The 40,630-nt window shown below is 63.1% G+C and carries 40 protein-coding genes; 20 read left to right on the top strand and 20 right to left on the bottom strand.

Features of this window, described 5'->3' with window-relative positions; translation table 11 throughout:
* From ABSB13_RS07165 to ABSB13_RS07155, 3 genes are all read right to left on the bottom strand, one after another.
* Window positions 1-578: aconitase family protein (locus ABSB13_RS07165; protein WP_428106901.1), on the bottom strand; the 578-nt coding region annotated here is incomplete at its 3' end.
* A 151-nt stretch (window positions 579-729) separates the two neighbouring features.
* Window positions 730-5,250, bottom strand: a complete 4,521-nt coding sequence (locus ABSB13_RS07160) for a DEAD/DEAH box helicase (protein WP_428106900.1) — start codon at window positions 5,248-5,250, stop codon at window positions 730-732.
* 110 nt (window positions 5,251-5,360) lie between these two features.
* A complete protein-coding gene (locus ABSB13_RS07155) occupies window positions 5,361-6,038 on the bottom strand; it encodes a phosphatase PAP2 family protein (RefSeq protein ID WP_428106898.1) in 678 nt (225 codons plus the stop codon).
* Between the two features lie 140 nt (window positions 6,039-6,178).
* Here ABSB13_RS07155 and ABSB13_RS07150 point away from each other — a divergent pair, with 140 nt between their 5' ends.
* The 3 genes from ABSB13_RS07150 to ABSB13_RS07140 are packed head-to-tail and all read left to right on the top strand — an operon-like array spanning window position 6,179 to window position 8,164.
* Window positions 6,179-6,550: an ArsR/SmtB family transcription factor gene (locus tag ABSB13_RS07150; protein WP_428106895.1), complete on the top strand. Its 372-nt coding sequence runs from the start codon at window positions 6,179-6,181 to the stop codon at window positions 6,548-6,550.
* Window positions 6,543-7,364, top strand: coding sequence for an arsenite methyltransferase (locus ABSB13_RS07145; protein WP_428106893.1), 822 nt, complete (start codon window positions 6,543-6,545; stop codon window positions 7,362-7,364). Before ABSB13_RS07150 ends, ABSB13_RS07145 begins: the two co-directional genes overlap by 8 nt.
* Entirely contained in the window at window positions 7,361-8,164 is an 804-nt protein-coding gene (locus ABSB13_RS07140) for a methyltransferase domain-containing protein (RefSeq protein ID WP_428106890.1), read from the top strand. Before ABSB13_RS07145 ends, ABSB13_RS07140 begins: the two co-directional genes overlap by 4 nt.
* A gap of 253 nt (window positions 8,165-8,417) precedes the next feature.
* On the opposite strand, the gene ABSB13_RS07135 is transcribed toward ABSB13_RS07140, so the two are convergent.
* Window positions 8,418-8,810, bottom strand: a complete 393-nt coding sequence (locus ABSB13_RS07135) for a response regulator (RefSeq protein WP_428106888.1) — start codon at window positions 8,808-8,810, stop codon at window positions 8,418-8,420.
* Window positions 8,811-8,987: 177 nt separating this feature from the next.
* Here ABSB13_RS07135 and nadA point away from each other — a divergent pair, with 177 nt between their 5' ends.
* Genes nadA through ABSB13_RS07105 form a run of 6 tightly spaced genes read left to right on the top strand, consistent with a single transcriptional unit; the run spans window position 8,988 to window position 14,699 of the window.
* Window positions 8,988-10,001, top strand: coding sequence for a quinolinate synthase NadA (nadA, locus tag ABSB13_RS07130; protein WP_428106887.1), 1,014 nt, complete (start codon window positions 8,988-8,990; stop codon window positions 9,999-10,001).
* Window positions 10,002-10,030: 29 nt separating this feature from the next.
* Window positions 10,031-10,699, top strand: a complete 669-nt coding sequence (locus ABSB13_RS07125) for an NUDIX hydrolase (RefSeq protein WP_428106885.1) — start codon at window positions 10,031-10,033, stop codon at window positions 10,697-10,699.
* A 21-nt stretch (window positions 10,700-10,720) separates the two neighbouring features.
* Entirely contained in the window at window positions 10,721-11,143 is a 423-nt protein-coding gene (locus ABSB13_RS07120; RefSeq protein WP_428106883.1) for a CYCXC family (seleno)protein, read from the top strand.
* A 2-nt stretch (window positions 11,144-11,145) separates the two neighbouring features.
* Window positions 11,146-11,763: a DedA family protein gene (locus ABSB13_RS07115; RefSeq protein WP_428106881.1), complete on the top strand. Its 618-nt coding sequence runs from the start codon at window positions 11,146-11,148 to the stop codon at window positions 11,761-11,763.
* Between the two features lie 46 nt (window positions 11,764-11,809).
* Window positions 11,810-13,309, top strand: a complete 1,500-nt coding sequence (locus ABSB13_RS07110; RefSeq protein WP_428106879.1) for a sensor histidine kinase — start codon at window positions 11,810-11,812, stop codon at window positions 13,307-13,309.
* On the top strand, window positions 13,281-14,699 hold the full coding sequence (locus tag ABSB13_RS07105) for a sigma-54-dependent transcriptional regulator (RefSeq protein WP_428106877.1): 1,419 nt from the start codon (window positions 13,281-13,283) through the stop codon (window positions 14,697-14,699). The genes ABSB13_RS07110 and ABSB13_RS07105 overlap by 29 nt, the downstream gene beginning before the upstream one ends.
* Window positions 14,700-14,727: 28 nt before the next feature.
* Here the strand turns inward: ABSB13_RS07105 and ABSB13_RS07100 are convergent, their stop codons facing one another.
* On the bottom strand, window positions 14,728-15,060 hold the full coding sequence (locus tag ABSB13_RS07100; RefSeq protein ID WP_428106876.1) for a gamma-glutamylcyclotransferase family protein: 333 nt from the start codon (window positions 15,058-15,060) through the stop codon (window positions 14,728-14,730).
* A gap of 97 nt (window positions 15,061-15,157) precedes the next feature.
* Here ABSB13_RS07100 and ABSB13_RS07095 point away from each other — a divergent pair, with 97 nt between their 5' ends.
* Window positions 15,158-15,631: a hypothetical protein gene (locus ABSB13_RS07095; RefSeq protein WP_428106873.1), complete on the top strand. Its 474-nt coding sequence runs from the start codon at window positions 15,158-15,160 to the stop codon at window positions 15,629-15,631.
* Between the two features lie 77 nt (window positions 15,632-15,708).
* Here the strand turns inward: ABSB13_RS07095 and ABSB13_RS07090 are convergent, their stop codons facing one another.
* Window positions 15,709-16,428: a hypothetical protein gene (locus tag ABSB13_RS07090; RefSeq protein WP_428106872.1), complete on the bottom strand. Its 720-nt coding sequence runs from the start codon at window positions 16,426-16,428 to the stop codon at window positions 15,709-15,711.
* A 438-nt stretch (window positions 16,429-16,866) separates the two neighbouring features.
* On the opposite strand from ABSB13_RS07090, the gene ABSB13_RS07085 reads away from it, so the two are divergent.
* From ABSB13_RS07085 to ABSB13_RS07075, 3 genes are all read left to right on the top strand, one after another.
* The gene (locus ABSB13_RS07085) at window positions 16,867-17,676 is read left to right on the top strand and encodes a hypothetical protein (RefSeq protein ID WP_428106870.1); all 810 of its coding nucleotides are present in this window, start codon (window positions 16,867-16,869) and stop codon (window positions 17,674-17,676) included.
* Window positions 17,673-18,107, top strand: coding sequence for a helix-turn-helix domain-containing protein (locus tag ABSB13_RS07080; RefSeq protein ID WP_428106868.1), 435 nt, complete (start codon window positions 17,673-17,675; stop codon window positions 18,105-18,107). Before ABSB13_RS07085 ends, ABSB13_RS07080 begins: the two co-directional genes overlap by 4 nt.
* A 214-nt stretch (window positions 18,108-18,321) precedes the next feature.
* A complete protein-coding gene (locus ABSB13_RS07075) occupies window positions 18,322-18,585 on the top strand; it encodes a hypothetical protein (RefSeq protein WP_424673620.1) in 264 nt (87 codons plus the stop codon).
* An 18-nt stretch (window positions 18,586-18,603) separates the two neighbouring features.
* Here the strand turns inward: ABSB13_RS07075 and tyrS are convergent, their stop codons facing one another.
* The 14 genes from tyrS to fliS all read right to left on the bottom strand — a co-directional run bounded on the left by tyrS (window position 18,604) and on the right by fliS (window position 33,999).
* A complete protein-coding gene (gene tyrS / locus ABSB13_RS07070; protein ID WP_428106867.1) occupies window positions 18,604-19,803 on the bottom strand; it encodes a tyrosine--tRNA ligase in 1,200 nt (399 codons plus the stop codon).
* Window positions 19,804-20,046: 243 nt separating this feature from the next.
* Window positions 20,047-20,436, bottom strand: coding sequence for a hypothetical protein (locus ABSB13_RS07065; RefSeq protein ID WP_428106864.1), 390 nt, complete (start codon window positions 20,434-20,436; stop codon window positions 20,047-20,049).
* Window positions 20,437-20,782: 346 nt separating this feature from the next.
* Window positions 20,783-21,472 (bottom strand): aminoacyl-tRNA hydrolase, encoded by a 690-nt coding sequence (gene pth, locus ABSB13_RS07060; protein ID WP_428106862.1) that lies wholly within the window; start codon window positions 21,470-21,472, stop codon window positions 20,783-20,785.
* 14 nt (window positions 21,473-21,486) lie between these two features.
* Complete coding sequence (gene hisC / locus ABSB13_RS07055) at window positions 21,487-22,572, bottom strand: histidinol-phosphate transaminase (RefSeq protein WP_428106859.1); 1,086 nt, start codon at window positions 22,570-22,572, stop codon at window positions 21,487-21,489.
* Window positions 22,573-22,579: 7 nt separating this feature from the next.
* Complete coding sequence (locus ABSB13_RS07050) at window positions 22,580-23,623, bottom strand: Gfo/Idh/MocA family protein (protein ID WP_428106858.1); 1,044 nt, start codon at window positions 23,621-23,623, stop codon at window positions 22,580-22,582.
* Window positions 23,620-24,018 (bottom strand): divalent-cation tolerance protein CutA, encoded by a 399-nt coding sequence (cutA, locus tag ABSB13_RS07045; RefSeq protein WP_428106856.1) that lies wholly within the window; start codon window positions 24,016-24,018, stop codon window positions 23,620-23,622. Before cutA ends, ABSB13_RS07050 begins: the two co-directional genes overlap by 4 nt.
* Before the next feature lies 1 nt (window position 24,019).
* On the bottom strand, window positions 24,020-24,268 hold the full coding sequence (locus tag ABSB13_RS07040) for a glutaredoxin family protein (RefSeq protein ID WP_428106855.1): 249 nt from the start codon (window positions 24,266-24,268) through the stop codon (window positions 24,020-24,022).
* A 35-nt stretch (window positions 24,269-24,303) separates the two neighbouring features.
* Window positions 24,304-25,014: a TIGR04282 family arsenosugar biosynthesis glycosyltransferase gene (locus ABSB13_RS07035; RefSeq protein WP_428106853.1), complete on the bottom strand. Its 711-nt coding sequence runs from the start codon at window positions 25,012-25,014 to the stop codon at window positions 24,304-24,306.
* Window positions 25,011-28,016 (bottom strand): AsmA-like C-terminal domain-containing protein, encoded by a 3,006-nt coding sequence (locus ABSB13_RS07030; RefSeq protein WP_428106851.1) that lies wholly within the window; start codon window positions 28,014-28,016, stop codon window positions 25,011-25,013. Before ABSB13_RS07030 ends, ABSB13_RS07035 begins: the two co-directional genes overlap by 4 nt.
* A 60-nt stretch (window positions 28,017-28,076) precedes the next feature.
* Complete coding sequence (typA, locus tag ABSB13_RS07025) at window positions 28,077-29,924, bottom strand: translational GTPase TypA (protein ID WP_428106848.1); 1,848 nt, start codon at window positions 29,922-29,924, stop codon at window positions 28,077-28,079.
* A gap of 131 nt (window positions 29,925-30,055) precedes the next feature.
* On the bottom strand, window positions 30,056-30,604 hold the full coding sequence (locus ABSB13_RS07020) for a DUF2939 domain-containing protein (protein WP_428106846.1): 549 nt from the start codon (window positions 30,602-30,604) through the stop codon (window positions 30,056-30,058).
* Window positions 30,605-30,647: 43 nt separating this feature from the next.
* Entirely contained in the window at window positions 30,648-31,391 is a 744-nt protein-coding gene (gene pgl / locus ABSB13_RS07015; protein WP_428106844.1) for a 6-phosphogluconolactonase, read from the bottom strand.
* Between the two features lie 82 nt (window positions 31,392-31,473).
* Window positions 31,474-33,537, bottom strand: coding sequence for a transketolase (gene tkt / locus ABSB13_RS07010; protein ID WP_428106843.1), 2,064 nt, complete (start codon window positions 33,535-33,537; stop codon window positions 31,474-31,476).
* Window positions 33,538-33,630: 93 nt separating this feature from the next.
* Window positions 33,631-33,999: a flagellar export chaperone FliS gene (fliS, locus tag ABSB13_RS07005; RefSeq protein ID WP_428106841.1), complete on the bottom strand. Its 369-nt coding sequence runs from the start codon at window positions 33,997-33,999 to the stop codon at window positions 33,631-33,633.
* A 152-nt stretch (window positions 34,000-34,151) separates the two neighbouring features.
* Between fliS and ABSB13_RS07000 the strand changes: the two genes are divergently transcribed.
* The 7 genes from ABSB13_RS07000 to ABSB13_RS06970 all read left to right on the top strand — a co-directional run bounded on the left by ABSB13_RS07000 (window position 34,152) and on the right by ABSB13_RS06970 (window position 40,445).
* On the top strand, window positions 34,152-34,346 hold the full coding sequence (locus tag ABSB13_RS07000) for a hypothetical protein (protein WP_424673192.1): 195 nt from the start codon (window positions 34,152-34,154) through the stop codon (window positions 34,344-34,346).
* Between the two features lie 154 nt (window positions 34,347-34,500).
* Window positions 34,501-34,599: a type II toxin-antitoxin system RelE family toxin gene (locus ABSB13_RS06995; protein WP_428106904.1), complete on the top strand. Its 99-nt coding sequence runs from the start codon at window positions 34,501-34,503 to the stop codon at window positions 34,597-34,599.
* Between the two features lie 128 nt (window positions 34,600-34,727).
* The gene (gene fabF, locus ABSB13_RS06990) at window positions 34,728-35,984 is read left to right on the top strand and encodes a beta-ketoacyl-ACP synthase II (protein WP_428106839.1); all 1,257 of its coding nucleotides are present in this window, start codon (window positions 34,728-34,730) and stop codon (window positions 35,982-35,984) included.
* Between the two features lie 10 nt (window positions 35,985-35,994).
* Window positions 35,995-36,972, top strand: coding sequence for a beta-ketoacyl-ACP synthase III (locus tag ABSB13_RS06985; protein WP_428106837.1), 978 nt, complete (start codon window positions 35,995-35,997; stop codon window positions 36,970-36,972).
* Window positions 36,973-36,998: 26 nt separating this feature from the next.
* Window positions 36,999-37,964, top strand: coding sequence for an ArsA family ATPase (locus ABSB13_RS06980; RefSeq protein ID WP_428106834.1), 966 nt, complete (start codon window positions 36,999-37,001; stop codon window positions 37,962-37,964).
* Between the two features lie 37 nt (window positions 37,965-38,001).
* Window positions 38,002-39,972: a methylmalonyl-CoA mutase family protein gene (locus ABSB13_RS06975; RefSeq protein ID WP_428106832.1), complete on the top strand. Its 1,971-nt coding sequence runs from the start codon at window positions 38,002-38,004 to the stop codon at window positions 39,970-39,972.
* Window positions 39,969-40,445: a hypothetical protein gene (locus tag ABSB13_RS06970; RefSeq protein WP_428106830.1), complete on the top strand. Its 477-nt coding sequence runs from the start codon at window positions 39,969-39,971 to the stop codon at window positions 40,443-40,445. The genes ABSB13_RS06975 and ABSB13_RS06970 overlap by 4 nt, the downstream gene beginning before the upstream one ends.
* Window positions 40,446-40,630: the final 185 nt, after the last annotated feature.

The following is a 40,630-nucleotide window of genomic DNA, read 5'->3' as shown; positions in this document are numbered from 1 at the left end:
GACGAAAAAACCACCGGCGCGAGATATTCCAGATTCACCTGGTGAACGATTCCAGTGTCGGGCGGAACGACGCGGAAGTTGTCGAATGCGCCCTGCCCCCAGCGCAGGAAAAGATAGCGCTCGCGGTTGCGCTCGAATTCCAGCCGCGCGTTGGCCGCGAACGAATCGGCGCTGCCAAAAGCATCGACCTGCACCGAGTGATCGATCACCAGGTCAACCGGCTGCAGCGGACTGATCTTGGCGGGATCGCCGCCGAGCTTCTTGATCGCCTCGCGCATCGCCGCCAGATCCGCAACCACCGGCACGCCCGTGAAATCCTGCAGCAGCACCCGCGCCGGCATGAACGAGATTTCCCGCTCTCCGCCCTTGCCGTTCCATTTGGCCAGCGCCTCGATCTGCCCGGTCGTCACCACCGCGCCGTCTTCGCGCCGCAGCACGTTTTCCAGCATCACCTTGATCGAATACGGCATCCGCGCCAGCGAGAAACCGCGCTTCTCGAGCGCTTCGAGCTTGAAGATCGTGTAGCTTTTGCCTTCCACCGAAAGCGTCGAACGAGCACCGAAACTGTTAGTAGCCATTGATCGAGCCTTGCCCTCCTGGAGCGATGGTAAAAGCCGGCGCGCGCTCCAAATCCGGCGCGCCGGACAATCCGATTCAATTTGTTATGCGTTCAGAATACGCCGCGACCGCCGCCAATCAACTGGTAAAATTGCGCAACCCGACCGCCCTCTAGCCGGGACCGGCGCTGCGGCGCGAGGCGCCCGCCGGAACCGGGCCATGCAATCCGTCGAAGACCAGCGATCGTCCGTCGGAATGGAATCGCATCGCGGCCAGAATGCCGACCCGCGGCGATTGCAGCGCCGCCACGCCGTCGATTGAATCGATCGTGATACGCGGCTTCAGCGCCAGAATCGCCGCCACCGCCGCGCTGAAACTCTCGTCGTCGGCGGCGCCCTCGCCCGCCGTGATCAGCGCGCGTCCCTGCAATCCCGCAATCACGCGGCCGGCCCGAATTACCACGACGTTGGCCGCCTCGCGCGCGATACCGCATCCTGCCACCACGGCGCCGTACGGATTGGCGGGATCGATTGCGCTCAACGCAACCGGTTTCTCTCGCGCCGGAATCAGAGTCCGCGCCGCGCGCAGCATTTCGACCGCCTCCGGCAGCGCATATTGTTCCCCCGAAATCGATCTCACGAACCATCCGCGCGCAATCGCGCCGCTGTATTCCAGCCGCCGCAGCGCCGGCGCGATCTCGCTCCACGAGATATGCGTCGATTCGAGGCCGAGCATCTCCCGGGCGAGAATTCCATGGCGCTCGAGCAATTTGAGCGCGAGCTCCCGCGCGTCTTCCGCGCTGGCGTGATGCTCGCCCGCGCGTACCAGCGACCAGCGGCCCGCCAGGCTCGACTTCAGCCGCGCGCGCACCGCCGCGTCGTGACGAGTCGTCGGGCGGCGCCCGACCGGCTCGAGCACGCGCTCGGTGCCGCGATCTTCGGCAAACATCCTTAAAGGCGCAAAGTTGTCGTTGCTCACCTGCCCCGCCGCCGCCATCCGCCATAGCGCGGACAATGCGTCGCGCTCCGAAATATTCGCGCGCTCCGCAACCTCGTCCAGGTACTGCGCGCCCGCGGCTCCCAGCGCCGCCAGCACCGCCTGCTCCTTCGCGTCCGCCGGCGCCGGCGCTTCTCGCGGTATAAACAGACTGGCCTTGCGCGCGATGAATGTGACCCGCGACGGTGTGCTCGCGCGACGCGCGCCTTCGACAGCTTCTTCGGCAACCGCGACCCACTTCATCTGGCCGCTCATGCAGACCAGGTCGAGCATCTCGGGCCGATAGCCTGCGAAGCGCGCCGGGAGAATCGCGTGCTCCCAAATCTCGGCCGTCGCCGCGATTCCTGACAACTGTTCGAGCACCGCCGCGACGCCGCTCTGATCGGCCGGCAGTTCAGCGCCGCCGACTCGCATCCATCGCAGCCGAAACGCGGCGTACTCGTGATCCGCGCACGGCTCGATTTCAGCGCGCACCCGCGCCAGCGTCATCCGATGAATCCGTTCCAGGTTGTAGCGGTCGCACCACTGAACCGCGTCAGCGCGCGTGAAATGACCGCGAAAAATTCCGCCCGCCCCTTCCAGCGCCGCGAGCATCCGCTCGATTTCCGATTCCTTGATATGCAGTCGCGCCGCGATTTCACCGGCGGTCGCCGGTCCGCAAGTCTTCATCGCGCGGCGCACGAGTTCGGCGCGCGCACCGTCGCCATCGAGGCCCTCGTCGCCCGACTGGGCGCCGCCGTCAATCGATGCGGTGGGATATGCGGCGGCGAAGATGCCCTTGTCTTCGCTCGCAATGATTCGCTCCGGCGATTCGCTACTTAAGTTGACCCGTGCGATTCGCCGCTCCGCATCCAGTTCCGCAATCATCGCGCGGCAGCCCGCGCCCGCGCGCTGTTCGATCTCGGCTTGCGTGAGCGAACCGTGCGCCCGAATCAATTCGTACAATTCGTCGCGCGAGCGCGGCCTGCGTCCGGCTGCGAGGCCCGTCACTTCGGCGACGACGCTTTCGACCGCTTCCGCCGCGAGCAGTTCGGAAAGGTCTTCCTTGCGAAACACGTCCTCGGCCAGGCCGCGATTCATCGTCACGGTCCGCGAACGGCGATTGGCGCGCTCGCCGTCGTCGAGAAATGAATAGTCCCACGCCAGCAGTATCCGATGCGCAAACACCGACGGCGCGATCGCATCGACGGCGACCGTGCGAATCGCGCCGCTCTCGATACCTTCGAGCATCCGTACTGTGCGCGGCAGGTCGGTGGACTCCTCCAGGCATTCGCGAATCGTTTCCTCGATCAGAAAATGGTCCGGAAGTTCGATCGTGGCCGGCCGGTTCTCGAAGCAGGCTTGCTGGCCGGGGAAAATCGCCGACAGAAGTTCCTGCGAGCGGAGGCGTTGAATCCAAGCGGGCACCCTCTTGCCGCGCGACGAGCGCATCACCGCCAGCGCGCGCGTGGCAACGTGGCGGAAGCGCACTTCGAACATCGGCGCAGCCAGGATCGCCTGGATCAGCACCTCGCGCGCGTTGCGCGCCTTCAGCATGCTGAACAGAGTGTCGAGCGGAAAACTGTGCCGCGCATTCAGCGCGAGCAGTACGCCGTCGTCGATCGCCGACGCCTGAATTTCGAAATCGAACGACTGGCACAGGCGCTTTCGAATCGCCAGGCCCAGTCCGCGATTGAGGCGGATTCCAAATGGCGTGTGAATGACGATTTGCGTGCCGCCTACGCCGTCGAAGAAGCGCTCGACGACTACCGTCTTTTCGTCCGGGATCGCGCCGAGCGCCTCGACGCCGCGGCGGACGTAGTCGACGGCTTGCGTGGCCGCGCGCTCCGACATCGCGCATTCCCGCGTCAGCCATTCGGCGGCAGATTCGTTGCGTTCGAGACGGCTCCAAATCTCGCGGCGAAGATCGCAATTCTCCGCCGACAGCGCCTGGGAGCGGCCGCCCGCCTCGGTCTGCCAGAACGGCAGCGACGGCGCCATCCCGGGCGCCGGCTCGACCATCAGGCGTCCGCGCGAGATGCGCTGAATCTGCCATGGCATCGAGCCGAGCGAGAACACGTCGCCGCGCGACGATTCCTGTGCGAAGTCCTCTTCGACATCGCCGACCTTTCGGCCCTCGGACTCGATCACGACGTCGTAGTTGCCGGCTTCGGGGATCGTTCCGCCCGAGGTGATGGCCGACAGGCGGGCGGATCGGCGCGGGCGGACGCGGCCGTTGACGCGATCGAAAAAAATCTTTGGCGACGCGCCCATGATTCGCTCGGGCAACTCGCCCGACATCTGCTCCAGCAGATGGCGCAGCTTGCCGGCGTCGAGATCGCCGAAGTTGTAGGCGCTGCGCAGCACGCGCAGCAGCTCGGCTTCGGAGATTTCCTCTTCCTCGGCGGCGATTGCGACGATTTGCTGCGCCGCGATATCGGCGCATCCCATCGGGATTTCCACTTCGTCGAGATGCCCGCGGCGAATCGCGCGCACCGCCGCGCCGCATTCGAGCAAATCGTCGGTGGTCAGCGCGAAGAAGCGTCCCTTGGGAGTCGCGCCGAGGCTGTGTCCCGAGCGGCCGACGCGTTGAATCGCCGCCGAAATCGATTTGGGCGAATCGAGCTGGCATACGAGCTCGACGGCGCCAACGTCGATGCCGAGTTCGAGCGACGCGGTCGCGACGATCGCCTTCAGCTCGCCGCGCTTGAGCCGTTGCTCGGCGAGCAGGCGCTCGGCGCGCGCGAGGCTGCCATGATGCGCCATCACGGCGTCGGCGCCGAGCCGCTTCTGCAGATTGAGCGCCACCCGCTCGGCAAAGCGGCGGCTCAGCGTGAAAACCAGCGTCGTGCGATGCTCGCCGATCAGGCGCGCGACTTCGTCGTACATCGCCTCCCAATGCGGATGCGTGGCCAGCGGTCCAAGCTCGGGGCCGGGCGCGATTACCTGGAGATCCATCGTGCGGACGCGATCGTCGGCGCGAACTATTTTTATCGGCCGCGGTGAGCGTGAGTTGTCGCGCGCCACCTCGTAGCCGGCCAGAAACCCCGCGAGCTTTTCGATCGGATTCAACGTCGCCGACAGGCCGATTCGATTCGGCCGCGCATTCCCGCGACTCGTCACGAAGCGTTCGAGCCGTTCGAGCGTCAGCGCGAGATGCGCCCCGCGCTTGTTGCCGGCCAGGGCGTGCAGTTCATCGACGATCACGTGGCGGACGGCGGCGAGTTTCTCGCGGAACCTGGGCGAAGTCAGCAGGATGAACAGCGACTCGGGCGTCGTGACCAGAATATGCGGCGGCCGCCGGAGCATCGCCGTGCGCTCGCTCGCGGAGGTGTCGCCGGTGCGAAGGCCGGCGCGGATACGCGAAAGATCGAGGCCCGATTCGGCGCCGGCATCGCGCACGCCGTCGAGCGGCTCCTCGAGATTAAGCCGGATGTCGTTGGCCAGCGCCTTGAGCGGCGAAACGTACAGCACCGAGACTTCATCGCGGAGCCGGTCGCCCGCCGCGCCGACGACCAGGCCGTTGATTGCCCACATGAAGGCGGCCAGGGTCTTGCCGCTGCCGGTCGGCGCGCATAGCAGGACGTCGAAGCCGGGCGCGTCGTTGGCGACGCCGATAACGGGCCATCCAAGCTCCTGCGCGCGCGAGGGCGCGCTGAAGCGCCGCTCGAACCAGGCGCGAACGGCAGGATGGAAGTTGTCGAGCGCTGTGGGCATGCGAACCACTTTATCACCGCCGCACGGCAGGGGTGACCCCTGGCAGGGCTGAGCCCTGCACCCAGTATTAAGGCCGCCCGCCGTTGGCGGGCGCGGCCCCTGCCAACGGCTTAATACTGCGCTGCCCGTCGCCGCGGGGTCATGTCGCGGGCTGATAACGGCATCAGGAGTCCAATCCAGAAAAGACCCATGAGATATGAGGTCCAGACGTCGCTCGGCCAGTGCGCGCCGAGCACGATCCGGGCGCAGCCGCCCAAAATCAGAGCAGCCGCCGCCAAGATTGGGATCACGATTGCCGATGCGCCCCGCGATCGCCGGGCCGCCAGCAAGCCGATATAGCCGAAGGTAGCCGCGTAGATGAGTCCCAAAATGGAAGGGAACGCATAGCCCTTTGGGTTCCCAATCACTTTTATAAGCTCAGGGGATGGCCGCGGCTGGGCGACATGCGGACTGAGCCAGATTCCGAAAAGCAACAGACCGAAGAAGACTGGAATCGCGAGCAGCGCCGCGCGCCATCCGCTGATCACCCAGGCAAATACGGCGGTCAGAGCGAGTAGAACCAGCCACCACGGTTTCTCCGCGGTCGCCGTTATCCACTTTGCCGCCGAGACCGGCATCGCAGCGCGCGACTGCAATCCCCGCGCGATCGCCAGGTCGGTCGGAAAGTACGGCAAGCGTGACGCGGCAAATATAAGTATCGCGATTGCGACAGCCAGCGCGAGCATACCCAGCATGCTGGCCAATTTGTAACCCGGGTTGCGCGGCTGTGGATTTGTCTTGGGGTCCATCGTTTCGACAATTGTCCGAACGCCAGGCGAAAATCAGAACATCCCGGGCTGCACGATCATAATCAAAGAAACGGATTTCTCGAAACCGCGACCGGAGGCTCTTGCGCCGTTTATATTTCGATGATACTAGAAGTATCGTAGTGAAAGAGTATGTGTCACAGCTGAGTGCGCTCGGCCAATCCGGCCGCCTCGAGATCTTCCGGCTGCTGGTGCGCGCGGGGCCGGATGGAACCTGCGTGGACGAGATCAAGCGCCGGGTCAAGATGCCGGGCTCGACGCTGTCTCATCACCTGGACGCGTTGACTCGATGCGGCTTGCTGACGGCGCATCGCGCGGGGCGATTCATCTACTACGCAGTCAATTGGCCCAAAGCCGCAAAGTTGATCCGCTTCATGACCGAGGACTGTTGCGCCGGCCTTCACAAGACGCCGGCCGCCTCGCCGGATCGTTCGCAATCCACTAATCGCCTCTCCCGTAAAACAGCGGGCAGGCATGGAGGTCACGATGAGTAATGAATCGATAAGGGAAAAGGTCCGCGAGGAGTACGCGCAGGCGGCGCGGCGAGTCGCGAATCAGGGCGGCTCATGCTGCGGCTCGGCGGCGCCCGCGGGAAACCCAATCACGTCGAATCTCTACCGCGAGGGCGAGACCGCATCGATTCCCGCCGAGGCGCTTGCCGCGTCGCTGGGATGCGGTAATCCCACCGCGCTCGCCGAGCTGAAGCCGGGCGAAACCGTGCTCGACCTGGGCTCCGGTGGCGGAATTGATGTGCTGCTCTCCGCGCGAAGAGTTGGGCCGGCGGGCAAGGCGTACGGGCTCGACATGACCGACGAGATGCTCGCCCTGGCGCGCGATAACCAGCGCAAAGCGGGTGTCCAGAACGTCGAATTCATCAAAGGCGAGATCGAGCATATTCCCCTGCCCGACAATTCGGTTGATGTGATCATCTCGAACTGCGTGATCAATCTCTCGGCCGACAAGGATCGCGTGCTGCGCGAAGCGTTGCGCGTGCTGAAGCCGGGCGGGCGATTCGCCGTTTCGGACATCGTGGTGCGCGGTGAGATACCCGCCGAGATTCGCCGGCGGGTCGAGTTGTGGGCCGGATGTATCGCGGGGGCGCTCGAGGAATCGGAATACCAATCGAAGCTCGCTGCGGCGGGATTCGAACAGATCGAAGTGGAACCGACGCGGATCTACACCGCTGCTGACGCGCAGGGATTTCTTGCGGGAAATCCAGAGCTCGAGAAATTCGCGCAGATGGCGGACGGCAAATTTATGAGCGCATTCGTCCGCGCCCGCAAGCCAGGCGCCGGGAGCAAATCGTGAAGTCCATAAAGGGTGTCAAGGTGGCGGATGTCGTCTCGGTCTACAGCAGTGCGCAGGGCGACCTCTTTCAACTTATGTTTGGGCAGCAAATTCACGTTGGAGGAATGAAGGCGTCGATCGATCTGGCGGATCGCGCCGGAATCAAGGCCGGGATGAAGGGGGTCGATCTGTGTTGCTGCAACGGCGGTGACATGCGCTTTCTGGTGCGCTTTCGCAATGTCGCCTCGATGATCGGCGTCGACGTAACCGAAGCGATAGTCGAGCGCGGGCGGCGGCTGACCCACGAGGAAGGTCTGGACGATAAAATCCGATTCATTCTCGCCGATGCCCGCGAAAGCGGACTGCCGTCGGCCAGCGCGGATTTCATATGGAGCGAGGATGCGTGGTGCTACGTTCCCGACAAGCCAAAGTTGATTGCGGAGGCAGCGCGGATCGTTCGTCCCGGCGGCGTGATTGCGTTCACCGACTGGGTTGAAGGGCCTGCGGGACTGAGCGATTCCGAGGCGCAGCGCTTTCTCGGCATCATGATGTTTGCCAACGTCGAGGACATTGCGGGCTACGCCAAGTTGCTCTCGGCAAACGGATGCGAGGTGCGCGTCGCCGAAGACACCGGGCGCTTTTCACGTTATGTGGATTTATATCTCGACATGATCGAGATGCAGCTCAGGTATGATGCCCTGCGGATCGTCGGGTTCAGCACCGAGCTGCTCGACGCGCTCATCGACGGGTTCCGCTTCATCGGCGAGATGGCGCGCGCGGGCAAGATCGCGCAGGCGCGGTTTATCGCGCGGCGGGGGTGAAGAAGAAATTCACTTAATTAAATGCGGAACCCACCATGGGTTCCGCACCTCCTTGGGCAGGGGTGACCCCTGCACCCGGTATTGAGAAGACGCGAAAATCTGCGCAGCGCATCTTTTCGCGACTACGCAATAGAAGAACCGTTGGCACGGGAGGTCAATATTAAGCGTCTGCGCGCGACAACGGAGCGCGGCCTTAACCTTGGGTGCAGGGGTCACCCCTGCCCGTTGCCCGGGCGAGTGTCCCGAAGCCCGCTTATGAACGCAGCAGGTCGGGGAGCCGGGCGGTGAATTCGCTGCGCGACAGCGTCAGCTCGTAGCCTGCTTCGCGGGCGGCCTTCAGGGGTTTCAAATCCACGTGCGAGGCGAATCCGATCACGCGCGCGCCAGGAGCGGCGGCGCGAATTTGTTGCAGGGTCTCGAGTGCGGGGAAGGCATCGTCGGAGAGATCGGTGAAGACGACGGTCGGTTTCAATTCGGCGCATCGCGAGGCAACGGCGTCGAGCGCCGACACGTAGCCGACCTCGGCGCCAACGGCGGCGGCGACCGCGTCGAGCTTCGAGCGGAAGAACAAGTCGCGGACCAGGGCGAGTGCGATTTGACGGCTCATGATCCGGCGCTCACGGAAGCTCGCGATCCAATACTTCATCCATCACATTAACTCCTGAAAAAGCGGCGTTTCGCCGTCCGCACGCGCATTTGTGACTTGATTTATCAGAGCGGCGCCCCTTTTCGCCAACCGGTACGCGGCTTGCAAAGCTTGCCGGGCTGGAGTAAGTGTCAGATTGACGCAAACTAACGGCGGGATCGGTAAAGAGGACTCACGGTGAACCAATCGGTCGAAACGGCGATTAGCGGCAGCGCGCTGCGCGACAAGCTCGGGGTGCTCGGCAACGAGAGCTACACGGCGGACAACTGCGAGCGCTACGCGGACATGATCGCGGAAATCAAGCGGCTTAAAAAGGCGCGGCGCGCGGTGGTACTCGCGCATAACTACCAGCGGCCGGAGATTTTCGAGGTCGCGGATTTTATCGGCGACTCGCTGGAGCTGGCGCGCAACGCGCGCGAGGTGCGCGACGCCGACGTGATCGTCTTTTGCGGCGTTCACTTCATGGCGGAGACGGCCAAGGTCTTCAACCCCGATCGCAAGGTGCTGCTGCCGGATTTGAAGGCGGGATGCTCGCTGGCCGACAGCGTGACGGCCGAGCGGCTGGCGGAGCGCAAGCAAGAACTGCTGAAGATTTACCCCGACCTGAAGGTGGTGTCGTACGTCAATTGCACGGCCGACGTCAAAGCGCTGTCGGACGCGTGCTGCACGTCATCCAACGCGGCGAAGATCGTCGAGCGGATCGACTCGGACAATATCCTGTTCGTGCCGGATCAGAATCTCGCCAACTACGTGCAGGGGCAGACGCGCAAGCGGGTAATTTCATGGGACGGCAACTGCTACGTTCATCACCAGATAACCCCCGACGAGATTAACAAGGTCAAGCGCGCGATCCCCGGGATCAAGGTGATCGCGCATCCCGAGTGCCGCCACGACGTGCTCGCGCTGGCCGACGCGGTGTTGTCCACCAGCGCGATGATCGGTTACGCGCGCGGCAGCGACGCCGACAAATTTCTGGTAGTGACGGAATGCGGTCTCTCGGACCGCCTGCTGATGGAAATTCCCGACAAGCACTTCTACAAGGTGTGCAAGCTATGCCGGTTCATGAAGATGATCACGCTCGAGGGCACACTCAATTCGCTGCGCCATCTGCGCTACGAAATCGAACTGTCCGAGGACGTGCGCGTGGGCGCGAAGCGGGCCCTGGAGCGCATGCTCGAGCTGAGCGTCTGAGCGCGGGCGCACAAGCCGCCGCCTCCGGCGTGGCGCGCGGGGAACGGCTGGCGCGGCCGATGGTCGCGGTGGACACGGTGTTGTTCGCGATCAACGGCGGGCGCCTGCAGACCTACCTGGTCGAGTTGCGCCGCGGACCGGGCCGCGGGCGGTGGGCGTTTCCGGGCGGGCTGGTGCGAGTGGGCGAACTGCTCGACGAGGCGGCGCGGCGCGAGCTTTACGATTCGACCGGACTTGGCAGCGCTTATCTCGAGCAGCTGTTCACGTTTGGAGATCCGTCGCGCGACCCGCGGGCGCACGTGGTATCGGTCGCGTACATGGCGTTGATCCCCGACGCGCTTGGCATCGGCGCGCCATGCGACAAATACGCGACCGGCCGATGGTACGAAGTCACGCGTCTGCCGCAGCTTGCGTACGATCATTCGCTGATGGCTGCGTATGCGGTCAAACGGCTGAAGTCGAAACTCGAGTACACGAATATCGCGTATGCGTTGCTGCCGCGGGAATTCACCTTCGCCGAGTTCGAGGAACTATACTCGCTAATTCTGGGCCGTCCGCTCGATCGGCGGAACTTCCGCCGGCGGATTCTCGCGATGGGCATGCTCAAACGCCTGCCGCATACCCGTCGCGGACCGCATCGCCCGGCCGCTCTATACAGTTTCGCGAATCAAAGCCTAAGATTCATCGAGATGCTATAATTTCCGGCTGCGGGGAGACTCATGTTCAAGGGCGTCAAAGGGATTGTCGCACTGGCAGGCGCCGCGGTTGTGGTGGTGGCAATCGCTTACGCCAGCTATGTGTCGACGCAAGCGCAGCCGCCGGCGGACCAGATGGCCGCGGCCTCCGATCCTGGGGCACAGCTGCGGGTAACCCTCGATCCGAAAAATTTCCAGGGTAATGTGCGCGAGGCATACGAGATCGCCGAGCGCGATCCCACGTTGCTGGCGCAACTGCATTGCTACTGCGGCTGCGACAAGTCGATCGGGCACAAGAACCTGCTCGATTGCTACCGTGATACGCACGGCAGCAGGTGTGCGATCTGCGTCGGCGAGGCTCACGATGCCGCGTCGATGACAAGCCGGGGCGTACCGGTAGAACGAATCCGTGACGCATTGCGCGCGCGTTACGCCCACGGGAGCTGAGCTTGGTCGGGCTGATCTCCGGGTACATCGAACACTTCACTTATCTTGGATTGTTCGTTGTTCTGATGCTGTGCGGACTTGGACTGCCGATTCCAGAGGACGTGGCGCTGCTCGCGGGCGGCTATTTGGCCCATCGCGGGGTGACGCGCTACCCGATCACGATGGCGGTCTCGCTGCTGGGCGTGGTCGCGGGCGACAACTCGCTGTTCTTTATGGGCCGGCACTTCGGCACGGGACTGGTGCGCTACTTCGTGCTGGCGTGGCCGGGCCGGCAGCATCAGATCGAGCGCATCGAGCGTTTCATGCACCGCTACGGGGCGCGCGCGATTTTTTACGCGCGATTCCTGGCCGGCCTGCGCGCCCTGGTCTATTTGTCGGCGGGATCTTTTGGCGTGCGCCCGGCGGTGTTTCTGCTCTACGATCTGCTCGGAGCGCTGATATCGGTGCCGATCGTCGTAACGCTCGGCTACGTTTTCGGCAGGCAAATCGAGATTATGATCAAATACATCGGCGGCTTCGAGCGGCTGATCGTGATCGTGGCGATCCTGAGCGCCGCGGTGTACGGGACCCGGTTGCTGGTTTTGCGCAAGACCAACGAGCCCGTGAGCAAGAGCGAATAGGTCGATTTATCGCGTGGCCGCGCCGGAGGGCCCGGCGACATCAAAAATGGATTCATACTTTCCCGCGCTGAACCTCAAGGCCAAGCTGATCGTGCTGATGGTGGGCCTGCTCGGGCTTACTCTGGGCACTGAGGTGTGGGTGAGCCTGGGCACGCAGGCGGCGATCGTCGCGACCACGCAGGAGCGGGTCAAGGATCTCGCGCGCGTGATCCAGATCAGCGTGCAGGAGCTGACCGCCGTGGGCGGCACCGATCGCGATCTGCTGCACACCTACGTCGGCGACCTGCACACCAAGGGACTCGAAGTATCGATCGCGTCGAGCGAAAATCTGATCCTCAACAGCTCCAATCCGCATCTGATCGGCGCCGCGCTGCGGCCCAAGCAGGCCGAATGGCTTACCCCCGAGCAACTCAAGCATCCCGATGACCTGGTGACGATTCCGCCCGGCAAGCTCGGTCCGCTCGCGCCGGAGACCACGGTCTATCTGATTCCGGTCGAGGTCGAGGATCATCTGCTTGGCTACGTGCAGGTGGTGGCGAATTTTGGCGACTTCGCGCAGCCGCTGGCACAGAGCCGGACCCGTGAGCTGATGATCGCGTTTGCGATTTTCGCAATCGGCCTGGCCTTCGCCTACATCCTCGCCGATCGCTACGTGAAGCCGATTCATGCGGTCGCGAACGCGGCGCAGAATATCGCGGCGCGCGGCCTCGAGCCGGTTCCCGAGGCGCACCGGCGCGACGAGATCGGCTTGCTCACACGCAGCTTCAACGACATGGTCGGCCAGCTCCGCCGTGCGCGCGAGCGCGAGCAGGAACTCAACCGGCTCGAACGCTTCACCGCGCTTGGGCAATTGGCCGGCGGCCTGGCGCACGAAATCAAGAACCCGCTGAACTTCATCAGCCTGGCGCTCGATCAGCTCCGCGCGCGCTATGCTCCGCAGCAGCCCAACGATCGCGAAGCGTTTCTGCGTCAGCTCGTGATCATGAAGGACGAGATGCGCCGGCTGTCGGAGCTGGTGCAGAGCTTTTTGCATTACGGCAAGCCGATCGAGATTTTCCCGGCGCCCACCGACGTGCATCAACTGGTGGACGAAGTCGTGGCGCTGTCGGAATCGAAAATTAAAAGCCAGGGGATCGAGCTGGTCGAGGAATGCAACGGCCCGTCGCCGATTCTCAACGTGGACGCCGAGAAACTCCGCACCTGCTTCATCAACGTGGTCGCCAATGCGATCCAGGCGATGCCCGAAGGCGGCACGATGGGTATTACCTTCAGGCGCGTCGACGGCTCGATGGTGATTACTTTTTCGGACACCGGCGCGGGTATCCAGGCGGAAGCCGTCAACCACGTCTTCGAGCCGTTCTTCACCACCAAGCGCGATGGAATCGGCCTGGGGCTGTTTCTGTCGAAGGCGATTGTCGAGACGCACGGCGGTACAATCGATATCGGACCCAACGCCGGCGGACCCGGAACCACGGTAACTTTCACCTTCCCGCCAAGCGCGGCACATGGACACAATCATGACCCAGGCCTCAGTGCTGGTCGTTGAAGACAACGACCTCGAACGCCAGATAACCGCGGACACGTTGCGCGAAGAGGGTTTCGTAGTCGAAGAGGCTGCGGTCGGCAAGCGCGCGATCGAGTTGCTGGCGCTGTCGCGTTTCGACGTCGTGCTGACGGACCTCATGATGCCGGGGATGTCGGGCGAGGAGTTGCTCGCGAAAGTGCGCAGCTCCTATCCCGGCAGCCAGGTGGTGGTGCTGACCGCCCACGGCTCGACCGACAGCGTCGTGCAAGCGATGAAAGCAGGCGCGTTCGACTACCTCGAGAAGCCCACCGATCGCGAGAAACTCGTGACGCGGGTGGCCAAGGCGGCGGAATTCGCAAACCTGCAGCAGGAAAATCAGCTGCTGAAGCGACGCCTGGAAGGCACTTTCGAGATCGAGGGCATCATCGGACAGGACGCCGCAATCCAGGAAGTGATCCGGCTGGTGCGGCGGGTCGCGCCCTCGAATTCGACCGTCCTTATCCAGGGCGAGAGCGGGACCGGCAAGGAAATCGTCGCCAAGGCGATTCATCGGCTGTCGCCGCGCGCGGCGCGCCAGTTCGTCGCGATCAATTGCTCGGCGATTCCCGACAATTTGATCGAGAACGAACTCTTCGGCCACGAGCGCGGCGCCTTCACCGGCGCCAACGAGCGCAAAATCGGGCTGTTCGAGAGCGCCGATAAATCGACGCTGTTCCTCGACGAGATCGCCGACATACCGCAGGGAATGCAGGCGAAGATTCTGCGCGTCCTGCAGGAAAAGGAGCTCCGCCGCGTCGGCGGCAACGATTCCTTTCGCATCGACGTGCGCCTGGTCGCCGCCAGCAATCGCAACATCGCCGAGGAAGTCGGCGAGGGCCGCTTCCGCGAGGATCTCTACTATCGCATCAACGTCGTGACCATCACCTTGCCGCCGCTGCGCGATCGGCGCGGCGACATTCCCCTGCTCGCCAACCATGCGCTCGCCAAGTTCGGACATCTTGCCGAAGGCCGCGTCAAAGAGATCGGCCGCGAGGCGATGGAAGTTCTGCTCGACTACTCGTGGCCGGGCAACGTGCGCCAGCTCGAGTCCGCGCTCGAACGCGCGATCCTGCTCTGCGAGGGGGACAAGGTGATGCCGCGCGATTTGCCCGACGAGGTCCTGTCGCGCAAGAAGCCGGGCCGCAGCCGGGACGGTCAGCGCGGCGACCGGTACGAGATTCCGAGCGAGGGCTTCAACTTCGAAACGTTCGAGCGCGACGCAATCCTGCAGGCGCTCGAGCGCAATGACTGGGTGATCGCAAAGGCGGCGAAAATGCTCGCCATGAGTTATCGGACTCTGCAATACCGAATCGACAAGTTCGGCTTGAAGCGCGGAGAACAACCCAAGCCGCCCCCCGCGGAAGTGAAGTGACAGGCGGACTCAATAGTCACTATCGAGATTAGTCCGTCGCCCAGCTAGTCGGGATGTAAATCCAGCATTCGATTTTGCGCCCGTCGGCGGCGAGCACGTCGATCCGCTCGCGCGTGTAGAGCGCCGGCACTTCTTCGTATTCGTCGAGGATCGCCAGCTCGCGCGCGCTCAGACCTTCGAGGATTGCGCCATCCGTGACGGCGCCCGCCTGCTTTGCGACGAAGTAGTGGCGCTTGCGGCCGCGCGCGTAGCCCGCAATCCGCCCCGGGCTTGCGTCGACGGGCCGGCCCAGCAGGATCGCGCGCTCGGCGGGGTTCATCAGGGTGCCGTACACGAAAAGCAGTTCGTCGCCGTCATCCAAAATCGTTACGCATCGGTCTGCGCCACCTCGATGAAATTAGCTCAGGTTGCCGCAGATGTCTTCGTTATGTTAGCTCCTTACGAGGCTTGAGGTATCGATGATGACGCTGCGGACATTTCTCGCGCGCGCGGCCGTTGGGATGCTCGCCCTATTCGCCGTCGCATGCTCCGTAATGAAGAGCGGGTCGCTGACCACCGGCATGACGCCCGTTCAGGCGGTGAATGCGATGGGTCAGCCTGATCTGAAGGATAGTATCCCCGATCCCAACCACAGCGGCGCCAGCGTGTTGCGCTACGTCTGGCTCGAGCCGGGCAAGGCGGCAATCTTCGGCTCCGACCAGCGCCTCGCAAGCATCCAGGATGTCGAGACCAACACCAAGCAGCGCGTCGAGCTGCAAGCTCGGGCCGAGGCGGCGGCGCCGCCGCAGCAGTTCGACCCGATCGAGACGCCGCTCAATTATCTGTTCTTTCCGGTCAAGGCCGGCCTGATTTATTTCGGCGCCGGGCTCAACTGCGTCGGCGGCGGCGCCTGCCAGCAGCCGCAGCTTCCGTCGCCGGGTTCCGCCGGCTAGTCCGCAGTCCCTCGAACTGAGACGCCGCGGCGGCCGATCGTCGGATCGGCCGCCGCTTCCTTTGACGGGTCGCTGATTTACGCTTGCGCGGCGCCGTTCACCTCGTGACCGTGGGGAGCCGCCGATGCAACTGTGCCGAGATGCTGCTCGATTGGAATTGCGGGCCGGGACAACGTCGGTTGGATCGGGAATGGATTGTCAAACCGAATCCGCCGCATCGAATCGCTCGTCGTGAAGCCGCGCCCGAACACCGCTTCCACCACGTTGGCCAGCGCCTCTCCCTCGAGCACCATCGGCTGCACCCATACGTCGCCGCCGTCGGTCGTCTCGCCGTAGGGCCACGCGATCGGATCGCCAGCCTTCACAAAGTTGCTCCGTGCATATGGGCCCGACTGGTCGGATGGCTTGACAATCGGGTAAACCAGCAATGCCTGGACCTGCATCAGGCCCGCCACAATAAGCGCACCGTGCTGTGCCAGCAGACCTGCGCCCTTGGCGAACGACCACAGCTCGCCGCCCTCGAACACCGACCGCGCCGGCAGATGGCTCAGGTCGGGCCGCGTATAACTTTGCGGGTAGCTGGCGACATCGTGCATCACGAATCCCGACATCATTTGCTCAGGCGGATCGTCGTCGTGCTCGAACAGCCCGTAGAGCAGCCCGTATTCGAGATGAATCTTCGCGAGGCTGGACCGCCGCCTCTCCCGGAACCCTGCGCCCCGCTTCGCGCGCGCCTCCTCCATCCGTTCGAAAAAAATCCGTCGTTCCCTCTCGCTCGTTAGTTGCCGTAGTTCCATTACCCTCATACCTCCTGCCGCGGGGAGTTAATTCTCCCCGTCGTAGCCGAATGGAACTGGGGCTCGGACGACGACCCGGAAGCGAGGAGGCGTGCCCCTCGCCAAAAGCTTGAAAAAGCTATATGAATGTCGGTCGTGACCTGGTAAAAAGCGGCGTCCCCCTCTGTTACGCTCGCTTTTGGGGCCCCATTGGATGCGAACCGGATCGGGATGCATCCCAGCCAGCCACCGCCCTGGCGGCGTTCGCAGGTAGTGATCGGTACGGATCGTCATTAAGTGATGCAAACGGCACAAGCTACGGTCATTCGCTCACTTAGAGTCTCGTTAACAGAGTCAGGATGTTAGCGCAAGTATAACTCATCGCGGTCTTTTTCGACACTTGCATCGTGGACCGCTATCCTCGTACACTCGATGTTCATAGGTGGGAGACTTTCGGTCGTGACATTGAAGCCTGAGCGAAGTTCTGCGCTAGACGCACTGGTCGAAGAGATCCTGGGACGGGCGCACAAAGCCGGCCGCAAGGAACTTGCAGCATGGAGAAAGCCGCAGCGTGAGCTGCGCGAATTGGCGCGCCTCGACTACGTGCGCGTCATGCGCCGCACGGTCGATTACCACACGTTGCGCGCGATTATTCGCGAGACGAGAAAGATATGGCCGGAGTTCAATCGCGAAGTGTTTCGGCCCAAGTCGCTCAACCAGCTCGCCGCGATTTCGTCGGACCTGCGCATCCATCTTCAGGCCACCCCGTATCGGGGACCCGAAGGCATGGCCCTGCGAGGCTTTTACATGGACAAAGCCCCCAAAGTGCTGAAGCATCCGCTCATTTATCTCAACACCGCGCATGATCGGGGCGCGGTCTCGATGACCTTCATGCATGAGATGGGCCATCACGTGACGGCCAAGGCTACGGGGCGCGCCAGCGACGGAGTTCACTATTTCTTCGACGCCGCCCATCGCAGTCACCTTGGCGAACCGCTGGAACTCGCCGCCGACGTGATCGCCAGCCTCGCGGCGTATCCCGAACCAATCGCGCGCAGAATCTTTGCGATGCCGTGGGACTGGGGGTTGGTCGCGCGCGCTGACCAGCTTCCCGACAAGGCCTTCGCGCAGATTCGCAAGCACGTGCGGGAATTGACTGGATTTGACTTTGGCGCTTCACTACCGACCGGCCAGACCCTCAATTATCTGACCGGAATGATCCACTACGCAAAGCTCCGATGGGCACTATTGGCGGAATACGAACTATGAAAAAAGAAACTCTCGGTCAGGTCCTCAAACAGCGTCGCGCGGCTTATGCCCTCACTCAGCGTGAACTCGCGCGCAAACTCGGCGTCAAGGCCAGCCACGTCGCCTATCTCGAAAACGGGCGGCGCCGCCCTTCCCTGTCGCTGCTGGCGCGGCTGGCGGATACCCTCACGCTCGACAAGCAGCGACTGTTCCTGCTCGCGCATCCTGAGGCGCAATGGATAGTCGGTAAGGATCGCGACTCTGCACCCGCCAAACGGCAGGAAAGCGCATGGCGCAAGTTTGTGGCCGATCGCCCGATGCTGACGCGGCACAAGGTGACGAATCAGGAACTCAAGGTCCTCCAGCAGGTGAGCATGCTCGGCCGCATATCGGCGCCCAATCAGTTCCTCTTCATCTTGAACGCGATTCGCCAGGCTGTCGAAGAAGAATAGCCGAACTCGCGCTTCGGTTTTTCACTTCTCAACTCGCTGTCGCCACGTCCAGGGCTGAGCCCTGGACGTGGCGACGGCAGCGCACTATTAAGCCGTTGGCAAAGGCCGCGCGCGACAACGGAGCGCGGCCCTAATACTGGGTGCAGGGCTCAGCCCTGCCCGTTGAGACGACGCATGCGATGGTTTAGGCTCAGGTGATGGAAGTGCAGTTTCGATGAAAATCGATATCGACCTCAAGTCCGGGTTTCTGCAGAACCTCAAGCGCGAAGTGCTTGATTCGCTCAATCTCGAAGAACGCACGATCATCGAGGTTTCCACCGGCGAGATGGGCAACAAACCCGACGCGGTCAAGCTGGGATGGCTCAAGATGCGGACCAAGGAAACCTGGACCAAGCAGCGCTACACCAAGGCGCTCGCCCGCACCATGGAAAAGCTCCGCGAAGCAGTGGCTCTGGCTGAGAAGAACAAGCAAGACTGAGCGCTTGAGCGCGCCCGCTCAGGGCTCGATCCGCGCAACGCGGCGCTTGCCCACTTCGAGCACCTTGTGCTCGCCCGGCACGAAGCGAAAATTCACATCGGTGATGGTGCGGCCGTCCACCCGGACCGCCCCCTGGCTCACCAGGCGCCGCGCCTCGCTGGTCGAAGGCGTGAACTGCAACTGCTTCATCAGTTCGCAAATCCACAGATCCTCGGCGATTCGATACACCTGCGTGCTGGCGGGAATTTCCCGGCGCTGATGCTTGCTCTCGAAGTATTGCTCGGCGCGATCTGCGGCGGGCGCGCCGTGGTATTCGGTGACGATCGTGCGGGCGAGGCGTTTTTTCGCTTCCATCGGATGCGTTCCGCCCGACTTCACCGCCGCGATCTCGTCCCTCGTGGCCTTCGTCAGCAACTCGTAGTATCGAACCATCAGCTTATCGGGCGCTGACATCAGCTTGCCGTACATGTCCTCGGGCTTGTCGGTCAGGCCGACATAGTTTCCGTACGACTTGGACATTTTGCGCACGCCGTCGAGACCTTCGAGCAGCGGCATCGTCATCACCGCTTGCGGCATCTGTCCGAAATGCCGTTGGAGCTCGCGGCCGACCAGCATGTTGAACTTCTGATCGGTGCCGCCAATCTCCAGATCCGCTTCCAGCGCGACCGAATCGTAGCCCTGGATCACGGGATAGAGCAGTTCGTGCAGGAACAGCGGCTCCTGGGCCTCGAGCCGCTGCTCGAAGTCGTCACGCTCCAATAGCCGGGCCACGCTCACCTTCGCCGCAATCTCGATCAGGCGGCGCACGCCCAATTCATTCATCCACTCGCTGTTGAAGCGGACCTCGGTGCGTTCGCGATCGAGAATCTTGAACGCCTGCGCCCGATAGGTTTCCGCGTTGCGCTCGATCTGCTCGCGCGACAGCGGCTTGCGCGTCTCGGAGCGTCCGGTCGGATCGCCGATCATCGCCGTGAAGTCGCCGACCAGGAAAATTACGGTGTGGCCCGCATCCTGAAAGTCGCGCAGCTTCTTGAGCGTCAGGCTATGGCCCAGATGCAGATCGGGCGCCGTCGGATCCATCCCGAGCTTGATCCTGAGCGGGCGGCCCAGCGCGAGTTTGGCCGCGAGCTCGGCGACGGAAATCGTCTCGACGCTGCCCTTGGCCAGTGCGGCAGCCGGTTCGTTTGCCTGATTTTCGTTCACGTCCCGCTTCGTCAATTCCGTTCACCGGAGTTTCAATGACTCTCCAGCGTATAGGAATTTTGCGCGAGGCCGAAGAAACCCCGGGTCCTTTTCTTTAGCTCCCCCCTTATCCTGGCCGTGGCGATGGCAGCGCAGCATTAAGCCGTTGGCAGGTCCGCGCGCGACAACGGAGCGCGTCTTTAACAGTGGGTGTAGGGGTCACCCCTGCCACGGTGGGTTCCGCATTCGATAAAGCGATTTGCGCTTCTCGCGCGCCGACTAGCCGCGATTCGCCGCCCTGCTCCCCTGCAGATGCGCTCGCTTGCCCACGGTCCGGATGCGGCGGCGACGGTCATGCGCGCTTTGGCGCGGGCAGCCGGGGATCATGTCCAGCCGGCGCAACCCTCGTTTCACCACGCCGAGTGCATGCTCGTGGACGATGCCGACTTCGCGCAGCCGGAACTCGCGGTCCGGGAACTCCAGCCTGCCTGCCTTGCAGGCGTGCGAAAATGTGCGCCGGCGCACGCCGAAGCAGGTCGGCCCGTAGAGTTCGCTGAGCAGCCACAGCGAGATCTCGTCGAGACCTCGCATGCACCATCCGATACTTTGGTAGTCGTCAATCGCGTTGGCAGCCACCGTGCACACATCCGCCGGCAATTCGTCCGCCACCAACCGTCTCGTACGTCCGTTGTGAAGCAGTTCGCGCAAGCGGAAATAAAAGCGCAGAGCTTCCTCCGCTCTTCTGAAGCGGGTCTTGGTTTCATCACACATGGCAGCCCCTTTCACTGGATGTAAAATTATGAGACCGCACGCAGCGTGTGGCCGACGGGGGCTAACCCAGGCCCCTCTCGCACCTGCACGAATAGCGCAGCCATCCGAACGGGACGCGAAATTTACCCGCCCAACGCGACGAGGGCTCCTATCTTTGATTGCTCTAGCGCGGCGTCAGTCGCCAAGTCAACACAATGATTATACTAGCAGACAATTTGTTATTCGAGTGGCCACTAACGAGCTTCTAGCCGCGCTGATTGTAGCGATTCATTGCCGCTTCGAGTCCGTGCTCCGCGATCGCCTCGACCGCGCTCGCTGCGCGCTCGAGAATCGGCGCGAGTGCCTGTCTTTCGGCGGCGGTCATCGGACGGAGCAGGTAGTCTTTGTTTTCTTCGGTCTTCGGCTGCCGGCCGGGTTCCATTTCAATAGTGAAACCGGGCGGCCGGCCGATTCCTATTCTGACCCGGATGAAGTCCGTGGTTCCAAGCGACTCCGCGATCGAACGAACGCCGCGGTTGCCGGCATCGCCGCCCCCTTGTTTGATTCTGAGCCGGCCCGCTTCGAGGTCGAGTTCGTCATGCACCACGATCAGGTGCTCGGAAGCAATTTTGAAATATCCGAGCAGCGCCGAAATGCATTCACCGCTCAGATTGTAAAAAGTCTGCGGCTTGACGAGTATCGCCCGCTTTCCGGCCAGCCCGGCTTCAGCGGTGACGCCTTTGAATCTACGCCGGCTCGGTTCGGCGTTTTTCGCTTTTGCGATTCGATCGATCGTCATGAATCCGGCATTGTGGCGCGCACGCGAGTATTCCTCGCCGGGATTCCCGAGCCCGGCCACCACCCATTCAATCGATGGACGCGATTCGGATTCGGACTTCTTCCCGGAATGGCGGGCCAGACGGAAATTCCCGAACAGACGCTTGATCGCCGCCATCAAGTTCAACCGGCTCACGTACCAATGCGGCGCTTCGGCTTCGGTTGAGATGCGCGAACCAACGGCGCGAGCGCCTTGAACAGCGCGGCCATCTCGGCCGGAGTTCCAATCGAGATTCGGATAGCGTCCTGAAGCAACGGCGTCGCGAAATGACGGACCAGGATTCCGGCCCGGCGCAGCGCTCGCGTGACCGGCGCCAGGTCGCGGCCCGGCATCCGCGCGAGCACGAAATTCGCCTGCGACGGCGGTACCTGGAAGCCGAGCTTGCGCAGCCGCGCTTCGGTCAGAGCGCGCGTCCGAATTACTTTCGCGACATTGCGCCGCATCCAACCCGAGTCGCGCAGCGCTTCGGCCCCCGCGGCCAGCGCGACCCGGCTCAAGTTGTAAGAATCCTTGACCTTCAGCAGCGCGTCGATCACCGGCGGATGCGCAAAACACAGGCCCAGCCGCATCCCGGCCAGCGAATAGGACTTCGACAACGTGCGCAGAACCACCACGTTGCGATGACGCCGGATCAGGCCGAGCGCATTCTCGCCGGCAAAGTCTGCGTACGCTTCGTCGATCACCAGCAATCTGCCGTCCAGCCGTTTTGCCAGCGCACCCAGGCTGCGGGCGGGAGTCGAGGTGCCCGACGGCGAATTGGGACTGCACACGATCGTAAGATTGGCGCGCGCCTCGGCGAGCGCGTCGAGCGGCAGCTCGAAGTCGGCGCCGACCGGGCAGTGAACGATTCGCGCCTCCTGCACCAGCGCCAACGTGTCGTACAGCGAATACGTCGGCACCGGATATGCAACAGTGTCGCCGCTTCCGAGCGTCGCGCGAAACACCATCGCGAGCAGTTCGTCGGAGCCGTTGCCCGCGATGATCATGCTTTGCGGTATCGAGTAGATTCGCGCGGCGCTCGCCACGAATTCGTCGGCACGCGGCGCCGGATACAGGCGGATCGCCGACCCTGCCATCGCTTTCGCAACCGCGCGGCGCACCCGCGGCGACGGCGGATACGGGTTTTCATTGGTGTTGAGCTTGATTAAGCGCTGGCCCGGGCGAGGCTGCTCGCCGGGCCGATACGCCGCCATCTTTTTGATCGATTCGCGAAACATGGATGAATTATGAATCGAGCGGCAGCCTGATTCGAGTGCCGGTCCGCGACGAAAGGTAGCAAGCCTCGACCGCCTCGACCGCGCGCCGTCCGTCGTTCCCGTCGGGCGAGGCTTTCACCCGGCCTTGAATCGCGGCCACGAAGTTTGCCGCGAGTTCGCGAAACGGAGCCAGCAGATCGCGCGGATCGAAACGGCTCATCACCTCGTCGCGCGAGAACCCCGGCGCCGGACTGCCGTCGGCCTTCAGAATCGAAATGTCCTGGCGTGGATAACCCGCCATCACCCTGCCCTCATTGCCGTAAATCTCGATCGCCGACAGCGGCGGCATGCTGCTCCAACTCGCCTCGATGACGCCGATCGCACCCGACTTGAAGTGCAGAATCATCGCGCCCGTGTCCTCGACTTCGATCTGTTTGGCCAGGATGCCAACCTGTCCCGACACGGAATCGACCTCGCCCATAATCCAGATTGCAAGATCGGCGACATGCACGCCAAGATCGAGCATCGCGCCCCCGCCCGCTTGCGAAGCGGTCGTGAACCACTTCTGTCCCGGCGCCCAGGACTCGGGTCCGCCATGCGAAAGGCGCGCGCGAATGGAATGGGGCCTGCCAATCGCCCCGCTCGTGACTGCATCCTTGATCGCGCGCTCGATTCCGCCGTAGCGCTGCTGCATCGCGACCATCAGCACCCGCCGAGCCTTCGCCGCCGCATCGGCCATCTTGTGCGCGGCGGCCGCCGTCGGCGCCATCGGCTTTTCCACGAGCACGTGCGCGCCCGCGCTGAGCGCCTTTACGGTAAATTCGCAATGTAAATAGTTCGGCGTGAAGATTCCGACCGCGTCGGGACGCTCGCGCGCCAACATCTCGTCGAAATCGGAATAGACGTTCGGCCGGCCTTTGTCGTCCGGCCAAATCGCCCGTGCAACGCGTTCGGCCTTGTCGGCGGTGCGGCTCTGTATCGCGACGATTTGAGCGTCGGCGACACTCCGGAGCGCCGGAATATGCGCGCGTTCGGTAATCGCACCGGCGCCCGCGATCGCAATCTTGATCATTGGGACCGCCGGCGACGAGCTGTTGCGCGTTTCGGCCGGCGCTTCTTCGCAGCTGCTCGGAGCGGGCCGGTCGATTCAAGGAGCCACTTGACGTACGGTGGCGAGCCGCGATCCGCGTTCAGCGCCAGGACTTCCGGCACCTCGTAGGTATGCAGCTCGCGCACCCGCTTCTCCAGTTTGATGTAAAGAGTCGCGCGAGTCTTGATAATCAGCAGGTATTCGCGATCGTCTTCGATCGCATCGCGCCATCTATAAATGGATCGAACCGGTCCGACGACGTTGACGCAGGCCGCCAGCCTTTCGCCCACCAGCACACGCGCGATGGAGACGGCCTGCTCCTCGCGGCCCGTGGTCACGAGCACCACTTTCAGACGATGCGGCGTTCGAAGCGCCATCTCAACCCCGCGCCTCGCGTGCCAGGCGTTTGCGCAACTCGCGCGGCGTGCATCGATACTTGAACGCCTTGCGATCGTTCACGAACAGCACCGGCACTTCAACTCCGAAGCGAGCCTCCAGGCCTGGGTCGCCGTCGATCTCGATCCGCTGGAGACGCGCGTCGAATTTCGGCAGTTCGGCCGCAATCATCGCTTCCATCTCGCGGCACAATCCGCACTCGTTTCGTGTGTAAAGAATCAGCTCGATCATGAATCGGCGGTCGTCTTGCCGCGCATCGGGGTACTCTAGCGATCGTGGCGCAGGACTCCAAGCTGCTCGAGAACGGACTCCGTCGCGGGGCACGGCGACGCGCCCCCGCGACGGCGCGCTCGCGCCAACAGCCGCAGATGCGCCGCCAGCAGCATCACGTCGGCCCATCGATCGACGTCATACCACGCTGGACCCAACGCATACCGAATGCCGGCGCGTTCGAGACGCCTTACGGTTGAATCGAGCACGCCGCCGCTGCCCCATCGGATCGCGCTGAAGATCGGGGGCATCGCGCCGCGCACGCCGAGTGCGTAGTAACCGCCATCGAGACTCGGCGCCAGCACGACGCGGTTGCGGCGAAGCGCTTCGACGCTGGCTGCGAGCAGCGGAATTGGAAGCGAAGGCGTATCGGTGCCGATTAGCAGCGCGCCGGAAGATGAAAAGGGTTCGAGTGCCCGCGCCATCCGCTTGCCCAACGACCCATCTCCCTGATCGATCAGTTCGGCGCCGAATCGCCGCGCGAGCCGGCGGAAGTATTTGCTGCGCTCGGCGCCATCCGCTGCGCTCGCCGCGATAACGATCCCGGAGGGGCCAATCGAGACGGCTTTGGCGAGCGCGTCGCGAATGAACGCGTCGGACAATGCTGCCGCGGCTGCGGCCGTCATTGCTCCGATCAATCGGGTCTTGGCCCGACGCGCGACGGGCTCGCGGCAAAATACGATCAGCGCTGGCCGCGACGAGCTCACTTGATCGTGTTCGGACGAATGATATTTATCGGCATCCCGAGGGTTTTCTTGACGAACTGCGCCACCGATGTGATTGGCTGCGGCGTGATCGACGGGTCGCTCACCGGCCCGCTCACGTGGAAGTACGCCGCGACCAGTTTGCCGGTGCCCGAACCGATGCGTTCTCCGATCAGTGGGATATGGTTCAACACCCAATCCACCGTGTCGAACGGAAACATGCCGACCTGCATATCGAGCGCGCCCGCGCCGAACTGGATGCTGCCGTTCGCCGTGATATCCATCACGGGACCCTGCAACACGAAATTATCCGTGTAGAAGAGCCCGCTCTTGCCCTTGAAATCGGTGATGATCGTTTTGAACGGGATTCCATTGACACGCGGGTCAGGAATCTGCGCGCTCAGCCAATTCTTGATGTCGATAAAACTGAGCAGGCGCGAAAGCAGCGTAAACTTGTTGAGGGTTCCGTCTCTGACCGTCACCGACATGTCGCCGGCGAGAGTTTCGAAAAAGTTTGTGTCGGTGTTGGCCCACAGATCGATGCCGAGAAAAAGATGACCCAGCAATGGCGACTGCGTGTTCTTGCCGCCCAGCATGAAGAGCGGCGCGGGGTCGATGTCGGTGGCGCTGCCCGTCATGTGCATCCAGTTGTCCGGAGCACGGCCGGCAAGATCGAGCTTCATCTTTCCGCGATAAGCGGTCGCGCTCATGTTATAAATGTGCCAATCGCCGGCCGGGGAGCGCGTAAAATCGGTCTTCATGTCGGTCATCTGAAAGGCGGCGAGATTTCCCGCCCGCGCTTCGATATGCCCGCTGCAAGGAACCTCAAAATGGATCGGCGGCGTGGCCGCCGACCACGGCATCCGCACGAATCTCATCACCTCGAGATCGAGTTTCTGCACGGTGGCGTCGATACGAATCGACGGATGCGTGTAGTCGGGTACGGTGATGCGGAAATCGATCGCCTGGTCCTCGAGCTTCGAGCCCGGCATCGACAAGAGCAGCTGCTTGCGGCGCATCGTGAGCGTCGCACCTTGAACCATGATTGGCGAACGCAGGAAGTTGAATTTCACGCCGCCCTTTGCGAGCGTCAGCTTGCCCTCGGGCGTTATCGCGCCCCGGTTGCCGGGATCGCTGTTGGCGACGACCTTGCCGCCAATCGGCCCGCTCACTGCAAAGTCGGACGGATCCACCAGCAGCGCCAACCACGTTTCTGACGGGAAATTATGAAGTCCCAGCGTCAGATCATGCACCGCGATGCCCTGCTTTGCGAAATTCACGGCGCCATCGAGCGTCGCATCACCGCCGGTCGCTGCCAGCATCAGATGGTCGAACTTGATTGAATCCGGGTCGATGGTGACGGTGCCGCGGGAAACCTTGAGCGGTCCGGGCGAACCCTTGATCGTGAGGACGGCGCCGATTGCGTCTGCGCGGACCTGATAGTCTTTGGGCGCGACCAGGGTCGTCGCGCTCAGCTTTCCAGACGCGGTAGCGACCATTTCGACGCGGCCGCCCAGACGTTCGAGACGATCGCGTTCCTTCAGTTGATACAAATCGAGCGACCTGGCGATGGCCGGGTAGAGCTCGGCCAGGTCTGCGTCGACCTCCACGCTGGCCTTATAGTCCGCGCCCTCGATTCCGTTGCCGAGGTTGGCGTTGGCGGCGAGGTCGTGGAGCGTAGAGTTTCCACACTTCGCAGTGCCTTGCGAGATGGTGAGCAAGCCTTTCGAGTAACCAAGCTGGGCGCTGAAATTTGCGATCGGCGGCAGCTTCGTATCCGTTGGAATTGTGAAGCCGACGTTCTCGATGGTGCCGGTGACCACCAGATTCCTGCGAATCGCATCGAGCGGCGCCGTTTCAATCTCGTTGAGCGCGGCGCTCAGCGTCGCGGCGCCGACGGTGACCTTGCCCGGTGTGATCCGGTTGAGCATATCCACGAGGTCGGCGGGCAGATGGCGGACCGACAGCAGTGTCTGTTTGGCCGCAGCGGCGTCGAAATTAAACCCGCCAACATGGATTCCCAGCTCCGGTGTCCCGCTTTGAGGACCCAGCAGCTCGGTTTCGCCGGAAAGCACCGCCGTGTTGATCTTGCTCAAAACGATCTTCGTGACGGCGTACCTGCCGCCGGTGATGTCGAAGCCGGTATGCAGTGAGTAGTCGCCCAAATCGATTGGCGCGGCGAGCTGTTGGCTCTTGAGCAGCAGCTTCTGCGCACTCGCATCGGTCTCCCCGGTCACCGAACCATCGTCGTGAAGTGAAAACTTGAGGCTGCCCTGTATCGCGCCGGCCAATCCGAAACCCTCCGCCTCTATTCCGTCCAGTGGAACGTCCCAGGTCCACAACTGGCCATGCGCAAATTCGCCGGGCCGCGAATTTTTCCCGATGCCAAGACCGATCTTCCCGCTTATCTGCGCTCCGGAAACGGGCGATCCAAGCACCGAGCCGCTGAACCCGAGCAGCCACAGGGAAGGCTGCCGGTGGGTGCGGTACGCGACGATTCCAACATGGTTGGCAAGCTCGGCGCCGTCGGCGTAGCGCACCGTGGCATCGATCGTGTCGACGCGCCAAGCGATCCGCGCCAGCGCGTGCAACACGTCTTGCAACGCGCTTATGGATTGCGCCCCGGGACGCGGAATGGGAACCGCGGCCGCGGCAGAGGAGGCTACCGGCAGCGTAATTTCGGGACGGGTCGCGGTCAGCCGATACAGCGGAAGCCCGCTGCGCACGAAAATCGAATGGTACGAGACCAGCGCGCGGAGCGACTTCAGCTTGACGATCTCATGGCCGTTGGCGATGACCTGCGGCTGGTCGAGGACGACTATCAGGTGAGTGCCGAGACGAACGGAGCTGGCGCGCGGGATGATATCGACGCCGGTGCGCTTGCGGACCGAGGCCAGAACGTAAACGACGATGCGCGCCTGGTTGGCTGCGATCAGCGCCGCCGAAGCGCCGAGTACGACTGCCACGATGAGCGCGCAAAGCGCGGCGATTCGGACCAGTCTCATGATTGCCGTGACGCGCTCCGCACGTCCGCTGTGGCGCCGTCCGCGTGGCTCACGAAGCGGTCAGTTGCTTTCGGCCATCTCCGTCGGCGGCGCGTCGATGTATCCCGCACGATGCTTGTTCCTGAGCGCCGTCTTGAGCACGCGGTTGCGCAGCCGCACCGACTTCGGCGTGACCTCGACCAGCTCTTCCTCGTCGATCCATTCCAGCGCCGTATCCAGCGTCGGAACGCGTGGCGGCGAAAGTCGAATCGCTTCATCGTGGCCCGACGCGCGCATGTTGCTGAGCTTTTTTTCGCGGCACGCATTGACGGGCAAGTTTATCTCACGGGCATACTCGCCGACGATCATCCCTTCGTAAACCGGCTCGCCGGGTCCGACGAAGAATATCCCGCGCTCCTGCAAATGAAAGATCGCGTAAGCGGTGGTGGCGCCCTCGCGATCGGAAATCATCGCCCCGTTGGCGCGCGAACGAATCGTTCCCGACCACGGCGCGTAGCCGTTGAACAACGTGTTCATCAGTCCGTTGCCGCGGGTGTTCTCGAGAAATCGGCCGCGAAACCCGATCAGGCCGCGCGCGGGAATGTCGTATTCAAGGCGTACGCGGCTGCTCGCATGGGTGACCATCGTGCGCATCTTGCCCTTGCGCACCGAGAGCATCTGCGTGACCACGCCGATACATTCCGCCGGGATGTCGATCACCAGCATCTCCATCGGCTCGAGAATCTCGCCGTCGGTCTGCTTGGTGATGACGGTGGGCTTCGAGACCTGCATCTCGTAGCCTTCGCGGCGCATGGTCTCGACAATCACCGCGAGCTGCAATTCGCCGCGTCCCATCACGCGCCAGGCGTCGTGCGTCAGTTGCTCGACGCGAGTGCTGACGTTGCGCCGCGCTTCGAATTCGATCCGTTCGCCCAGCTTGCGCGAGGTGACGAAATCTCCCTCGCGGCCCGCCCATGGCGAATTGTTCACCGAGAAAGTCATCGCCACCGTCGGCTCGTCGATGCGAATCGGCGGCAGCGGACGCGGGTTCTCGAGGTCGGCGATCGTTTCGCCGATCGCGATGTCCTCGACGCCCGCCACGATCACTATCTCGCCCGCGCGGGCGGTTTCACGTTCGACACGCGTGAGTCCCTGCCATCCGTAGATGTGTGCGACCTTGCAGACCACCGTTTTGCCGTCGCGCCGGCACAGCGAATAGTTCTGCGCCACCGTCATCGAGCCGGCGATGATTCTGCCGACCGCGAGGCGGCCGACGTAATCGTCGTAGTCGATATTATTGACCTGGAATTGCAGCGTCGCTTCGGGATCGACTTCGGGGCCGGGCAGGTGCGCCACGATCGCGTCGAACAGCGGGACCAGATTATCGCTCGGGACGTCGAGCCTGAGCGATGCGGTGCCGGCGCGGGCCTGCGTATAGAGCACCGGGAAATCGAGCTGGCTTTCGTTGGCGCCGAGATCGATGAACAGATCGTAAACCTCGTCGAGAACCTCGGGCGCGCGCGCGTCGGCGCGATCTATTTTGTTGATGCAGACGATCGCGGGCAGGTTCGACTCGAGCGCCTTCTTGAGCACGAAGCGCGTCTGCGGCAGCGGCCCCTCGCACGCATCGACCAGCAGCAAGATGCCGTCCACCATCGACAGAGTGCGCTCGACCTCGCCGCCGAAATCCGAGTGACCGGGAGTATCGACGATGTTGATGCGCGTTTCACCCCACAGGATCGAGGTGTTCTTGGCCATGATCGTGATGCCGCGTTCGCGCTCGAGCGCGTTGGAATCCATCACGCGATCGATCACCTGCTCGTTGGCGCGGAACACGCCCGACTGCCGCAGCATCGCATCGACCAAAGTGGTTTTACCGTGATCGACATGGGCAACGATGGCTAAATTTCTTATGTCTGGACGTCTCATTTTGTGCCGGATGCTAAAGCGCGGCCGAGCCTCATGGGTTCGCCCGCGTGTGAGCCTCATTGTACCTGTCGCTGGGCGCGGAGTAAACGCAGGCGCGCGCGCCACGGCGCAACATTCCTGTAACGCCCCGGCTACGGCGCGTTGAGATGCTTTTCCTGGTCGCGCTGGAGCTTCTGGAGCAGTTGCTCGATGTTTTTGACTTCAGCAACGCGCCATTCGCCGTCCTCACCGCGCGCCATGTGGATCTCCCACTCCTGCCCCTTGTTGTCCTTGAAGTCGGTGAACGCGGTGTCGCCATTTCGATGCAGGAGCACGATCGAGGCCGCCACTGCCGCGCCCGGCATCTGCACCTCGCGCGCACCGTCGTCGACTTTCTTGACCGCCCACGCCCGCGTTATCTGCGCCATCGGTTTGGCAAGAAGATCGATCGCCGCGTTACCGATCATCGCGCTTAGCGGGTCGCTCGCGCCCTGCTTGCGCACCATCTCGTAGCCCGCATGCTTCACGACGCTCTCAAAATCGACGTAGCGGGAAGCGCCGGCGCCGTCGCGCGCGTCGATGGCCTGCTTCATCCGGAGCACGGTCCAGCTCGGAGTCCCCGGCAGGTAAAACAGCGCCCAGCCGGCGACTGCGGCTACGATGAGAACCGCGGTGAAGTGGCGCAATACGAATCGAAGCATCGCGACTATCCTTTGACGCCGCCCGGCACGCGGCCTGCCTGGGTCAGCGCGGCGAAAGCAGACTGGCGGCGGCCTTGTCGAGCAGCCAAATGACCTCGCCGTCTTGCGGCGCAACGATCTGCGCGGGGAACTTGTCCGGGTCGCGCGGTCCTTCCAGGATATCTTTCACCGCCGCTGCCTTGCTCTGCCCCGCCACCAGGAACATCACGCGCTGCGCATTGTTGATCACCGGCGGCGTGATCGTGAGGCGCTTGCGCGGCTCGGCGTCAACCTCCACGGTGACTACCAGCCGCTGCGTTTCGTGAATCGCGGAGTCACCCGGAAACAGCGATGCGGTATGGCGATTGTCGCCAAGCCCCAGCATCACCAGGTCGAAGCGCGGGAATTCACCGTCGCCAAGGCCGAACCGTTTTCGCAATTCAGCTTCGTAAGCGGCAGCCGCCGATGCCGGCGGATCTTCGCCGCGCATCCGATGCACCTGGTCGGGCCGCAGCGCGAGCTTGCTCAGCATCATGCGATTCGCCATCGCGTAATTGCTCTCGGCGTGATCGGGCGGGACGCATCGTTCGTCGCCCCAGAAAAATTGCACTTCCTTCCAATCGACGCTCAGATGAAACCGCGTCGCCAGCAAATCGTAGGTGGCCGCGGGCGTCGAACCGCCCGACAGACAGAGCGTGAACTCGCCGTGAGTGCAGATCGCCTCGCCGGTGATGTGCGCCGTTTCTTCGGCGGCACGGATGTAGAGTTCCTGCGCGTCGTTCAGAATGATCAATTTCGGTTGAGGCATACCAGTCCGTCCGGCAATGGGGTCGAGAACGCAACGCTAGCCGATGACGCCCGGTCCGCGCCAGATCGTGCGGTCTTGCTCGCTAGCGCGCGAGCAATTTCAGCGCCCGCTCGACGACGTTGTCCACGCTGAAGCCGAAATGCTTCATCACTTCTTCGTACTTGCCCGACGCGCCGAAAGTCGTCATCCCGATAATCTCGCCGTCGAGTCCGACCCATCGGTACCATGACATCGGCGCGCCCGCTTCGACCGCGAGCCGGCGGCGAATGCCCGGCGGCAGCACCGAGTCACGATAGTCCTGGTCCTGCTTCTCGAAAATATTCTCGCTGGGCATGCTTACCACGCGGACCGACTTGCCCTTCTCTTCAAGCTTCGCCTTCGCATCGACGACCAGCGACAGTTCCGACCCCGACCCAATCAGAATGATTTCCGGGGGCCGGCCGGCGCTCTCGGTCAGCACGTACGCGCCGCGCCGGACGCCGCTGGCGGGCGCCATCTTCGTGCGATCGAGCGTCGGAACCTTCTGCCGCGAGAGCGCGAGCAGAACCGGGCCATGCGTGTGAGTCATGACGGTGCGCCAGGCCTCGACCGCCTCGTTCGCATCGCCGGGGCGAATCACGGTGAGATGCGGAATCGCGCGCAGCGACGACAGATGCTCGATTGGTTCGTGAGTCGGGCCGTCCTCGCCCACCCCGATTGAATCGTGCGTGAAGACGAACACCACCTGGAGTTCCATCATCGCCGCCAGCCGAATCGACGGCCGCGCGTAGTCGGTGAAGCACAAGAAGCTCGAGCCGTAGGGGATGAAACCGCCGTGCACCGCGATGCCGTTGAGGATCGCGCACATGCCGTGCTCGCGGATTCCGAAATGCGGATTGCGGCCTTCGAAATGCCCGCGCTCGAAATCGCCGCCGTCCTTGACGTCCGTGAAGGTGGACTCGTTCAAGTCGGCGGAGCCGCCGAACAGGTTCCAGACTTTTTTCCCGATCGCGGCCTCGGCCTGCGAGGCCGACACTCGGGTCGCAAGGCTGTCCTTGGGCGTAAAGACGGGCAGCTCGGCGTCCCATCCCGTCGGCAGATCTGTCGCCAGCGCCGCCTGGAATTCGGCGGCCTCGGCGGGATTTTTTTTGGAGTATGCCGCGAACTTCGCGTTCCACGCGTGCTCCAGGTCCTCGCCGCGCTCGACGCATTCGTGGAAATGCGCCAGCACATCGTCGGCAACGAAGAATGGCGGCTCGGTCGGATATCCGTAGAATTCCTTGGTCAGCTTCACCTCTTCGACGCCGAGCGGATTGCTGTGCGCCGCCGAGGTCCCCTGCTTATGCGGGCTGCCGTAGCCGATGATCGAGCGCACCCGAATCAGCGACGGCCGGCTCGTCTCCTTGATTGCTTTTTCGATCGCCTTCGACAGCGCCGTCAGATCGTTCGCATCCTCGACGACCTGCGTATGCCATTTGTAAGCGTCGAATCGTTTGCACACGTCCTCGTCAAAGCTGAGCTCGGTGTGGCCGTCGATGGTCACGTGGTTGTCGTCGTAGATATAGATGATGTTGCCCAGCCCGAGATGACCCGCGATCGACGCCGCCTCGCTGGCGACGCCTTCCATCAAGTCGCCGTCGCTGCAAATGCCGAAGATGCGATGGTCGAACAGCCCCGATTTGTCGCGCTCGAAGCGTGCCTCGAGATGCTTCGCCGCAATCGCCATCCCGACCCCGTTGCCGAAGCCCTGGCCGAGCGGCCCGGTGGTGGTCTCGACGCCTTCGGTCACGCCGTACTCGGGATGCCCGGGCGTTTTGCTTCCGAGTTGGCGAAATTGCTTGATGTCGTCGAGCGAAACGTCGTAGCCGGTCAGATAGAGCAGGCTGTAGAGGAGCATCGAGCCGTGGCCGGCCGACAGCACAAAACGATCGCGCCCGAACCACTCCGGATTTTTCGGGTTGTGGCGCATGAACCGCGTGTAGAGCAGATAGCCGACCGGCGCCATTGCCATCGGCAATCCGCAATGCCCTGAGTTGGCCTTTTGGACCGCGTCTATCGTCAGCACGCGAATCGCGTTGATACAGGTTTGGTCCAGGCCGGACCAGTTCACTTTGTTTTGCGCTGCAATCGCCAAGATGTCCCCACCGCGTGGTTTTGGGGCGGTCATCGAATCCGCCGCTTTTAGTCCTTCACTTTTTTACTTTTGTGGCGGATGTTGTCAAATCCGCCTGCGCGACGCTCGCGGACGCCAATTCCGGCGTCACCAATCCTTGTCGTCGTCGTCCTTGGTGTCGCCGGCCTTGCGACGCATCACGCCCACGACGCTCTTCGCGTCACCCTTGTCGCCGGCGCCCAGCGCCGCGGTGAATCGTTCCGCGATAAAGCGCATCATCGCGCCCTCTTCCGGATCGAGCGTGCTACCCAGATTAGCCAGCCGTTCCATCGCGATACGAATCGCCGCGATCGACCCGGGCATGTCACCACGCTCGCGGCATGCGAGCGCGTCGCGCAACCCTTCGCGCACCCCGGCAATCGCCGGCCGCGCTCGCTCGCCGATCACAATCTCGAGTTCGCCAAGGTTTTGCGCGAGTTTTGTGAACGGATCGTCTGCGGGATTGATGGGCGGCACGGCTGGATTGTTTCATCGGTACAAGTTTGGATGCAAGTCCGCCGTACCGCGCCGAACCCGCGATGACAAAATCATCCGACCGGCGTAAGATCGGCCCTGCTACGACGAGGTGTCGCGTTCGCCGATGCCATCGCCGGGAGGAAAACGAAGCCATGACCGGAATCCAGTACCTGACCGATGAGAAGGGCCGCAAGGTGGCCGTTCAAATCGACCTGACCAAGCATCGGGAACTATGGGAAGACCTCCAGGATGTGCTTGTCTCGCGGTCGCGGCGGCACGAAAAGCGGATTGCGCTGGATAAGGTAAAGGCGGGACTGATCAAGAGCGGCAAGCTCCCCCGTGAGTAGCTACCGCGTCGCGCTAGCCGCAAGCGCGGCAAAAGAGCTGCATAGGCTGCCGACGAAAATGGTTGTCCGCATTATTCCGCGTCTCTAACATCTGGCGTCGACTCCCCGGCCTCCGGGCTGCAAAAAACTCAAGGGCGGCGATAAGTAATGGCGGATTCGTGTTGGCGATTACCGGATAGTTTATGTCGTTGACGACGCGGCCAGAACCGTCGATGTGACGCGAATCGCGCACCGGCGCGAGGTCTATAAATAAACCGAGACGCGGCGGCCCGTCGCGTTGCGAAGCCAATCTGCCTGGCGAGCGCGGGCGCGGATTCTCGACCGGCGCTCTCTTTTGATAGATTATTAAGTCGCGAACTCGATGGAGGATGAAGGGCCCTAATGAGACCGATGCTTGAGCGCCGCGTGGTGGTCACCGGAGTAGGACTGGTGACCCCGCTCGGAGTTGGAGTGGACAAGAACTGGGAAGCCCTGATGGCGGGCCGCTCCGGTATTGGCCCGATTACGCGCTTCGACGCCGCGGGATTTCCCGTCCGGATCGCCGGCGAGGTGAAGGATTTTAATCCCGAAGACTGGATCGAAAAGCGCGACGTCAAAAAAATGGACCCTTTCATCCAGTATGCCGTCGCGTCGTCCGAGCAGGCGATGCGCCAGTCGGGGTTCAAGATAACCGAAGACAATGCCGACCAGGTCGGCGTGTTGATCGGCGTCGGCATCGGCGGCCTGTGCACCATCGAGGAGTACCACAAGGTCTTCATGGAGACCGGGCTGCGTCACATCACGCCGTTCTTCATCCCCAAGCTGATCGCCAACCTTGCGCCGGGCCAGGTCTCGATTCGCTTTGGAGCGCGCGGCGCCAACTTTGCGACTACCAGCGCCTGCGCGTCGGGCAGCCATGCGATCGGCGAGGCGTACCGGATGATCAGGCTCGGCTACCTCGACGCCGCGATCACCGGCGGCGCCGAGGCGGCAATCACCTCGCTCGGGGTGGGCGGATTTGCCGCGATGCGCGCGCTTTCGACCCGCAACGACGCGCCGGAGAAGGCCAGCCGTCCATTCGACAAGGAGCGCGACGGATTCGTGATGGCCGAGGGATCGGCGGCGCTCATCCTCGAGGAACGCGACGCCGCCATCGCGCGCGGCGCCAGGATCATTGCTGAGATCTGCGGTTACGCCGCCAACAGCGACGCCTACCACATCACCTCTCCTGCCCCCGAGGGACGCGGTGCCGCCAAGTGCATGCGGATTTGCCTCGAAGACAGCGATCTCGATCCCAACGAGGTCGACTATATCAACGCGCATGGCACCTCGACCGAGCAAGGCGATATCGCCGAGACTCAAGCGGTAAAGCGCGTCTTCGGCGAGCGAGCCGCGAAAGTTGCAATTAGTTCCACCAAGTCGATGACCGGGCACACGCTCGGCGCGGCCGGCGCAATCGAGTCGGTGTACACCGTCCTCGCCATCGACCGCGGGATGATGCCGCCGACCATCAACCAGGAATTTCCCGACCCCGAATGCGACCTCGATTACGTGCCCAACCAGGCGCGCCCCGCCAAAATCAGGATCGCGCTCAACAATTCATTCGGCTTCGGCGGTACCAACACTACCCTGGCCTTCAGGGCCGTAGGCGAGAGCTGACCGGTTCATCATGGGTTCCAGAATTGTCGCCACCGGACGGGCCGTCCCGCGCACCGCCCTGACCAACAAGGATCTCGAGCGGTACATGGACACCTCCGACCAATGGATACGCTCGCGCACCGGAATCGGCAGCCGCTACGCGATGCGCCAGGGCGAGTCGCTGGCGGATATCGCGATCGACGCCAGCCGCACGGCGCTCGAGCGCGCGGGCGTCAAGCCCGCCGCGCTCGACGCGATCATCGTCGGCACTGTTTCCTCGGAGTACGCGTTTCCGTCGCTGGCCTGCCAGATTCAGTGCGGCTTGAGCATTTCGTCGATACCGGCCTTCGACGTCGCCGCCGCCTGCTCGGGCTTCGTCTATGCGCTGCAAATCGCGGACGCACAGATGCGCGCCGGCGACTTCAAGCGCGTGCTGGTGGTCGGGGCCGACGCGCTCTCGACGATGGTGGATTGGACCGATCGCCGGACCGCGGTGCTGTTTGGCGACGGCGCGGGCGCGTGCGTGATGGTCACCGAGGCGGGAAATCGCGGAGTGCTGTCGAGCCTGCTGCGCTCCGCCGGCGAGTATTGGAATCTGCTCTCGGTCCGCGCCACTGGAACCCGCAGCACGATTGATTCTGAAGTGCGCCGATGCGCCGGTGACGCGATTCAGATGAAAGGCCCCGAGCTTTTCAAAATCGCCGTCCGGAGCATGGAAGAAATCAGCCGGCTGGTGGCCGAGCGCGCCGGCGTCAAGCTCGAAGAAATCGACCTGTTCGTGCCGCATCAGGCCAACATGCGAATTATTTCCGCGGTCGCCGAGCGGCTCGGCTTGCCGCCGGAAAAAGTCTTCACCAACATCGAGCGTTACGGCAACACCTCGGCCGCGTCCGTGCCAATCGCGCTCGACGAGGCTCTCGAGCAGGGGCGAATTCACGACGGCGATATCGTGATGCTCAACGCATGCGGCGGCGGACTCACCTGGGGAGCGAACCTGATCCGCTGGTAACTTCCGGCCGGCTCCTCTTCCCTCAAATGCTAAACGAAATCCTCGCACGACGCGTGCTCATCGTGCTCGGCAAGGGCGGTGTCGGCAAAACTACCGTCAGCGCCGCGCTCGCCCGGCTCGCGGCAATGTCGGGTGCGCGCGCGCTGATCATGGAATGCGACGGGCGCGCTCCCCTGGCCGCGACGTTTGGCGTCGCGCCGTCGTTCGTGCCCGCTGAGGTCGCGCCCAATCTCGCGCTGATGACGCTCGACGGCCGCGCCGCGCTCGAGGAATATCTGCGGCTGGTGGTGCCGGGCCGGATGCTGTTGAAAGCGGTGTTCGCCAGCCGCCTCTATCAATTTTTCGTCCAAGCGGCGCCGGGGCTGCGCGAACTGATGATGCTCGGCAAGGTTTACCATGAAGCCGGCCACACCGATCCCAAGCTGCCCGGCCGCCGCATTATAATCGTCGATGCGCCCGCCAGCGGCCAGGCGATGAGCCTGCTCAAGATGCCGACGGCCGCGCGCTCGACCTTCGGCGACAGCGTGGTCGGTAAGGAAGCCGGCACCATTTCGCAGACGATGCGTGACCGGCGGATTAGCGCAATCGTCCAGGTCACGACCGCCGACAGTCTTTCGATATCGGAGACTATCGAGACTCACGCCAACTTGAGCCGCATTCATCTCGCCCCGGCGGCCGTGCTTTTCAATCGAATGCCGCGATCCGATTTCGACGCCGAGGACATATCGGCGCTGACCAACCGCCGCGGACCCCATCTGCGCAAGAAAGATCTCGAGCATCTCGCCGAGCTGGCCAGGTCCGAGCTGAGTCGCGTGTCGGACGCGCGCAAGGCGATCGCAAAAATCCGCGCCGAGACCGGCGGTCCGGTGCTCGAGATCGCCGAGCATGGCGATCTCTCTGGAGTCGCGCTCATCGATCGTATTGCCGCCGACCTTGCGCTTGCCCTCAATCGCGAAAACGAAGCCGCGGCCCGCGCGATGCCCCGGCACTGATCGCGAGCCGTCGCATAGCGGCTGGAATCGCGGCGCTTTGACAACTAACCTTGTGTCGATGCCCGACAGCGGAAAAAAAGCTCGCCCCAAGGCCCGCGAACCGTGGATCATCCGCACCTACGCGGGCTTCGGCGACGCGCGCGAGGCCAACCAGCGCTTCCTGGCAAACTTGAAGCAGGGCCAGCGCGGGCTTTCCATCGCCTTCGATCTGCCCACCCAAAACGGCTACGACCCCGACGCCCCGGTCGCGCGCGGCGAAGTCGGCGGGGCCGGCGTATCGATTTGCCACTGGAACGACATGGAGCGGCTGTTCGAGGGAATCCCGCTCGAGTCGATCAACACCTCGATGACCATCAACGCGACCGCGCCGTTCATCCTGGCGCTTTACCTCGTCGTCGCGGAAAAGCACGGCGTGCCGTGGACCGAGCTGCGCGGCACGACGCAGAACGATCTGCTCAAGGAATTCGTCGCGCGCGGCACCTCGATCTTTCACCCTGAATTATCGTTTCGCCTCTCCACCGGGTTGATTCGATTCACCGTCGAGCGCGTGCCCAACTGGAATCCGATCAACTGTTGCGGCTACCACTACATGGAGAGCGGCGCCGGTCCCGCCGAGGAAATCGGCTACGCATTCGGCAACGCGCTGCTGATTCTCGACGCGATCCGCCCCACGCTCGACCCGGCCGCCTTCGAGCAGACCGTCCGCCGCATTTCATTTTTTATCAACAGCGGCATCGAGCTGGTCCCCGAGATCTGCAAGATTCGCGCGTACTTCAAACTATGGCGGGAGCTTTGCTCTTCCGAGTACGGCGTCGATAACGTCGCCTTCCGCGCCGGATGCCAGGTGCGCTCGCTCACGCTCACCGAGCCGCAGCCCGAAGTTAATATCATCCGCATTGCGTACGAGGCGCTCCCGGTCGTCATCTCGGCCGACGCGCGCGTGAACGCACTTCAGTTGCCGGGCTTTCGCGAGGCGCTCGCCCTGCCCGACCAGACCGAGCAGACGCTCAGCTTGCGCACCCAGCAGGTCCTGATGCATGAGACTGGCCTCGCCGGCTATGGCGATATTTTCGAGGGCAGCAAGGTTATCGAACAGCTTACCGCCGAGACCGCCGCGCGCGCGCGCGAAATCGCGATCCGGCTGCGCGAGGCCGGCTACTCGCGCGCCATTTCTATAGTCAGCGGCGAACTGACGCGGCAGCTTGCCGAGCGTTACCGCAAAGTCGAGTCGGGCGAGATCGTGCAAATCGGCGTCAACGCATTCACCGGCGAAATCGGACTCACGCCCTGGCCCAGCCAGAATGCGGATCGCGCGGCCGATGCAAGCAAGGAAAAAGAGCGCATCGAGTCGATCAAAAAATGGCGCGAGGCGCGCGACCAGCCCGCCGTGGCCAACGCCCGCGAGGCGCTCGAACGCGCCGCCGCAAATCACAGCGACAGCGACCGCGGACTCATCGAGGCGGCCATCGAGCTCGCCCGCGCCGGCGGCACCGTCGGCGAATGGACCGATTCGCTCGTGCGCGTCAGCCGCGGCCGCTACACGCCGCCGATTCTTGAAACCGGCGTCAGCGTCGGCACGCTCAACGTGCCGGTCGCGGGATCGACACGCAAAATCCGCATCGCGCTCGGCAAGGCCGGCCTCGACGGACATATCAACGCGGTAAAGCTGCTCGCGCACGCCTGCATGCAGGCCGGGATGGAAGTGGTTCTCGCGGGATTCAAGCAGACGCCGGAGGATATGGTTGCCACCGCGCTTGAGGAAGACGTCGACGTGCTCGCCATCTCGAGCCTCGCCGGCGCCCACATGTCCATCGCGCACGAGACGATCGACCTGCTGAAAAGTCGCGGTGCCGCCGACGTGTCGCTCGTGATGGGCGGAATCATTCCCGAGGCCGACCGCACCGCGCTGCTCCAGCTTGGCGTCAAGGCGGTCTTCACGCCCAAGGACTCCAACCTCGGCGAGATCGTCGGCCGCATCATCGCGATCGCAAACCGGATTAAGTCATGAACATTTTGAGAATTGGACGATACTTCTCGATCGCCACGACGATCGCGATACTGTTCGCGCGCCCGGCCTTCGCGGCAGAGGCGCGGCCGTGGCTATGCCGCGACAAGCCGGTGTTCTCGTCCGATCGCGCGATGGAATATCAGGTGACTGCGCGGCCCGGACGGGATTGGCGGATTTTCTTCATGCAGTACTCGCCCGACGCGGCGCATGACGGATTCGATATCGTCAACTCGCGCGATATCGCCGCGCGCGGCGATCCGGTGGCCGGGAATCTCGCGGCGGGCAGATATTTCGCGGTCGCTCTTTACCGGGGATCGGGCGGCCATTGGATATGTCCCGATTACACGCACGACGATCGCGATTCAAAATTGGGCGAACTGAGCAACCTCTGCTACGGCGAAGACGGCCCCCCCTGTCTGGTCAAGCTACAAGTGAAGCCCGACCACCACCTAACTCATCCCCCCGCCCCCTAGAACTTGTGCCTCGCGCTTTTGCGGCGCGATTATGGGCCGGCGGCGGGCGAGAAGGCGGCGGCGACGCATCATTCCGTGGCTTCCGCCGCTAGGGAACCTCTGCACAAGTCGATCGATATAGGTAGATCGATATAGGTAGAATGAAGTTGATCGATGGATGGGTGCGGAGGTGGAGTGATGAGTGA

The sequence above is a fragment of the Binatus sp. (SeqCode) genome, from assembly GCF_050013435.1.
Classification (GTDB): Bacteria; Desulfobacterota; Binatia; order Binatales; family Binataceae; genus Binatus.
This window is presented reverse-complemented; position numbering and strand designations above follow the sequence as displayed.

Bases quoted from the DNA above. Each gene is read 5' to 3' on its own strand.
- ABSB13_RS07160 (WP_428106900.1), bottom strand. From the start codon at position 5,250: ATGCCCACAGCGCTCGACAACTTCCATCCTGCCGTTCGCGCCTGGTTC.
- cutA (WP_428106856.1), bottom strand. From the start codon at position 24,018: ATGGCGCTTCGAACGCCGCATCGTCTGAAAGTGGTGCTCGTGACCACG.
- ABSB13_RS07030 (WP_428106851.1), bottom strand. From the start codon at position 28,016: ATGAGACTGGTCCGAATCGCCGCGCTTTGCGCGCTCATCGTGGCAGTC.
- pth (WP_428106862.1), bottom strand. From the start codon at position 21,472: ATGGCGGCGATCAAGCGTCTGTTCGGGAATTTCCGTCTGGCCCGCCAT.
- ABSB13_RS07105 (WP_428106877.1), top strand. From the start codon at position 13,281: ATGACCCAGGCCTCAGTGCTGGTCGTTGAAGACAACGACCTCGAACGC.
- ABSB13_RS07095 (WP_428106873.1), top strand. From the start codon at position 15,158: ATGATGACGCTGCGGACATTTCTCGCGCGCGCGGCCGTTGGGATGCTC.
- ABSB13_RS07040 (WP_428106855.1), bottom strand. From the start codon at position 24,268: ATGATCGAGCTGATTCTTTACACACGAAACGAGTGCGGATTGTGCCGC.
- ABSB13_RS06970 (WP_428106830.1), top strand. From the start codon at position 39,969: ATGAACATTTTGAGAATTGGACGATACTTCTCGATCGCCACGACGATC.
- ABSB13_RS06985 (WP_428106837.1), top strand. From the start codon at position 35,995: ATGGGTTCCAGAATTGTCGCCACCGGACGGGCCGTCCCGCGCACCGCC.
- pgl (WP_428106844.1), bottom strand. From the start codon at position 31,391: ATGCCTCAACCGAAATTGATCATTCTGAACGACGCGCAGGAACTCTAC.
- ABSB13_RS07075 (WP_424673620.1), top strand. From the start codon at position 18,322: ATGAAAATCGATATCGACCTCAAGTCCGGGTTTCTGCAGAACCTCAAG.
- ABSB13_RS07090 (WP_428106872.1), bottom strand. From the start codon at position 16,428: ATGGAACTACGGCAACTAACGAGCGAGAGGGAACGACGGATTTTTTTC.
- fabF (WP_428106839.1), top strand. From the start codon at position 34,728: ATGAGACCGATGCTTGAGCGCCGCGTGGTGGTCACCGGAGTAGGACTG.
- tkt (WP_428106843.1), bottom strand. From the start codon at position 33,537: ATGACCGCCCCAAAACCACGCGGTGGGGACATCTTGGCGATTGCAGCG.
- ABSB13_RS07050 (WP_428106858.1), bottom strand. From the start codon at position 23,623: ATGATCAAGATTGCGATCGCGGGCGCCGGTGCGATTACCGAACGCGCG.
- ABSB13_RS07110 (WP_428106879.1), top strand. From the start codon at position 11,810: ATGGATTCATACTTTCCCGCGCTGAACCTCAAGGCCAAGCTGATCGTG.
- hisC (WP_428106859.1), bottom strand. From the start codon at position 22,572: ATGTTTCGCGAATCGATCAAAAAGATGGCGGCGTATCGGCCCGGCGAG.
- ABSB13_RS07145 (WP_428106893.1), top strand. From the start codon at position 6,543: ATGAGTAATGAATCGATAAGGGAAAAGGTCCGCGAGGAGTACGCGCAG.
- ABSB13_RS07155 (WP_428106898.1), bottom strand. From the start codon at position 6,038: ATGGACCCCAAGACAAATCCACAGCCGCGCAACCCGGGTTACAAATTG.
- ABSB13_RS07080 (WP_428106868.1), top strand. From the start codon at position 17,673: ATGAAAAAAGAAACTCTCGGTCAGGTCCTCAAACAGCGTCGCGCGGCT.
- ABSB13_RS06980 (WP_428106834.1), top strand. From the start codon at position 36,999: ATGCTAAACGAAATCCTCGCACGACGCGTGCTCATCGTGCTCGGCAAG.
- typA (WP_428106848.1), bottom strand. From the start codon at position 29,924: ATGAGACGTCCAGACATAAGAAATTTAGCCATCGTTGCCCATGTCGAT.
- ABSB13_RS07135 (WP_428106888.1), bottom strand. From the start codon at position 8,810: ATGAAGTATTGGATCGCGAGCTTCCGTGAGCGCCGGATCATGAGCCGT.
- ABSB13_RS07120 (WP_428106883.1), top strand. From the start codon at position 10,721: ATGTTCAAGGGCGTCAAAGGGATTGTCGCACTGGCAGGCGCCGCGGTT.
- ABSB13_RS07000 (WP_424673192.1), top strand. From the start codon at position 34,152: ATGACCGGAATCCAGTACCTGACCGATGAGAAGGGCCGCAAGGTGGCC.
- ABSB13_RS07020 (WP_428106846.1), bottom strand. From the start codon at position 30,604: ATGCTTCGATTCGTATTGCGCCACTTCACCGCGGTTCTCATCGTAGCC.